Genomic DNA, 54,629 nt, shown 5'->3' with positions numbered 1-54,629 from the left:
ATCCGCTCGCGAACGAGTCGGTCCCGAACTCGACGATCGCCGGTGGGCCCGGACGGGGCGCCTGCGCCTACGGCGCCCGCAGCGGTGACGTCTTCGTCAAGGGCACCTTCCAGGGTCAGCTGACGATCGCCGCCCAGAACTACCTCTACGTCACGGGCGACCTGACGTACTCGTCGACGAACGCCAGCACGAACATCCTGGGTCTCGCGTCCGACGGCGTCGCGTGGGTCTGGAACCCGGTCAACACGAGCGGCAGGTCGATGCTCGGCGACTCGGGTCGCGAGATCGACGCGGCCATCATCTCGGTCCAGCACTCGTTCCTGGTCCAGAACTACTCGCGTGGTGGCGACCGGGGCACCCTGACGGTCAAGGGGTCCATCGCCCAAGCCCACCGGGGCATCGTCCGCAACGGCTCGAACGGCTACATCAAGGCGTACGCGTACGACACGCGGCTGCGCTACCTCGCGCCGCCCAAGTTCCTCAGCCCGGTCACCACCTCGTACGGCGTCACGACGCAGACCGAGGTCAAGGCCGCGTTCACCTCGACGGGAGCAGCCTCGTGAGCGTCGCACCCTGGACCGTCGCGGTCCTCGTCGCCGGGGGCTTCGGCCTGCTGATCGGCTCGTTCCTCAACGTCGTCGTGTACCGCGTGCCGGCCGGCCTCTCGGTCGCGCGACCGGCCAGCGCCTGCCCCGGCTGCTCCACGCCCATCCGGCGCCGCGACAACGTGCCCGTGGTCAGCTGGCTCGCCCTCGGCGGCCGGTGCCGTGACTGCCGAACCTCGATCTCGGCCCGCTACCCGATCGTCGAACTCGCGACCGGCGTGTTCTTCGTGCTCGTCGCCGCCCGCCTGTGGCCGCTGACCGACGTGCCGACCGAGGCCCTGCCGCTCGTGTCGCGCCTCCTCTCGCTCGTCGCCTTCCTCTGGCTGGCCGGCGTGAGCGTGGCGCTCGCCGTGATCGACCTCGAGCACCACCGGCTGCCGAACGCGGTCGTCCTGCCGTCCTACGCGGTCGGGGGCGCCCTCCTGGCGGCCTCGAGCATCCTCGTGGGGGACTGGCCGGCGCTCGTCCGGGCCGCCATCGGCCTGGCCTCGCTCTTCGCCTTCTACCTCATCGCGGCCCTGTCGTACCCGGGCGGGATGGGCTTCGGCGACGTCAAGCTCGCCGGCGTGCTCGGCCTGTACCTCGCCTGGCTCGGCTGGGGCGAGTTCGCGGTGGGCGCCTTCGCGGCGTTCCTGCTCGGCGGCCTCTTCGCCGTCGCCCTCCTCGCCACCCGGCGCGTGCAGCGCACGGGCGGCATCCCCTTCGGACCCTGGATGCTCGCGGGCGCCTGGGTCGGCGTCTTCGCCGGCGGCACCGTCGCCACGGCGTACCTCACCCTCCTCGGCCTGGCATGACCCGGCGAGCTGACAGAGAGCAGAACTGATGGGCAAGAACATCGTGGGCATCGACATCGGCAGCCGCTTCGTGCGCGCGGTCGAGGTCGCCGACGTCGACAAGGCCAAGCCGACCATCGTGCGGTTCAGCGAGGTCGCCCTGCCCGAGGGGTCCGCGAGCCGCGGAGAGGTCATCGAGTCGCAGACCGTCGCCGGCACGCTGAAGCAGCTCTGGTCCGCCGGCGGCTTCAAGAGCAAGCGCGTCGTGCTCGGCATGGGCAACCAGCGGGTGCTCGCCCGCGACATGACCGTCCCGAAGGCCTCGCGCCAGCGCATCCGCGAGATGCTGCCGTTCCAGGTGCAGGACATGCTGCCGGTGCCGGTCGCCGACGCCCTGCTCGACTTCTACCCGTACGCCGAGGGGCTCGGCGAGAACGGTCCCGTCGTCCACGGGCTGCTCATCGCCGCGGTCAAGGACGCCGTGCTCGGCAACGTGCAGGCCAGCAAGCTCGCCGGCCTGACCACGCTGGGCGTCGACCTCATCCCGTTCTCGAACACGCGCCTCCTCGTCACCCGCCCGCGCATCGCGGGCACGGTGGCGCTCGTCGAGATCGGGCACAGCACGACCTCGGTGATCATGATCGCCGACGGCGTGCCGCAGTTCGTGCGGATCATCCCCTCGGGGGGCGACGACGTGACGCAGGCCGTCGCGGCGAAGCTCGAGGTCTCGGCCCAGGTCGCCGAGGGCATCAAGTACGGCCGGGGCCTCGCCACGACCGTCACGACGCCCGACGAGCAGGCCGCCTCGAGCGCCATCTTCGAGTCGGTCAACGAGCTGCTCGGCAGCCTGCGCAACACCATCCAGTACTACGTCAACACGCGCCCGACCGAGACCGTCGCGGGCATCATGATCGCCGGCGGGGGAGCCTCGCTGCCCGGCCTGCCCGAGGCGCTCAGCGAGGTCACCCGCCTGCCGGTGGCGCTCGCCGATCCGTTCGCGACGGTGGGCTTCGCGAAGAACCTCGACGAGACCGCCCTGCGGTCCCGGTCGACCGACCTGACCGTGGCCCTCGGCCTCGCCCTGGGGAGCGCAGCATGAGGACCCGGAAAGACACCGGCATCGCCGTGGGAGGCGCGCCCCGCGTCGACCTGCTGCCTCCCGAGGTCCGCGCCGAGCGTCGGACCGCGGCCCTCGTCCGCCGTGCCTGGGCCGGCGTGGTCGTGGTCGCCGTCGTGGTCGGCATCGGGTCGGGCGCCGCGTTCCTGCAGCGCATGCAGGCCGAGGACGTCCTGATGATGGCGCAGGCCGAGACCCAGTCGCTGCTCATGTCGCAGACGAAGTACGCCGACCTCAAGGCGACCCAGGGCCAGCTCGACCTGGTCGAGGCCGCGCAGAAGGTCGGCGGGTCGACCGACATCGACTGGCCTGCCTACCTCGAGAAGGTGCAGGGCACCCTGCCCGTCGGCGTGACCATCGTCAGCGTCTCGCTCGACCAGGCCTCGCCCCTCGTCCAGTACACGCAGCCCACGGCTCCGCTGCAGGGATCGCGGGTCGCGACCCTCACCTTCCAGGCGACGAGCCCGACCCTGCCGTCCGTGCCCGACTGGCTGAACGGCCTGGCGACCCTGCCCGGCTTCGCCGACGCCCAGCCGGGCTCGGTGGCGCTCGAGGAGGGCGTCTACAAGGCCGACATCACGATGCACATCACGGCGGACGCCTTCTCGGGCCGCTTCGACCAGACGACGGGTGACTGACCATGGACCGCAACCGCATGATGTTGATCGGCGCCGTCCTGACCGGCGTCGTCGTGCTGGCCCTCGGGTTCCTCGTGGGGGTGCAGCCGCAGCTCGTGGCCGCCACGAGCGCCGAGTCGCAGCAGCAGAGCGTCGAGACGCAGAACGCGACCCTGCGTGCGAGCCTCGCGACCCTCGAGGCGGACAACGCGAAGCTGCCCGACCTCAAGTCCGAGCTGGCCACGCTCGACACGTCCGTGCCGTCCCAGGCCGCCCTGTCGTCGTTCCTCACCGAGCTCGACCAGCTGGCGGGGGCCTCGGGGACCACCGTGACCGGGTTCACCTCGTCCGACGCGGCGGCCTACGAGCCCACGACCACCGACGTCGCCGCGCCCGCCGCCACCGACGCGGCCGCGTCCGACTCCGCGCCGACCGACGCGTCGGCCACGGCGCCCGCGTCGCCCACGGCGCCCGAGCTCGTGACCGACCCGCTCGTCACCGCGTCGAACTTCTCGTCGATCCCGATCACGGTCAGCATCCAGGGCAGCTACGCCCAGGCCCGCGACTTCCTCTCGAAGCTGCAGGGGGGCTCGCGGCTGTTCCTCGTGACCACCTTCGCCAGCACCGGCAGCTCGGAGGCCGGCGACGCCGCCGGCGTCCCCGACCAGTGGACCGTCGGCGGGCTCGTCTACGTGCTGCAGGACGCCGCCGCCACCCAGGCCGAGCAGGCCGCCGAGACGCCCGCGACGACGGCCGAGGGCACCGACGGCACGAGCTCCGACACCGCCGCCGGCGAGTAGCCGGCGACCTCCGAGAGCCGCGTGCGACCTCCGTCGGCACCACGCCGGCCCGACAGGGACACCGCGCCACGGAGTGGACACGCCGCCGCGAGAGATCATGGCGGCGCGTCCACCTCGTGGCGCGGTGCCGGCTGACGGCGTCCACCGCGCCTCCCGCGGGCGCGTAGCCTCGAACGATGTCCCGAGCCGTGTACGCCGTCATGGGCACCGTCCTGTTCGGTGCGCTCGTCATCATGGTGGCGGGCTTCGAGGCCCTGCTGCTCGACCGCGACCCGATCGACGAACCCGACGCCGGCACCCTGCTCGGCCCGCTCATGGTCGCGGCGGCCGTCCTGGTCGTGCTCCTGTCGCTCTTGCGCTCGGCCGCGCTCTCCGACGCCCGCGACGACAGGGCTCCGGAGGTGCGGGGCACCTTCCCCGCCCAGCCCGCCGTGCTCGGCCGCCCGACCGTCACGGACAGGGCGTCCGCCGGCGCCGGCGACGAGGTGGCCGGCCCCCGGGGGCCCGCACCGCACCTCCTCGTCCCGTCGATCGTCACCGCCGCGCTGGTCTACGCCCTGATGCTCGTCGTCGGGGGAGTCGTCTACGGCCTGGTGCGGCAGGAGCTCGTGTGGGTGCTGCTCTTCGCGGCGCGCTACGCTGTCTCGCCCTTCGTGATCGGTTCGGCCGTCTGCGCCGGCCTCGTCGTCGCGGGCACGCTCGCCGTCTCGCGCGTCGACCCGGGGCGTCCGCAGCCCCGACCGTCCGACTCGTGACCATTTGATTAAGGCCCTAGCGCAAGATAAGCTCTTTCGGGTGTGCGCCTGACCGCGCGCCCGAATATCGCCCCCTCGACCTCACGGCCGGGACGGGCAGACCGTCTCGGTCACCGAGACGAGGATGCCGGCTGATCAGCCGGACAGAGCAGAGCGATGCGAGAGCAGCGCGACTCGGCGCGTCCGACAAGACGCCGTCGAGATCCGACGAGGAGAACCAGTGCCCACCATTCAGCAACTGGTCCGCAAGGGACGCACGCCGAAGGTCGTCAAGACCAAGGCCCCCGCCCTGAAGGCCAACCCCCAGCAGCGTGGGGTGTGCACCCGTGTGTACACCACCACCCCCAAGAAGCCGAACTCGGCGCTCCGCAAGGTCGCCCGCGTCAAGCTCTCGAACGGCACCGAGGTCACCGCCTACATCCCCGGCGAGGGCCACAACCTGCAAGAGCACTCGATGGTGCTCGTCCGCGGCGGTCGCGTGAAAGACCTCCCCGGCGTGCGCTACAAGATCGTCCGTGGCGCCCTCGACACGCAGGCCGTCAAGAACCGCAAGCAGGCCCGCAGCCGCTACGGAGCGAAAGCAGAGAAGAAGTAATGCCTCGTAAAGGACCCGCTCCCAAGCGCCCTGTCGTCGCCGACCCGGTCTACGGTGCGCCGATCGTCAGCCAGCTCGTCAACAAGATCCTCCTCGACGGCAAGAAGGGCCTCGCCGAGCGCATCGTCTACGGTGCCCTCGCCGGCGTCTCCGCCAAGAACGACCAGGACGCGGTCGCCACGCTGAAGAAGGCGCTCGACAACGTGCGCCCCACGCTCGAGGTCCGCTCGCGCCGCGTCGGCGGTTCGACCTACCAGGTCCCCGTCGAGGTCAAGCCCCACCGCGCCAACACCCTGGCCCTCCGCTGGCTCACCAGCTACGCCAAGGCCCGTCGCGAGAAGACGATGACCGAGCGTCTCATGAACGAGATCCTCGACGCGTCGAACGGTCTCGGCGCCGCTGTCAAGCGTCGTGAGGACACCCACAAGATGGCCGAGTCGAACAAGGCCTTCGCGCACTACCGCTGGTAACCGGCACGAGGAGGCGCGGTGTGCGCACGACGCGCACCGCACCTCCTCGTCCCCCCAACTTCCCCACCTACCCCTTCGGAGGAACCCGTGGCACAGGACGTGCTCACCGACCTGAACAAGGTCCGCAACATCGGCATCATGGCGCACATCGATGCTGGCAAGACGACGACCACCGAGCGCATCCTGTACTACACGGGCATCACCCACAAGATCGGTGAGGTCCACGACGGTGCGGCCACGATGGACTGGATGGCGCAGGAGCAAGAGCGTGGCATCACGATCACCTCGGCGGCGACGACCTGCTTCTGGAACAAGAACCAGATCAATATCATCGACACCCCCGGTCACGTCGACTTCACGGTCGAGGTCGAGCGTTCGCTCCGCGTGCTCGACGGTGCCGTCGCCGTCTTCGACGGCAAGGAGGGCGTCGAGCCCCAGTCCGAGACCGTCTGGCGTCAGGCCGACAAGTACGACGTGCCGCGCATCTGCTTCGTCAACAAGATGGACAAGCTCGGTGCCGACTTCTACTTCACGGTCGACACGATCATCAACCGCCTCGGCGCCAAGCCGCTGGTGATGCAGCTCCCGATCGGTTCCGAGAGCTCGTTCGAGGGCGTCGTCGACCTGGTCGAGATGCGTGCCCTCACGTGGCGCGGCGACGCCAAGGGTGACGTCGAGCTGGGTGCGAAGTACGAGATCGAAGAGATCCCGGAAGACCTCAAGGAGAAGGCGGCCGAGTACCGCGCGAAGCTGCTCGAGACCGTCGCCGAGTCCGACGACGTGCTGCTCGAGAAGTACTTCGGTGGCGAAGAGCTCACGATCGCCGAGATCAAGGCCGCCGTCCGCAAGATGACGGTCAACTCCGAGCTCTACCCGATCTTCTGTGGTTCGGCCTTCAAGAACCGTGGCGTGCAGCCCATGCTCGACGCGGTCATCGACTACCTGCCCTCGCCGCTCGACGTGCCTCCGATGGAGGGCCACGACGTCCGTGACGCCGAGAAGATCATCATCCGCAAGCCCGAGTCGACCGAGCCCTTCTCGGCTCTGGCCTTCAAGGTCGCGGTGCACCCCTTCTTCGGTCGTCTGACCTACGTCCGCGTCTACTCGGGTTCGATCGAGTCCGGCGCCCAGGTCATCAACTCGACCAAAGACAAGAAGGAGCGCATCGGCAAGATCTTCCAGATGCACTCCAACAAGGAGAACCCGGTCGACAGCGTGACCGCCGGTCACATCTACGCCGTCATCGGTCTCAAGTTCACCACCACCGGTGACACCCTGTGCGACCCGGCCGAGCAGATCGTCCTCGAGTCGATGACGTTCCCCGAGCCCGTCATCGAGGTCGCCATCGAGCCGAAGACCAAGGCCGACCAGGAGAAGCTCTCGCTGGCCATCCAGAAGCTCGCCGAAGAAGACCCGACGTTCCGCGTCGAGCTCAACGCCGAGACGGGCCAGACGGTCATCAAGGGCATGGGCGAGCTCCACCTCGACATCCTGGTCGACCGCATGAAGCGCGAGTTCAACGTCGAGGCCAACGTGGGCAAGCCCCAGGTCGCGTACCGCGAGACCCTCAAGAAGGGCATCGAGCGCTACGACTACACCCACAAGAAGCAGACCGGTGGTTCGGGTCAGTTCGCCAAGGTGCAGATCGCCCTCGAGCCCTTCGAGGTCACGGCCGAGTCGACCTACGAGTTCGAGAACAAGGTCACGGGTGGTCGCGTCCCGCGCGAGTACATCCCGTCGGTCGACGCCGGGATCCAGGACGCCATGCAGGTCGGCGTCCTCGCCGGCTACCCCACCGTGGGTGTCCGCGCCATCCTCCTCGACGGTGCGGCGCACGACGTCGACTCGTCCGAGATGGCGTTCAAGATCGCTGGGTCGATCGCCTACAAAGAGGCGGCTCGCAAGGCCCAGCCCGTTCTCCTCGAGCCGCTCATGGCGGTCGAGGTCCGTACGCCCGAGGAATACATGGGCGACGTCATCGGCGACCTCAGCTCGCGTCGCGGGCAGATCTCGTCGATGGAAGACGCCAGTGGTGTGAAGGTCGTTCGGGCCAGCGTGCCGCTGTCGGAGATGTTCGGTTACGTCGGCGACCTGCGGTCGAAGACCTCGGGCCGGGCCGTCTACTCGATGACGTTCGAGTCGTACCAAGAGGTGCCCTCGGCCGTCGCCGAAGAGATCATCCAGAAGAACAAGGGCGAATAGTCCTGAACCGCGTGGTCGTCCGACGACCGCGTAACATGTACACACACCAATCCGCGAGGCGTCCGGTAGGCCGGGTCATCGACCCGGCCCCCGGCCGCACCGCAACCGAGTCCTGAGGAGGACCCACAGTGGCTAAGGCCAAGTTCGAGCGGACCAAGCCGCACGTCAACATCGGAACCATCGGTCACGTCGACCACGGCAAGACCACGCTCACCGCGGCGATCACCAAGGTCCTGCACGACAAGTACCCCACCCTCAACACGGCGTCGGCGTTCGACCAGATCGACAACTCGCCTGAAGAGAAGCAGCGCGGCATCACGATCAACATCTCGCACGTCGAGTACCAGACCGAGAAGCGCCACTACGCTCACGTCGACGCCCCCGGCCACGCCGACTACGTCAAGAACATGATCACCGGTGCGGCTCAGATGGACGGCGCGATCCTCGTCGTCGCCGCCACCGACGGTCCGATGCCCCAGACGCGTGAGCACGTCCTGCTCGCCCGTCAGGTCGGCGTGCCCTACATCGTCGTCGCGCTGAACAAGGCCGACATGGTCGACGACGAAGAGATCATGGAGCTCGTCGAGCTCGAGGTCCGCGAGCTGCTCTCGAGCCAGGAGTTCGACGGCGACAACGCCCCGATCGTCCAGGTCTCCGCTCTCAAGGCCCTCGAGGGTGACGAGAAGTGGGCCGAGACGGTCGCCGAGCTGATGAACGCCGTCGACGAGAACGTGCCCGAGCCCGTTCGCGCCACCGACCAGCCCTTCCTCATGCCCATCGAGGACGTCTTCACGATCACCGGTCGTGGAACCGTCGTCACCGGTCGTGTCGAGCGCGGTCAGCTCAACGTCAACGAAGAGGTCGAGATCGTCGGCATCCGCCCGACCGTCAAGACCACCGTCACCGGCATCGAGATGTTCCGCAAGCTGCTCGACTCGGCCCAGGCCGGCGACAACACCGGTCTCCTCCTCCGCGGCACCAAGCGCGAGGACGTCGAGCGCGGCCAGGTCGTCGTCAAGCCCGGTTCGGTCACGCCGCACACCGAGTTCGAGGCGAACGTCTACATCCTGTCCAAGGACGAGGGTGGGCGTCACAACCCGTTCTACGCGAACTACCGTCCGCAGTTCTACTTCCGCACCACCGACGTCACGGGTGTCATCACGCTGCCCGAGGGCACCGAGATGGTCATGCCCGGCGACACGACCGAGATCAGCGTCCAGCTGATCCAGCCGATCGCCATGGAAGCCGGTCTGCGCTTCGCCATCCGCGAGGGTGGCCGCACGGTCGGTGCCGGCACGGTCACCAAGATCAACAAGTAGGTCCTGCTCACGCAGCACCACTGATCTGACGAGAGAGGTCAGGCCCCAGGGGGTCTGGCCTCTTTCGCGTTCCCGGTGCACGATGGACGTGACGTCGGACGGTCCGGCGCCGACGGGAGGACGTCATGGCAGGCTTCGACGACATCACCAAGAAGGCCCAGGCCTTCCTGCAGGACGGCAAGGTGCAGGACGCGCTCAAGAGCGAGAAGGCCGAGGGCATCAGCGACAACGTCCTCGACGCGGTGGCGAACGCCGCCGACAAGGCGACCGGTGGCAAGCACACCGACAAGATCCGACAGGCGAAAGAGCAGGCCGACAAGAAGATCGGCAACCAGTAGGGTCCGCCGGAGCCCCCGCCCGACGGCGGGGGCTCCGCTGTACCCCGCCCAGCCCCCTCGGTGACGCGCGGTGTTCACTCGACCGATGCCGCGCCTCCGGAGGACCGACTCGAGCCGGCCCGGCCTCACCCGCGTGCGAGCCGGGCGCGGCTTCTCGTACCGCACGGCCGACGGCACCGCCGTGGCCGACGCCGAGCTGCGCGCGCGCATCGAGCACCTGGCGATCCCGCCCGCCTGGACGGACGTGTGGATCTCGCCCTACGACAACGGGCACATCCAGGCCGTGGGCCTCGACACCGCCGGACGGCGGCAGTACATCTACCACCCCACCTGGCGGGAGCAGAAGGACCGCATCAAGTTCGACCGCGCCCTGGCCCTGGCCGAGTCGTTGCCCACCGCTCGACGGTTCGTGACGCGGGACCTGCGCCTCGAGGGCGCCGGGCGGGACCGCGTGCTGGCCGCGGCGTTCCGCATGCTCGACACGGGGTCGCTGCGCGTCGGGTCGGAACGGTACGCGCAGGAGCACGGCAGCCACGGACTCTCGACGCTGCTGTGTGCGCACGCCACCGTCTCGGGCGACACGGTGGCGCTCGCCTTCCCCGGCAAGAGCGGCCAGGACTGGGACTCAGACATCCGCGACGCCGACCTCGCGGCCGTCGTGCGCAGCCTCAAGCGGCGCGGTGGGCGGGCGCGGTTGCTGGCCTGGAAGGTCGAGGCCGGGGGAGCGCAGGAGGCGCGCGCGGCCTGGCACCCGCTGCGAGCGACCGAGATCAACGAGTACGTGAAGGAGCGCGCGGGCGACGAGTTCACCGCGAAGGACTTCCGCACGTTGCACGGCACCGTCGCCGCCGCCGTCAGCCTGGCCCGCTCCGGGCCGCAGGCGTCGGCCTCCCGCCGGTCGAGGTCGCTGGCCCAGGCGATGCGGGACGCCGCCGACGTGCTCGGCAACACCCCGGCCGTGGCGAAGTCGTCGTACGTCGACCCGCGGCTCGTCGACGCGTACCACCACGGCGAGACGATCGATCCGGCGCGCGTGCACGCCGCCGAGTCCGAGGTCAGGGCCCTCCTCTTCCGGTGAGGGGCTCCGCGCGGCGGGAGCCTCCCGGTCCCGTGGTGGTCGTCGCCGTGACGTAACCTAGAGGGTCGCGACCCGTTCGGGTCGCCCGAGAGGAACAACTGCAGTGACTGACGAGTGCATCCACGGATTCGAGCGAGAGTTGTGCGACATCTGCGCTCCCCGCAAGCGGGAGGGCGCCGCGGACGGCATGCCCTCGACCGCCGCACGGTCGGTCACCACCCGCCGCCGCCCCTCCAACCGCAAGCCGGAGTCGCTGCGCAGCACGCCAGCACTCGCGCGTGACTCCGCGGCCGTCGCCGTCGCCGCCCAGTCCGCCGCCGCGCCCGTCCCCGAGTTCTCGACGCAGCGCGCCTACCACTGGACGCACGTCTCGAACCTGCCCGCCATCCTCGAGGCCGGTGCCCTGCTGGCCGGCGCGACGCCCGTGCTCGACGTGAGCTCCGAGGCCACCCGTGCGCTCCGCGCGTCGGTCACGACCGCCTCCGGTCAGCCGGTCGCCGCCCACGTCCCGTTCTCGCTGTCGCCGCACGCCACCGCCTGGGACGCCGTCCGCACCGGAGCCGAGGGCTACGAGTGGTCCGAGGCGGCCCGCCAGGCGCGTGCCATCGACTTCGTCATGCTCGTCGTGCCCGTCGCCTCGCTCGGTGACGACTTCGTGGTGACCGAGGGCGACGCGGCCGTCGAGGGCGTGCGTGCCGCCGCCGGGCTCGACGACGCGTCGTCCATGGTGCGTCGCTTCGGCCTCAAGGACCCCGACCTGCTCGGCCCCGAGGTGCTCGTCCCCGGGTCGGTCCCCTTCGCGTCGGTGACGCTCGTGGGCGTGCCCAACGACAAGGTCCGCGACGCCGTGAAGCAGACCCTCGCCGACCTGGGCGACGCGGCCCCGCGGGTCGCCGTGTACCCGCCCTGGTTCCGCCCGGCACCGGCCGTCGACGCGGTCTGAGATCCGCGACACGCCCGGGTTGCAGCAAATGCGGGCGTGTGGCAAAATCGTCTAGTTCAACATTTCGAGCCCGGCCTCTGCGCCGGGTGTCGGATCACTGCCAGGCAGTGCACAGACGCAAGGCGTCTGGGCCGCGGGTAGCAGGACGCATCTCACGACGAGACCACCGCCGCGGCCACGGCCGCGGTGAACCGGGGCAGAGCCCTGGGCGCGGGTGGCGGCGGCGAAGATGGCCCTCCCCGGGTCCTTCCTCGCGGGCGCCGGCCGGTCTCGGCAGATGGATTGACACAAGAACAGCGGTACGCGAGAGACACGTAGTGCCAACAGATGTTCGCCCAGCGAACAGCGTCAGGCGGCCCCCGAGGTGCGCGACGTCCGAACGAGAGAGAGTCACACATGGCGGGACAGAAGATCCGCATCCGACTTAAGTCGTACGACCACGAGGTCATCGACACTTCCGCGCGCAAGATCGTCGACACGGTCACCCGCGCGGGCGCTACGGTCGTCGGCCCCGTGCCGCTCCCGACCGAGAAGAACGTGGTCGTCGTGATCCGTTCGCCCCACAAGTACAAGGACTCGCGCGAGCACTTCGAGAAGCGCACGCACAAGCGCCTCATCGACATCGTCGACCCGACGCCGAAGGCCGTCGACTCGCTCATGCGCCTCGACCTGCCTGCCGACGTCAACATCGAGATCAAGCTGTAGGGGGGCGACCATGACCATCAGCACCACCAAGAACGTCAAGGGCCTGCTCGGCAAGAAGCTCGGCATGACCCAGGTCTGGGACGAGAACAACAAGCTCGTCCCCGTCACCGTCGTCGAGATCGCTCCGAACGTCGTGACCCAGGTCCGCTCGCTCGAGAAGGACGGCTACACCGCCGTCCAGATCGCGGCCGGCCAGATCGACCCCCGCAAGTCGAACAAGCCCGCCACGGGTCACTTCGACGCCGCGGGCGTCACGCCCCGCCGCCACCTCACCGAGGTCCGCACCGCCGACGCCGCCGAGTACTCGCTCGGCCAAGAGCTCACGGTCGACACCTTCGAGGCCGGCCAGAAGGTCGACGTCGTCGGCACCTCCAAGGGCAAGGGCTTCGCCGGTGTCATGAAGCGTCACAACTTCAAGGGCGTCAGCGCCTCGCACGGTGCGCACCGCAACCACCGCAAGCCGGGTTCGATCGGCGCCTCCTCGACCCCCAGCCGTGTCTTCAAGGGCATGCGCATGGCCGGTCGCATGGGTGGCGAGCGCGTCACCATCCTCAACCTCACGGTGCACGCCGTCGACGCCGAGAAGGGTCTGCTGCTCGTCAAGGGCGCCGTCCCCGGTGCTCGTGGCCGCATCGTTTTCGTCCGCACCGCCGTGAAGGGGAAGTAGCTCATGGCCACCACTACCGCATCGGCCGCCTCGGTCGACGTCGTCGACGCCAAGGGCCAGAAGACCAGCACGGTCGAGCTCCCCGTCGAGCTGTTCGACGTCGTCACGAACGTCCCGCTCATCCACCAGGTCGTCGTCGCCCAGCAGGCCGCCGCACGTCAGGGTACGCACAAGACCAAGCGTCGCGGCGAGGTCTCGGGTGCCGGCCGCAAGCCGTTCAAGCAGAAGGGCACCGGCCGCGCCCGTCAGGGTTCGATCCGTGCTCCCCAGATGACCGGCGGTGGCATCGTCCACGGTCCGCAGCCCCGCGACTACGCCCAGCGCACCCCCAAGAAGATGATCGCCGCAGCCCTGCTCGGCGCGTTGTCCGACCGCGCTCGTGGCGCCCGCGTCCACGTCGTCGAGAGCTTCGTCGCCGACTCGATCTCGACCAAGGTCGCCCTCGAGCTGCTCGCGTCGATCGCCTCGAGCAAGCACGTCCTGATCGTCACCGACCGCGACGACACGCTGACCCTCAAGAGCGTCCGCAACGTCCCCACGGTCCACGTGATCACGTACGACCAGCTGAACGCCTACGACGTCCTCGTCAGCGACGACATCGTCTTCACGAAGAGCGCCTTCGACGGCTTCGTCGCCTCGAAGACCAAGAAGGAGGCCACCGCATGAGCGGCTACGGAAAAGACCCCCGCGACGTCATCATCGCGCCCGTCGTCTCCGAGAAGAGCTACTCCCTGATCGACCAGGGCAAGTACACCTTCCTCGTGGACCCGCGTTCGAACAAGACCGAGATCAAGCTCGCCATCGAGAAGATCTTCGACGTCAAGGTCGACAGCATCAACACGCTCAACCGAACGGGCAAGACCCGTCGCACCCGCTTCGGCACCGGCAAGCGCAAGGACACCAAGCGCGCCATCGTCACGCTGAAGTCCGGTTCCATCGACATCTTCACGGCTGTCGGCTAGGGAGCAGAGGCATAAATCATGGCAATTCGTAACTACAAGCCCACGACCCCGGGTCGCCGCGGTTCGTCGGTCGCCGACTTCGCGGAGATCACGCGGTCGACGCCCGAGAAGTCGCTGCTGCGCCCCCTCTCGAAGTCCGGCGGTCGCAACAACGCCGGTCGCATCACGACCCGTCACATCGGTGGTGGCCACAAGCGCCAGTACCGCGTCATCGACTTCCGTCGCAACGACAAGGACGGCGTCAACGCCAAGGTCGCCCACATCGAGTACGACCCCAACCGCACGGCTCGCATCGCGCTCCTGCACTTCGTGGACGGCACCAAGCGCTACATCATCGCGCCGAACAAGCTGAAGCAGGGCGACGTCGTCGAGTCGGGTGCCGGCGCCGACATCAAGCCCGGCAACAACCTGCCGCTCAAGAACATCCCGGTCGGTACCGTCATCCACGCCATCGAGCTCAAGCCCGGTGGCGGCGCGAAGATGGCCCGCTCGGCCGGTGCCTCGGTGCGTCTCGTCGCCAAGGACGGCCCCTACGCGCAGCTCCGCCTGCCGTCGGGCGAGGTCCGCAACGTCGACGCTCGCTGCCGCGCCACGATCGGCGAGGTCGGCAACGCCGAGCAGTCGAACATCAACTGGGGCAAGGCCGGCCGCATGCGCTGGAAGGGCGTCCGCCCGACCGTCCGTGGTGTCGCGATGAACCCCGTCGACCACCCGCACGGTGGTGGTGAGGGCAAGACCTCCGGTGGACGCCACCCGGTCAGCCCGTGGGGCCAGAAAGAGGGCCGCACGCGTCACCCCAACAAAGAGAGCGACAAGCTCATCGTCCGTCGTCGTAACGCTGGCAAGAAGCGTAAGTAGGAGTTGTAGAAGATGCCACGCAGTCTTAAGAAGGGCCCCTTCGTTGACGACCACCTGCTTCGCAAGGTCGTCTCGCAGAACGAGGCCAGCACCAAGAACGTCATCAAGACCTGGTCGCGCCGTTCGATGATCGTCCCCAACATGCTGGGACACACCATCGCCGTGCACGACGGACGCAAGCACATCCCCGTGTTCGTGACCGAGAGCATGATCGGCCACAAGCTCGGTGAGTTCGCGCCCACCCGCACCTTCCGTGGTCACGTGAAGGACGACAAGAAGGGTCGTCGCCGCTAACGCGGCGACGTGAAGGAGGAGAGAAATGGTGGAGTCGATCGCACGCGTGCGTCACATCCGCGTCACCCCCATGAAGGCCCGTCGTGTCGTCAACCTCATCCGCGGCAAGCAGGCCGCCGAGGCTCTGGCGATCCTGAAGTTCGCGCCTCAGGGTGCCAGCGAGCCCGTCTACAAGCTCGTCGCGTCGGCCATGGCCAACGCCCGGGTCAAGGCGGACGCCTCGAACAGCTACCTCGACGAGCAGGACCTGTACGTCAGTCGTGCATTCGTCGACCAGGGCGCCACCCTCAAGCGGTTCCAGCCGCGTGCACAGGGCCGCGCCTTCAAGATCCTGAAGCGCACCAGCCACATCACGATCGTCCTCGCGACGCCGGATGAGGTCGAGGCTGCCGACGCTACGAAGAAGGCGAGCAAGTAATGGGCCAGAAGGTCAACCCGTACGGCTTCCGTCTGGGCATCACCACCGACCACGTGTCGCGGTGGTTCACCGACAGCACCAAGCCGGGACAGCGTTACAGCGACTACGTCGCCGAGGACGTCAAGATCCGCACCCTGCTCAAGACCTCGCTCGACCGCGCCGGCGTGGCCAAGATCGAGATCGAGCGCACCCGCGACCGCGTCCGCGTCGACATCCACACGGCCCGCCCGGGCATCGTGATCGGTCGTCGTGGCGCCGAGGCCGAGCGCATCCGCGGCGACCTCGAGAAGCTCACGGGCAAGCAGATCCAGCTGAACATCCTCGAGGTCAAGAACCCCGAGGCCGAGGCCCAGCTCGTCGCCCAGGGCATCGCCGAGCAGCTCGCTGCTCGCGTGGCGTTCCGTCGTGCGATGCGCAAGGGGCTCCAGGGCGCGCAGCGCGCCGGTGCCAAGGGTGTCCGCATCCAGGTGTCCGGCCGTCTCGGCGGCGCCGAGATGAGTCGCTCGGAGTTCTACCGCGAGGGCCGCGTCCCCCTGCACACGCTCCGCGCCAACATCGACTACGGCTTCTACGAGGCCAAGACGACCTTCGGTCGCATCGGTGTCAAGGTCTGGATCTACAAGGGCGACATCACCAACAAGGAGCTCGCGCGCGAGCAGGCGAACCAGAAGTCGTCTCGCCCCGAGCGCCGCAACGACCGTGACGGCGCCCGCCGCGGCGGGGGCGACCGCGCTCCCCGCGAGCAGAAGGCACCCGCCACCACAGGAGCTGAGGCGTAACCATGCTTATCCCCCGTCGTGTCAAGCACCGCAAGCAGCACCACCCCGGCCGCAGTGGCCAGGCCACTGGTGGCACCAAGGTCAGCTTCGGTGAGTACGGCATCCAGGCCCTCACGCCCGCTTACGTGACCAACCGTCAGATCGAGTCCGCTCGCATCGCCATGACGCGTCACATCAAGCGTGGCGGAAAGGTGTGGATCAACATCTACCCCGACCGTCCCCTCACGAAGAAGCCCGCCGAGACCCGCATGGGTTCCGGCAAGGGCTCGCCCGAGTGGTGGGTCGCGAACGTCAAGCCGGGTCGCGTGCTCTTCGAGCTCAGCGGCGTGAGCGAGGAGATCGCCAAAGAGGCGCTCACTCGCGCAATCCACAAGCTGCCCCTCAAGGCACGCATCATCAAGCGCGAGGAGGGCGACGCATAATGGCGATCGGTTCCAAGGAGCTCCGTCCTGTCGAGCTCGACACTTTCGAAGACGAGCGTCTCGTCGATGAGCTGAAGAAGGCGAAGGAAGAACTCTTCAACCTCCGCTTCCAGTCGGCCACCGGCCAGCTCGAGAGCCACGGTCGCCTGCGCGCCGTGAAGCGCGACATCGCTCGCATCTACACGGTCCTGCGCGAGCGCGAGCTCGGCATCCGTGCCACCCCCGCCCCGGTCGAGGCCGCCCCCAAGGCCGCCAAGAAGTCGACCAAGAAGGCTGACAAGCCGGCCGAGACGGCTGACGAGACCGCCGAGGAGAGCAAGTAATGGCCACCGAGAACAAGACCGAGGTCGACTCGGCTGCCGTCGAGGTCCGCGGCTACCGCAAGACGCGTCGCGGCTACGTGACCAGCGACAAGATGGAGAAGACCATCGTCGTCGAGGTCGAGGACCGCGTGAAGCACCCCCTGTACGGCAAGGTCATCCGCCGCACGTCCAAGGTCAAGGTCCACGACGAGGCCAACTCGGCCGGCGTCGGCGACCTCGTCGTGATCAGCGAGACCCGTCCGCTCAGCGCCTCGAAGCGCTGGCGCCTGGTCGAGATCCTCGAGAAGGCGAAGTAGGCCTCGCGGCCTGCTTGCGTAGAAGGAGACACAAGTGATTCAGCAAGAATCCCGCCTCAAGATCGCCGACAACACCGGGGCGAAAGAGATCCTCACCATCCGTGTGCTCGGTGGCTCCGGCCGTCGTTACGCCGGCCTGGGTGACGTCATCGTCGCCACGGTGAAGGACGCCATCCCCGGTGGCAACGTGAAGAAGGGTGACGTCGTCAAGGCCGTCATCGTCCGCACCAAGAAAGAGGTCCGTCGTCCGGACGGCTCTTACATCAAGTTCGACGAGAACGCCGCAGTGATCCTGAAGGCCGACGGAGACCCCCGCGGTACCCGCATCTTCGGACCGGTCGGTCGCGAGCTCCGCGACAAGAAGTTCATGAAGATCATCTCGCTGGCGCCGGAGGTTATCTAAGTCATGGCAAACATCAAGAAGGGTGACCTCGTCCAGGTCATCACCGGTGCCTCGCAGGCCCGCGGCGGAGACCGCGGCAAGCAGGGCAAGGTCCTCGAGGTGCTCGTCGAGCGCAACCGCGTGGTCGTCGAAGGCGTGAACTTCGTGACCAAGCACGTGCGCGTCGGCCAGACCCAGCGCGGTTCCAAGACCGGTGGCATCGAGACCCACGAGGCCCCGATCCACGTCTCGAACGTCGCCGTCGTCGACCCCAAGACCAAGAAGCCCACCCGCGTCGGCTTCCGCGAAGAGACGGTCACCAAGGACGGCGTGTCCAAGACCGTCCGCGTCCGTTACGCCAAGAAGTCTGGTGAGAACCTCTGATGACCGACACCACCACGCAGGCTGGTACGAGCCAGCCGCGGCTCAAGGCCAAGTACCGCGCCGAGATCCTCCCGCAGCTGAAGTCGGACTTCGGCTTCACGAACGTGCACCAGGTGCCCGGACTCGTGAAGATCGTCGTCAACACCGGTGTCGGCGAGGCCGCCCGCGACAGCAAGATCATCGACGGTGCCATCAAGGACCTCACGGCCATCACCGGCCAGAAGCCCCAGGTCACCAAGGCCCGCAAGTCCATCGCGCAGTTCAAGCTGCGTGAGGGTCAGCCCATCGGCGCCCACGTCACGCTCCGTGGCGACCGCGCCTGGGAGTTCCTCGATCGACTGCTCTCGCTGGCGCTCCCCCGCATCCGCGACTTCCGCGGTCTCAGCGACCGCCAGTTCGACGGCAACGGCAACTACACCTTCGGTCTCAACGAGCAGAGCATGTTCCACGAGATCGACCAGGACCGCATCGACCGCGTCCGTGGCTTCGACATCACCGTCGTCACGACCGCCAAGAACGACGACGAGGGTCGCGCGCTGCTCAAGGCGCTGGGCTTCCCGTTCCGTTCGGCCGACTCGGCCAACTAAGATCGTCCGGTCGGCAACTCTCTCGCAGGGTTGCCGGCCGTTCCCCTGAGGTCGACGAGAACCGCTCGTCGACCAATCGATCGCCCAGGTCGGCACCCGGTGTACCGGATGTCGAAACCGGACGAGAAAGTGACAAACCGCATGACGATGACAGATCCGGTCGCAGACCTGCTGACCAGACTGCGCAACGCGAACTCGGCTTTCCACGAGACCGTGTCGCTCCCGAGCAGCAAGCTCAAGTCCCACATCGCCGAGATCCTCGAGCGTGAGGGTTTCATCGAGTCGTGGAAGGTCGAGGACGCCCGCGTGGGCCAGACCCTGACGATCGACCTCAAGTACGGCCCCGCCCGTGAGCGCTCCATCAAGGGCATCAAGCGCGTGTCGAAGCCCGGCCTCCGCGTCTACGCCAAGTCGACCGAGATCCCCCAGGTGCTCGGTGGCCTCGGCGTCGCCATCCTGTCGACTTCCTCCGGTCTGCTGACCGACCGTGAGGCCCAGAAGAAGGGCGTAGGCGGAGAAGTCCTCGCCTACGTGTGGTAACTCGTCATGTCTCGAATCGGAAGACTCCCCATCTCGATCCCTGCCGGGGTCGACGTGAAGATCGACGGCCAGGCCGTCAGCGTCAAGGGTCCCAAGGGTGAGCTGTCGCTCGTCGTCAAGGCCCCCATCGAAGCCAAGATCGAAGAAGGCACGGTCGTCGTGACCCGTCCGGACGACGAGCGCGAGTCGCGTTCGCTCCACGGCCTCACGCGCACCCTGATCGCCAACCAGATCATCGGCGTCACCGAGGGCTACACCAAGGGCCTCGAGGTCGTCGGAACCGGCTACCGCGTCCAGGCCAAGGGTTCGAACGTCGAGTTCGCCCTGGGCTACTCGCACCCCATCACCGTCGAGCCGCCCGCGGGCATCAGCTTCACGGTCGAGGGCAACAACAAGCTCACCGTCGTCGGCATCGACAAGCAGGCCGTCGGCGAGATGGCTGCCAACATCCGCAAGCTGCGCAAGCCCGAGCCCTACAAGGGCAAGGGTGTCCGCTACGCCGGCGAGGTCGTCCGCCGCAAGGCCGGAAAGTCAGGTAAGTAATCATGGGTCTCGGTACACGAGGAAAAAGCAAGTCGGCTGCCACCAAGCGCCGTCACACCCGCCTGCGCAAGAAGGTCGTGGGCACCGAAGAGCGCCCCCGTCTCGTCGTCACCCGATCGGCCCGGCACGTCTTCGTGCAGGTCGTCGACGACAGCAAGGGCTTCACCGTCGCCAGCGCATCGACCCTCGAGGCCGACCTGCGCACGTTCGACGGTGACAAGACCGCGAAGTCCCGCAAGGTCGGCGAGCTCGTCGCCGAGCGTGCCAAGGCCGCGGGCATCGAGGCCGTCGTGTTCGATCGCGGCGGCAACAAGTACGCCGGACGCGTCGCGGCCATCGCCGAAGGCGCCCGAGAGGCTGGTTTGAACCTGTGAGCGACGCTACGAACACCACTCCCCCCGCAGAGACCGAAGCGACCAAGGCACCGGCTGAGGCCGTCGTCGAGCGTCCCGTCGAGACCGCTGCCGGCTCGGAGTCCAACAACCGCGAGGGTGGTCGCACCGACCGCCGCGGTGGCCAGGGTCGCGGAGACCGCAACCAGGGTGGCCGCGGACGCGGCGACCGTGACGACAAGAGCCAGTTCCTGGAGCGCGTCGTCACGATCAACCGCGTGTCGAAGGTCGTCAAGGGCGGTCGTCGCTTCAGCTTCACCGCGCTCGTCGTCGTCGGTGACGGCAACGGCCTCGTCGGCGTCGGCTACGGCAAGGCCCGCGAGGTCCCCACGGCCATCAGCAAGGGTGTCGAAGAGGCCAAGAAGAACTTCTTCCGCGTCCCGCGCATCGGCAACACGATCCCGCACCCCGTGCAGGGTGAGGCCGCTGCCGGCGTCGTCATGCTGCGTCCGGCCTCGGCCGGTACCGGTGTCATCGCCGGTGGTCCCGTCCGCGCCGTGCTCGAGTGCGCCGGCGTGCACGACGTCCTGAGCAAGTCGCTCGGTTCGTCGAACACGATCAACATCGTCCACGCCACGGTCGAGGCGCTGCAGCAGCTCGAAGAGCCGCGCGCCGTCGCCGCCCGTCGTGGACTCGACATCGACGCTGTCATGCCGGCCTTCATGGTCCGTGCAGAGCAGGCAGCTCGTACCGCCGCGACCGAGAAGGCAGGTGCCTGATGGCCGCCAACCTCAAGGTGACCCAGATCAAGTCCGTAATCAGCGAGAAGCAGAACCAGCGTGACACGCTGCGGAGCCTGGGCCTCAAGCGCATCGGCCAGTCGGTCGTTCGCGAGGACACCAAGCAGAACCGCGGCTACGTCAACACGGTCGCCCACCTCGTGAAGGTCGAGGAGATTGACTAATGGCTGACGAGAAGAACGAGGCCGCCGCGAAGGCCGCCCCGAAGAAGGCCGCCGCTCCCAAGGCGACGACCACCAAGGCTGCGGCTCCCAAGGCCGCCGCCAAGAAGCCGGCTGCCGAGAAGGCCGCCGCCTCGACGGGTTCGACCACCACGGTCGCTCCCGCCTCGACGACGTCCTCCGACGACGTCGCGCGTCCCCAGGTGCTCAAGGTGCACCACCTTCGTCCGGCTCCCGGTGCCAAGAAGGCGAAGACGCGCGTCGGTCGTGGTGAGGGCTCGAAGGGCAAGACGGCCGGCCGTGGCACCAAGGGTCAGAAGGCCCGGTACCAGGTCAAGGTCGGTTTCGAGGGTGGCCAGATGCCGCTCCACATGCGCACTCCGAAGCTGCGCGGGTTCAAGAACCCGTTCCGCGTCGAGTACCAGGTGGTCAACCTCGACAAGCTGAACGAGCTGTACCCGCAGGGTGGTGACGTCACCGTGGGTGACCTCGTCGCCAAGGGAGCCGTCCGGAAGAACGAGAAGGTCAAGGTCCTCGGCCAGGGTGACCTGAGCGTCGCGCTCACCGTCGCGGTCGACAAGGTCTCCGGCTCCGCCGAGGACAAGATCGTCGCCGCCGGCGGGTCCGTCAGCAAGTAAAAATCACCTGAGGGGGTGGTCCATCAGGGCCACCCCCATCAGTCGTCCATCCTTCATACCGGGAGGCCCCACGTGTTCAGAGCTGTCGCGCGCATCATGCGCACCCCCGACCTGCGTCGCAAGATCGGGTTCACGCTCGGCATCATCGCGCTCTTCCGGCTGGGTAGCTTCATCCCCGCGCCGTTCGTCGACTACCAGAACGTCCAGGCCTGCCTCGCCGGCAACCAGGGCACGTCGGGTCTCTACGAGCTCGTCAACCTGTTCAGCGGCGGCGCCCTGCTGCAGTTGTCGGTTTTCGCGCTGGGCATCATGCCCTACATCACGTCGTCGATCATCGTGCAGCTGCTGCGCGTGGTCATCCCGCACTTCGACACCCTGTACAAAGAGGGTCAGTCCGGGCAGGCGAAGCTCACGCAGTACACGCGTTACCTCACCATCGCCCTGGGTGTCCTCCAGTCGACGACCCTGATCACGGTGGCCCGTTCGGGTGCGCTCTTCGGCTCGTCCGGCATCGCCGAGTGCAGCCAGCTCATCACCAACGACGCCTGGTACGCCGTGATGCTGATGGTCGTCACCATGACCGCCGGTACCGGCCTCATCATGTGGATGGGCGAGCTCATCACCGAGCGCGGCATCGGCAACGGCATGTCGCTGCTGATCTTCACGTCGATCGCCGCACGGTTCCCGACCGCCCTGTGGAGCATCGCGCAGTCGCGCAGCTTCGAGATCTTCCTGCTCGTCATCGCGGTCGGCCTCGTGATCATGGCGCTGGTGGTGTTCGTCGAGCAGTCGCAGCGGCGCATCCCCGTCCAGTACGCCAAACGCATGGTCGGGCGGCGGACCTACGGCGGCAACAACACGTACATCCCCATCAAGGTCAACATGGCGGGCGTCGTGCCGGTCATCTTCGCCTCGTCCCTGCTCTACCTGCCGGCCCTGGTCGCGCAGTTCAACCAGCCGTCCGACGGCACGGCCCCTCCGGCCTGGGTCAGTTGGGTGCAGGCGAACCTCACGTCCGGCGACAACCCGCTCTACATGGTGTTGTACTTCGCCCTCATCGTCGGATTCACGTACTTCTACGTCGCGATCACCTTCAACCCCGAAGAGGTCGCCGACAACATGAAGAAGTACGGCGGGTTCATCCCCGGCATCCGTGCCGGCCGCCCGACGGCCGAGTACCTCGACTACGTGCTGACCCGCGTCACGCTGCCGGGTGCCCTGTACCTCGGCGTCATCGCGCTCATCCCGCTGATCGCCCTCGCCACCGTCGGTGCGAACCAGAACTTCCCCTTCGGAGGCGCGAGCATCCTGATCATCGTGGGCGTCGGCCTCGAGACGGTCAAGCAGATCGACTCGCAGCTGCAGCAGCGTCACTACGAGGGCCTCCTCCGATGAGCGCCGCCGAGAACCGACCCAGCCCGCGCCTCCTGATCGTCGGTCCCCCCGGGGCCGGCAAGGGCACGCAGGCCGTGGCGATCGCCGAGTCGCTGGGCATCCCGGCGATCTCGACGGGCGACATCTTCCGGGCCAACGTCAAGAACGAGACAGAGCTCGGCGTCAAGGTCAAGGCGATCCTCGACGCCGGCGACTACGTGCCCGACAGCCTCACGAACGAGTTGATCTCCGACCGGTTGTCGCAGCCCGACGCGGCCGAGGGCTTCTTGCTCGACGGTTACCCGCGCACCCTGCAGCAGGTCGAGTTCCTCGACGAGCACCTCGCCGAGAAGGGTCAGTCCCTCACCACCGTGGTGCAGCTCGTCGCCGATCGCGACGAGATCGTCGAGCGGCTCCAGCGCCGCGCGGTCGAGCAAGGCCGCTCGGACGACACCGAGGACGCCATCCGCCACCGTCAGGACGTGTACCTGCGCGAGACCGCGCCGCTGATCGAGACGTACCGGGAGCGCGGCCTGCTGGTCGAGGTCGACGGGCTCGGCAGCATCGACGAGGTCGCCGGGCGCATCGAGACGGCCCTGGCCCACCGCGGGTTCTCGCCCGTCGCCTCGGCCTCCTGACCTCGTGGCGTTCCGCCGCTCCGGTGTCTACAAGACGCCCGACGAACTCCGTCGCCTCGTCCGGCCGGGCCTGCTGACCGCGGCGTCGCTCGACGCGGTGGCCGCCGCCGTCCGCCCCGGCGTGTCGACCCTCGAGCTCGACGGCATCGCCGAGGGCGTGATCCGCGAGGGCGGGGGCGAGCCGAACTTCATGCTGGTGCCGGGCTACCGGCACACGGTGTGCACGTCGGTGGACGACGAGGTCGTGCACGGCATCCCGGGGTCGCGTGTGCTCACACCCGGCGCCCTCGTGTCCGTCGACAGCGGTGCCCAGGTCGAGGGCTGGAACGGCGACAGCGCCCGCACCTTCGTGCTCGACGACCCCGAGCGGCCCGACGTGGTCGCCGAGCGACGTCGCCTGAACGAGGTGACCGAGGGGTCTCTCTGGCACGGGATCGCGGCCCTGGCCTCGGCGTCCCACCTCAACGAGGTCGGCGCCGCGATCGAGGACCACATCGAGTCGCAGGGCGACTTCGGCATCATCGAGGACTACACCGGCCACGGCATCGGTCGGTCCATGCACGAGGACCCGCCCGTCTTCAACTACCGCGTCCGTGGTCGCGGGCCCGCCGTCCGTCCAGGGCTCGTCGTCGCCATCGAGCCGATGGTCACGACCGGGGGCATCGACACCGTCACCCACGACGACGGGTGGACCGTCAGCACGCGCGACGGGTCGCTCGCCGCGCACTGGGAGCACTCCGTCGCGGTGCACGCCGGCGGCATCTGGGTGCTCACGGCACACGACGGTGGGGCGGCCGGCCTGGCGCCGCTGGGCGTGACGCCCGTCCCGATCGCCTGAGCCGCGCCTCCTCGTCCCCGCGGGACGCGCCGGTGCGGACCGCGCGTCCAGGAGGCGCGGGTCGGGTCAGCGGGACGAGCCGACGCTGCAGGTCGCCTCGGCGGCCGACTGACCCGTGATGGTCGACGGCAGCGTCGTCGGTGCCGTGGTGGCGGTCGGGTCGCCCGGCGCCGCCGACCCGGAGGTCGTGTCGGACGGCGTCGTGGTCTCGGCCGGGGTGGCGGGCGTCGGCGACCCGGTGGTGGCCGATCCGTCCGTGACGGACCCCCGCCCGGCGCTGTCGTCGCCGAGCGTGAACTTCTCGTCGGCGTTGAGGGCGGCGTTCAACGCGGCCGCGTCGGTCGGGGACTCGACCACGCGGTTCGAGTCGCGCGGATCGGCGACGACCGGGTACTGCACGAAGACGATGCCCGAGGGCTGGATGTCCTTCAGCGCGAGAGCGAGCCGGACGAGGGTGTCGGGGGAGCCGAGGCTTGACGACAGCGTCATGTTGCCGAGCGCGGCCGAGGCCAGCTTGTAGAGCGTGGTGACGTCGCCGAGCGTCCCGCCCGAGATGATCTTGCGCATCATGGACGACAGGAAGACCTGCTGTGAGCTGATGCGGGCGATGTCGCTGCCGTCGCCCACGCCGTGCCGCGTCCGGAGGAAGGCCAGTGCCTCGCCGCCCTGCAGGGTGTGCGTGCCCGCGGACAGGTCGATGCCCGAGTCGGTGTCGCGGATGGGGCTGGCCACGCAGACGTCGACGCCGCCGATGGCGTTCGACATCTCGATGACGCCGTCGAAGGTGATCTTGCCCGCGTAGGGGATGGCGAGGCCCGTGAGCGTCTCGACGGTCTTCACGGTGCAGGACAACCCGCCGCGGCCGAGGGTCGTGTTGAACTGCACGTAGCTCTCGGCGGGGAAGACCTGGCCGTCGTCGCCGACGCACTCGGGCGCGTCGATCATCAGGTCACGGGGGAAGCTCACGGCGGTCAGCTGCGTGTGGTCGGCCGAGAGGTGGGCGAGTATCGTCACGTCGTTGCGGACGCCCTCGACCTGGCCCGTGTCGACCTGGCTGCCCTGGTCGCGCTCGTCGCTGCCGACCAGCAGGATGTTCGCTCCGCCCTCGATGGCCGAGATGTCGACGCCCTGCACCTCGCTCTCGTTGCCGAGCGAGACCGTCTGGACGCCGGAGGTCGCGGTGCGGACCGCGATGGCGGCGACGGACACGCCGCTCACGAGGACGACGGCCGTGGCGCCCGCGACGACGGCGAGCAGCATGCGTCCCGGGCCGCGTCGGCGCAGTCGTCCGTGTCGGGCGACGCCTCGGAGCGAGGAGGCGGTGGTCGGGCGATCAGGCATGGTGCTCCCGGGGAGGTCGATCGGCACCCGGGGGAGCGGCGGGCGGGGTGGCCGGCGGCGGTCGTCGGATGCTCCGGCGTGTCGGGTTGACCGGCCGGGTTGCTGAACTATACCGGCATCGCATAAGATCGATCTTTGGTGTCTCGTGTGCGTTTCTGCGCGCCTGGGGCACCGCATCCCCGCACGACCAACACCCCTATTCTTAGCGACAGTGAGGCTATGGCCAAAAAAGACGGTGTCATCGAAATCGAAGGCGCAGTGATCGAAGCTCTGCCCAACGCGATGTTCCGCGTTGAGCTGACCAACGGACACAAGGTCCTCGCACACATCTCGGGCAAGATGCGGCAGCACTACATCCGCATCCTCCCCGAAGACCGTGTGATCGTGGAGCTCAGCCCCTACGACCTGACCCGCGGCCGGATCGTCTATCGCTACAAGTAGGGCGTGCTGGAAAGGAACGGCCCCGCGCACCCGTGGGGCACGAAGCCAGCGAGATCAAGGAATCAGCAATGAAGGTCAACCCCAGCGTCAAGCCCATCTGCGAGCACTGCAAGGTCATCCGCCGCAAGGGCAACGTCATGGTCATCTGCAAGAGCAACCCGCGCCACAAACAGCGCCAGGGCTGACTCGACCGCCGCACAGGCGGCGTGCGATGCCGACCCGGCGTGCCCGGGTCACCCCGCAACACCATCCCAGCAGCACCAGAACCCGTCACGTCCGCCCCTCGGGTGGTCGGATGCGGGGGACACCCCGGGTCGGAGGCCCGGGCACCGGCGCTGTGACAGACCTCCACCATCTCTGAAAAGAGGCCATCATGGCACGTCTAGCAGGCGTTGACATCCCGCGCGACAAGCGCGTCGAAGTCGCACTGACCTACATCTACGGAGTCGGCCGCACCAGCGCGCTGAAGACTCTCGCCGAGACCGAGATCGACGGCAACATCCGCGTCAAGGACCTCACGGACGACCAGCTCGTCCTGCTCCGCGACTACATCGAGGGCAACTACAAGGTCGAGGGCGACCTCCGCCGCGAGGTGGCCGCCGACATCCGCCGCAAGGTCGAGATCGGCAGCTACGAGGGCATCCGCCACCGCCGCGGCCTGCCCGTCCGCGGCCAGCGCACCAAGACGAACGCTCGCACCCGCAAGGGCCCGAAGCGCACCGTCGCCGGCAAGAAGAAGGCTCGATAGGCCTCGGCTCCCGCCGTACGCCCCTCAAGGTTGTAGGAGAAAAAATTGGCAGCACCGAAGACGGCCGCGCGTAAGCCCCGCCGCAAAGAGAAGAAGAACGTCGCCGTGGGCCAGGCCCACATCAAGAGCACGTTCAACAACACGATCGTCTCGATCACCGACCCCTCGGGCGCCGTCCTGAGCTGGGCCTCGTCGGGCGCCGTCGGCTTCAAGGGGTCGCGCAAGTCGACCCCCTTCGCCGCGCAGCTCGCCGCCGAGTCGGCCGCCCGCCAGGCGCAGGAGCACGGCGTCAAGAAGGTCGACGTCTTCGTCAAGGGCCCGGGTTCGGGTCGCGAGACGGCGATCCGTTCGCTCCAGGCCGCAGGCCTCGAGGTCGGCTCGATCAACGACGTCACCCCCCAGGCGCACAACGGCTGCCGCCCGCCGAAGCGTCGTCGCGTCTAACTGAGTTACCGCCCGCCGCACCCGGTCCGGGCCCCGTCACCGGGGCCCCCGGGTGCGGCGGGCTCCCCCGCGTCAGCACCGCCTCCCGCGTGTTCGCCCGAGGCGCCCACAACTCAACAGACCCGACGGGCCAGCCACCTGTCGTACCGCCAAGAGTCATATAGCGGACTCTTCGCCGAAAGGAATCCACAGTGCTCATTGCACAGCGCCCCACCCTCACCGAGGAGAACATCTCGGAGTTCCGCTCCCGGTTCGTGATCGAGCCGCTCGAGCCCGGCTTCGGTTACACCCTCGGCAACTCGCTGCGCCGCACGCTTCTCTCGTCGATCCCCGGCGCTGCTGTCACCAGCATCCGCATCGACGGCGTGCTGCACGAGTTCACGACCGTCCCCGGCGTGAAAGAGGACGTCACCGAGGTCATCCTCAACATCAAGCAGCTGGTCGTCGCCAGCGAGCACGACGAGCCGATCACGGCCTACCTGCGCAAGCAGGGTGCCGGCCAGGTCACGGCCGCCGACATCTCGGCTCCGGCCGGCGTCGAGATCCACAACCCCGAGCTGGTCATCGCCACGCTGAACGACAAGGCGAAGTTCGAGCTCGAGCTCACGATCGAGCGTGGCCGCGGCTACGTGTCGGCCGTGCAGAACCGCAGCGAGTTCAGCGAGGCCGGTCAGATCCCGATCGACTCGATCTACTCGCCCGTGCTCAAGGTCACCTACCGCGTCGAGGCGACGCGTGCCGGTGAGCGCACCGACTTCGACCGCCTGGTCGTCGACGTCGAGACGAAGCCGTCGATCTCGCCGCGTGACGCCATCGCGTCGGCCGGTCGCACGCTGACCGAGCTGTTCGGCCTGGCCCGCGAGCTGAACACCGCCGCCGAGGGCATCGAGATCGGCCCCGCGCCGGTCGACGCCGTCCTGTCGAGCGAGCTGCAGACGCCGATCGAGGACCTCGACCTGTCGGTCCGCAGCTACAACTGCCTGAAGCGCGAGGGCATCAACACGGTGTCCGAGCTGGTCGCCTTGTCCGAGACCCAGCTGATGAACATCCGCAACTTCGGTCAGAAGTCGGTCGACGAGGTGAAGGACAAGCTCGTCGAGCTCGGCCTCTCGCTGAAAGACACGGTCCCCGGGTTCGACGGAGCCCACTTCTACAGCGGTTACGACGAAGAAGAGACCACCAACTAGGTCCTTCCGCCCGACGCCTTCCACTCTCGACTCACCTTAGGAACAGACAATGCCCAAGCCCACCAAGGGACCCCGCCTCGGAGGCGGCCCGGCGCACGAGCGCCTCATGCTGGCCAACCTGGCCGCCTCGCTCTTCGAGCACAAGACCATCAAGACGACCGAGACCAAGGCCAAGCGCCTCCGTCCCGTCGCCGAGCGTCTCGTGACCTTCGCGAAGCGTGGCGACCTGCACTCGCGTCGCCGTGCCATGCAGACCCTGCGCAACAACAAAGAGGCCGCGCACATCCTCTTCACCGAGATCGCGCCCCTCGTCGAGAACCGTGACGGCGGCTACACCCGCATCACGAAGCTCGGCTTCCGCAAGGGCGACAACGCCTCGATGGTGTCGATCGAGCTCGTCCTCGAGCCCGTGACCCCCAAGGTCAAGTCCTCGAAGACCACCGCCGCCGCGGCCCCGGTCGCCGAGCCCGCCGCCGACGAGCCCACCGAGGCTCCCGTCGACGAGACCGAGACGGTCGAGGAGTCCGCTCCCGTCGAGCCCGAGACCGAGTCGGCTGCCGCCGACGAGGTCGAGGCCGACGCCGCCGCCAAGTCGGACGACGAGGCCGCGAAGTAGTCCCAGCCCCACCGCACGAAGGGCCCGTCACCGCGAGGTGTCGGGCCCTTTGCCGTTCTTGCAACAGGTGTCGTTTACCTGTGGGACACACGTCGGAAACCCCCCGGGTGGGTGGGGCACGTAGATTCACAGGGTCCTCTTCCGAACCTCCGAAGGAACCCATGTCATCCCGACCCCGACACACCCCACTGGGCGCCGCTGCCCTCGTGGCCGGCCTCTCGCTGCTGCTCGGCCCCCTGGTGCCGGTCGCCGCCGTCGCCGCTCCGGACGGCTCCGGCGTCGTCATCGCCGAGGCGTACCTCAAGGGCGGCAGCGCGAACGCGCCGTTCAACCGCAAGTTCGTCGAGCTCTACAACCCGACCTCCGCGTCGGTGTCGCTCGCCGGCTGGTCGCTGCAGTACCGCTCGGCCACCGGCTCGGGTGCCTTCTCGGCCGCGGCCCTCGACGGGACGATCCCCGCCGAGGGGCACTTCCTCGTGGCGATCCCGGGCAACGGGGCGAACGGTGCCGAACTGCCGGCCCCCGACGCCACCGCCTCGCTGAACCCGAGCGGCACCACCGGCACCGTGCTGCTCTCCGACCAGGCCGACCCCCTCACGCTCGCGCCCGGGTCGGTCACGGCCGGGACCGACGGCGTCGTCGACCTGCTGGGGTACGGAGCCTCGAACACCTTCGAGACGTCGGTCGCGCCGGTCACCGGCGCCAGCGGCGTCCCCAACTCCCTCGCCCGCACGGACGGCGCGGACACCGACGTGAACTCGGCGGACTTCTCGACCCAGACCACGGTCACGCCGCAGAACTCCGGCGGCACGGGCACCGAACCGGGCCCCGACCCCGAGCCGCAGCCCGAGCCGACCCCCGAGGCCGACGTCACCGTGGCGCAGATCCAGGGCGTCACCGACGCGAGCCCGTTGGCCGGTCGCACGGTCACGACGCGCGGCGTCGTCACGGCGACCTACCCGACGGGCGGCCTGAACGGCTACGTCATCCAGACGCCCGGCACGGGAGGCGCCCTCGACCTGTCGACGCACCTCGCGTCGGACGCGCTGTTCGTGTACTCCGCGAGCACCGCCTCCTCGGTCGCCGTCGGCGACTACGTCGAGGTGGACGGCACCGTCTCCGAGTACTTCGGCCTGACCCAGATCACCGTGACGGGGGAGTCGTCGCTCCGGGCGCTCGACCCGACGGGCGTCGTGGCGCCGCAGGCGGCGACCGTGGGCCTGCCGGCGACGGACGCCCAGCGCGAGACGCTCGAGAGCATGCTCGTGCTGCCGCAGGGCGGGTTCACCGTCGCGGACACCTACACGACGAACCAGTACGGCGAGGTCAAGCTCGCCTCGGGTGACCGGCCGCTGATCCAGCCGACCGAGGTCGCCCGCCCGGGCAGCGCCGACTTCGCCGCGGTCGTGGCCGACAACGCCGCCCGCGCCGTCACCCTCGACGACGGGGCGACGACGAACTTCTTCACGGCGGCGAACCAGTCGATCCCCGTGCCCTACCTGTCGAACGAGGACCCCGTCACGGTCGGCGCCTCGGTCGCCTTCACCGACCCGGTCGTCCTCGACTACCGCAACTCGGCCTGGAAGTACCAGCCGACCGCGCGCATCACGGGCGACACGGCGTACGGCGACCTGCCCGTCACGTTCGAGGACGTCCGCACCGACGCCCCGCGCGAGGTGGGTGGCGACGTGAGGCTGGCCAGCTTCAACGTGCTCAACTACTTCACGACGACGGGTGACTCGATCCCCGGGTGCACGTTCTACACCGACCGCGCCGGTGAGCCCGTCACGGTGGACGGCGGCTGCGACGCCCGCGGTGCGGCGAACGCCGCCAGCCTCGAGCGCCAGCAGGTCAAGATCGTCACGGCGATCGACGCCCTCGGTGCCGACGTCGTCTCGCTCGAGGAGATCGAGAACTCGGCCCGCTTCGGCGAGGACCGCGACTCCGCGCTCGCGACCCTGGTCGGTGCGCTGAACGCCGCGGCGGGTTCCGAGGTCTGGGACTACGCCCGTTCACCGGAGGCGCTGCCCGCCAACGAGGACGTCATCCGTCTCGCCTTCATCTACAAGAAGGCGGTCGTCGAGCCCGTCGGCGGGTCGACAATCCTCACCGGTTCGGCCGCCTTCAGCAACGCGCGCCAGCCGCTCGCCCAGGCCTTCCGGCCCGTCGGGGGAGACGCCGGATCGACGATCCTCGCGATCGCGAACCACTTCAAGTCGAAGGGCAGCGGCTCGGGTGCGGACGCCGACCTCGGCGACGGTCAGGGCGGGTCGAACGCCTCGCGCGTCAACCAGGCGAACGCCCTGGTCGCGTTCGCCGCCGAGCGCGAGGCCGCCGTGGGCACGGACAAGGTGTTCCTGCTCGGCGACTTCAACGCCTACAGCCAGGAGGACCCGATCGAGGTGCTGCGGGCCGCCGGCTACGTCGACCTCGGATCGAGCGAGACCGACGAGTACAGCTACGTGTTCAGCGGCCTCAGCGGTTCGCTCGACCACGTGCTCGCCTCGCCGGCCGCCGCCGAGGCCGTCACGGGCGTGGACATCTGGAACATCAACGCGGGCGAGTCCGTCGGCCTCGAGTACAGCCGCTTCAACTACAACGCGAAGCAGCTCTACCAGCCCGACCAGTTCCGTTCGAGCGACCACGACCCGGTCGTGGTCGGGGTGTCGCTGCTCGCCGACGAGGTCGACCCGGTGCCGCCGGTGACCGAGCCCGTGCCGCCGGTCACCGACCCGGGCGCGACGCCCGGTGGCGACGCCGACCCGACCGTGCCGGGCGCGCCCGGTGAGGTCTCGCCGGGCACCACGGCACCGACCGCGGACGGCTCGCTGGCCTACACGGGCCCGGCCGCGGTCACCGGCTGGCTCGCGCTGGCCCTCGTGCTCATGGCGATGGGTGGCACGGTCCTCGTGGTCCGCCGCCGCGCCTCCCGCGTGGGGTAGTCGGACGCGCCGGACGGCGGTCGTGTCACGGGTCACCGTGGTGCGACCGCCGTCGTCGTCTCGCCCACGAGCGGGGCCGAGGAGGCGCGGCGTCGGCCCCGTAGGATCGTCGGGTGACGATCGACGACCCGGCCCTGACGCGCCTCCGGCTCGGGGTCGCGTACGACGGCACCGACTTCTCGGGCTGGAGCGAGCAGCCCGGCCGCCGCACCGTGCAGGGCGAGATCGAGGCCGCCCTGCAGACGCTGTTCCGCCGCCTCGGCGACGTGCCCACGGTCACCGTGGCGGGCCGCACCGACGCCGGCGTGCACGCGCGGGGCCAGGTGGTGCACCTCGACCTGACCGACGCCCAGATCGCCCAGCTGCAGAAGCCGCACCGCGGCATGCGCGACCAGTCGCCGCTCGACGCCCCGACCGTGCTCGCCCGGCGGCTGAACGGGCTGGCGGGCGCGACCGACGAGATCGTGATCTCGGGTGCGCGGGTCGCGCCTCCTGGTTTCCACGCCCGGTTCGGCGCGCTCTGGCGCCGCTACGAGTACCGCATCGCCGACCGTGGGGCCGAACGCGACCCGACCCGACGCGGCCACACCCTCTGGTACGACCAGCGTCTCGACCTCGACCTGATGAACGCGACGGCGGCAGGCCTCGTCGGATTGCACGACTGGGCCGCCTACTGTCGGCACCGCGAGTACGCGACGACCATCCGCGAGCTGCAGCACTTCTCGTGGCGGCGCGAGGCCGACGGCGTGCTCGTGGCGTCGGTGCAGGCCGACGCCTTCTGCCACAACCTCGTGCGCAACCTGGTCGGAGCCTGCGTCGCCGTCGGCGAGGGAGCCATGGAGGCGCACCGCGCGGTGGGCGTGCGTCGTGAGGCCCAGCGCAACGGAGAGTTCCGGGTGGTGCCCGCCCACGGCCTCACGATGGTCGAGGTGGGCTACCCGCCCGACGACGAGATCGCCGCGCGGGTCGCGCTGACGCAGGTCAAGCGGTCGCACGACCAGCTGGGGGAGTGACCGCCCCGCCGCGTGGCGGCCCGGTGGCGGCCCGAGCGTCGGTTGACCGTCTCGCCGGCGTCGGGTAACGTGGACCCTTGGTGTCTGCGCAACTGCGCGCTTTCGCCCGAAGTTGAGCCCTCCACCTGACTCGTTCTCATCGCCTCTGCGGTGACAACGGCAACGGAGCGGGATTCACGAACCTCTCACCTCGACCAGGAAGCAGCACTACTGTGACGCGCACTTTCTCCCCCAAGCCGGCTGACGTCCAGCCGAACTGGCTGATCATCGACGCCGACGACGTCGTGCTCGGCCGCCTCGCCAGCCACGTGGCAGCCCTGCTGCGCGGCAAGCACAAGCCGACCTTCGCCCCCCACATGGACATGGGCGACTTCGTCATCGTCATCAACGCCGACAAGGTGGCCCTCACCGGTTCCAAGCTGGCCGAGAAGCTCTACTACCGTCACTCGGGCTACCCGGGCGGCATCACGGCCACCACGTACTCCGAGATGGTCGAGAAGCACCCCACCCGTGCGGTCGAGAAGGCCATCCGTGGCATGCTGCCGAAGAACTCGCTGGGCCGTGCCCAGATCAAGAAGCTGAAGGTGTACGCGGGTGCCGAGCACCCCCACGCTGCTCAGCAGCCCCAGGTTTACACCCTCGACCAGGTCGCCCAGTAGCGTCCGCCTTCAGACTTAAGGACCCCCACACAGTGGCTCAGATCGCAGATTCCATCGACCAGGCTCCCGAGAGCTTCACCACCGAGAGCTCGGCCCCCGAGGCCGCCGCGACGCCCCGCCCCGTGCTGAGCGTCGGCGGTTCCGCCGTCGGTCGTCGCAAGGAGGCCATCGCTCGCGCGCGCCTCACGCCCGGCTCCGGCACGATCGTCGTGAACGGTCGCACCCTCGAGGACTACTTCCCCAACAAGCTGCACCAGCAGCTGATCAACGACCCGTTCAAGGTCCTCGACCTGCTCGGCTCGTACGACGTGGCCGTCAAGGTCACCGGTGGCGGCCCCTCGGGCCAGGCCGGCGCCCTCCGTCTCGCCATCGCGCGTGCGCTGAACGAGATCGACCGCGAGAACAACCGCGCCACGCTCAAGAAGGCCGGCTTCCTCACCCGTGACGCCCGCGTCATCGAGCGCAAGAAGGCCGGTCTCAAGAAGGCCCGCAAGGCGTCGCAGTTCTCGAAGCGCTAACCAGCACCACACACGAGGCAGGTCTCGCGATGACGCGTTTGTTCGGTACCGACGGTGTCAGAGGCCTCGCCAACCGTGAGTTGACCGCCGCGCTCGCCCTGGGGCTCTCCCAGGCGAGCGCGGTGGTGCTCACGAAGGGCCACCACGCGGACGCCCGTCGTGCCGAAGGGCGGCGACCCGTCGCCGTCGTCGCGCGCGACCCCCGCATCTCGGGCGAGTTCCTCACCGCGGCCGTCTGTGCCGGACTGGCCAGCTCGGGCGTCGACGTCCTGGACGCCGGGGTCATCCCGACCCCCGCCGCGGCCTTCCTGGTCGACGACGTCGGTGCCGACTTCGGCGTGATGATCAGCGCCTCGCACAACCCGGCTCCCGACAACGGCATCAAGTTCTTCGCGTTCGGCGGCACCAAGCTGCCCGACGAGGTCGAGGACCGCATCGAAGCGGCCATGGCCGACCCCCAGCTCATGCCCATCGGTGGCGACGTCGGGCGCATCCGTCGGTTCGCCGACGCCGAGGACCGCTACGTCCTGCACCTGCTCGGCGCCCTGCCCAACCGGCTCGACGGCATCCACGTCGTGCTCGACTGCGCGCACGGTGCGGCCGCGGCCGTCTCGCCCGAGGTGTTCACCGACGCCGGCGCCACCGTCACCCTGATCGGCGCCGACCCCGACGGCGTGAACATCAACGACGGCGTGGGGTCGACCCACCTCGACAACCTGGCGAAGGCCGTGCTCGAGCACGGAGCCGACGTCGGCATCGCGCACGACGGCGACGCCGACCGCTGCCTCGCCGTCGACGCCACCGGAGCCGTGGTCGACGGCGACCAGATCATGGCGATCCTCGCCGTGGCCCAGAAAGAGCGCGGCGCGCTCGTCGACGACACGCTCGTGGCCACCGTCATGAGCAACCTCGGCCTCATCCGGGCGATGGCCGAGCACGGCATCACGGTCCGCCAGACCAAGGTCGGCGACCGCTACGTGCTCGAGGACATGAACGAGCACGGCTTCACCCTGGGCGGCGAACAGTCCGGCCACATCGTCTTCGCCGACCACGCCACCACCGGCGACGGCATCCTCACCGGCCTCTCGCTCGTCGCCCGCATGGCCGCGACCGGCAGGAGCCTGGCCGAGCTCGCCTCGGTCATGACGGTGTTCCCCCAGATCATGATCAACGTGCGCGACGTCGACCGGTCACGCGCCGCGTCCGACGAGGGCGTGGCCGACGCCGTCCGGCGGTTCGAGGCCGAACTCGGCGACTCGGGCCGCGTGCTGCTCCGCCCCTCGGGCACCGAGCCCGTCGTCCGGGTCATGGTCGAGGCCGCCGACCAAGAGACGGCCGACCGCGTGGCGCACGCGCTGGCCGACGTGGTCCGCGACCGACTGGCGCTCTGAGCGTCCGAGCGTCTGAGCTCCTGCCTCCGGGCGGACGGGGCGCGAGGCACCTTCTGACGTGACCCGCGCCTCCTGGCGTGACCCGCGCTTCCTGGCCTCGGCCGGAGTCGCCGGGTCAGATCTTGCGCAGCAGGACCGAGCTGACCTTGTGGTCGGCGGCCTTGCGCAGCACGAGGGTGGCCCGCGAGCGCGTCGGCAGGACGTTCTCGACCAGGTTCGGTTCGTTGACGGACTTCCAGACTCCCGAGGCGAACGACCGGGCCTCGGGTTCGTCCATGTCGGCGAAGCGGTGGAAGAACGAGCGCTCCTGGGTGAACGCGCCCTTCTGCAGCGCCAGGAACCGCTCGACGAACCAGTTCTCGATGTCGGCGGTGCGGGCGTCGACGTAGACGGTGAAGTCGAACAGGTCGCTGAGGGCGAGCCGGCCCGCCACCGCGGGCTGGAGGACGTTGAGCCCCTCGACGATCAGGATGTCGGGTCGGCGCACCACGACCTCGGCGCTCGGCATGATGTCGTAGCTGGTGTGCGAGTAGAAGGGCGCCCGCACCTCTTCGGCCCCGCTCTTGACCTGTGACACGAAGCGCAGCAGGTGGCGGCGGTCGTACGACTCGGGGAACCCCTTGCGGCTCATGATGCCGCGACGCTCGAGCTCGGCGTTCGGGTAGAGGAACCCGTCGGTGGTCACCAGCTCGACCCGGGGGGTGTCGTCCCAGCGGCTCAGCAGCTCACGGAGGAGGCGCGCGACGGTGGACTTGCCGACGGCCACCGACCCGGCGACCCCGATGACGAAGGGGGTCCGCTGCGCCCGTTCGCCGAGGAAGTCGCTCGTGGCCCGGTGCAGGTTGCGCGCGCCGGCGGCGTAGAGGTTCAGCAGACGGCTGAGCGGGACGTAGACGTCCTGCACCTCGCGCATGTCGAGTCGGTCGCCGAGTCCGCGCAGCTGCACGATCTCGGTCTCGGTCAGCGGGAGGCGCGTGGTCGGCGCGAGGTCGGCCCAGGCGTCGCGCCCGATCTCGACGAAGGGGCTCGCGTGCACGGTGGACGGCGCGGTCGTCGGGGTGGCTTCGGCCATGGGCACGAGGCTACCGGTCCGGCGGGTGCCCGGTGGGCGCGGCGGCGCGTCACGCCGTCGCGGGACGTCGGCACGGCCCGCCGGGCTCACGGACGACAGCCTCTAAGATCGAGCCCATGTGTGGAATCGTGGGATACGTCGGATCGGGCGACAAGAGCATCGAGGTGCTGCTGGGCGGCCTCACCCGCCTCGAGTACCGCGGTTACGACTCGGCCGGCGTCGCGGTCATCGACGCCGCGGGCGACCTGGGCACCCGCAAGAAGGCGGGCAAGCTGCAGATGCTCGTCGACGACCTCGAGGCCGTGCCCCTGACCGACGGCACGACCGGCATCGGTCACACCCGCTGGGCGACCCACGGCGGCCCGACCGACGCCAACGCGCACCCGCACCTGGCCGACGACGGCAAGCTCGCGCTGATCCACAACGGCATCATCGAGAACTTCTCCGAGCTCAAGGCCGAGCTGCTCGCCGAGGGCGTCGAGTTCCACAGCGAGACCGACTCCGAGGTCGCTGCGCACCTGGTGGCCCGGGCCTACCGCGCCACGGGCGACCTGACCGAGGCCCTGCGCACGGTCGTCAACACCCTCGACGGGGCCTTCACGCTGCTCGTCGTCCACGCCGACCGGCCCGGCGTCGTCGTCGGAGCCCGCCGCAACTCACCGCTGGTGATCGGCCTCGGCGACGGGGAGAACTTCCTCGGCAGCGACGTGGCGGCCTTCGTCGCGCACACCCGCCGGGCCATGTCGATCGGTCAGGACCAGCTCGTGACCATCCGCCCCGACTCGGTCGAGGTCGTCGACTTCTCGGGGGCACCCGTCGAGACCACCGAGTTCGAGGTCGACTGGGACGCCTCCGCCGCCGAGAAGGGCGGCTGGTCGAGCTTCATGGCGAAGGAGATCAGCGAAGAGCCCGAGGCGGTCGCCAAGACCCTGCTCGGTCGGGTCGCCGACGGCGCCGTCACCCTCACCGAGCTCGACGGCGTGCGCGACCGCCTGACGACCGTCGACCGCGTGATCGTCATCGCCTGCGGCACCGCGGCCTACGCCGGCATCCTCGGCAAGTACGCCATCGAGCAGTGGGCCCGGGTCCCCGTCGAGGTCGAGCTGGCCCACGAGTTCCGCTACCGCGACCCCGTGCTCGACGAGAAGACCCTCGTCGTGTCGATCAGCCAGTCGGGCGAGACGATGGACACCCTGATGGCCGTCAAGTACGCGCGCGAGCGGGGCGCCCAGGTGCTCTCGATCTGCAACACCCAGGGGTCGACGATCCCGCGCGAGTCCGACGCCGTGCTCTACACGCACGCCGGGCCCGAGGTCGCGGTCGCGTCCACCAAGGCCTTCGTCGCGCAGGGCACCGCGCTGTTCCTGCTGGGGCTGCACCTGGCGACCCTGCGGGGCACCCTGAGCGCCGAGGCCGTGGCCGAGCAGGTCGCCGACCTGGTCGAGATCCCGGGCAAGATCGAGCGCGTGCTCGAGTCCTCCGAGCGCATCAAGACCCTGGCGGGCTGGATGGCCGACACCCGCTCGGTGCTGTTCCTCGGCCGCCACGTCGGCTACCCGATCGCGCTCGAGGGGGCCCTCAAGCTCAAGGAGCTGGCGTACATCCACGCCGAGGGCTTCGCCGCTGGTGAGCTGAAGCACGGCCCGATCGCCCTGATCGAGCCCGGCCAGATCGTCTTCGTCATCGTCCCGAGCCCGCGCGACCCCCGCTCGCTGCACCCCAAGGTCGTCTCGAACATCCAAGAGATCCGTGCCCGGGGCGCCCGCGTCATCGCGATCGCCGAAGAAGGCGACGCCGCGGTGCTGCCGTTCGCCGACGAGGTGCTGCACATCCCCCTGGCGGCACCCCTGTTCGAGTCGCTGCTGTCGGTCGTGCCCCTGCACGTCTTCGGCATGGAGCTCGCGGCGGCCAAGGGCCTCGACGTCGACCAGCCCCGCAACCTGGCCAAGTCGGTCACCGTCGAGTAGCGGCCCGTGCAACCGCGACAGCGCAGCGAGCGGGCGTCGACGTGATCGTCGGCATCGGCGTCGACGTGGTCGACCTCGAGCGCTTCGACCGCACGCTCGAGCGCACGCCGGCGCTCGCCGCCCGGTTGTTCCGTGAGGGCGAGCTCGTCCTGCGGGACGGCAGCCCGCGGGGTCGCCACTCGCTGGCGGCCCGGTTCGCCGCCAAGGAGGCGCTGATCAAGTCCCTGGGCGGGTCCACCGGGGTCAGGTGGCACGACGTCGTCGTCGTCTCGGACGACGCCGGCGCCCCGTCGCTCGAACTGAGCGGGGGAGCACGGGCGCTGGCCGACTCGCGAGGCGTCTCGCGCCTCCACCTCTCCCTCAGCCACGACGGCGGGGTCGCCGTGGCGTACGTGGTCGCCGAGGGCGCCGACCGCCTGCCCTCCCCGCTCGGCGGGCCCCAGCACGAAGGGTCGGACCGATGACGCACGACGTCACCATCACCGTCGACACCACGGCCCTGCGGCACAACGTCCGGGTGCTGCGGGCTGCCGTCGCACCGGCGGCCGTCATGGCGGTCGTCAAGGCGAACGCCTACGGGCACGGGGCCGTCGAGTGCGCCCGCGTCTTCGTCGATGCCGGCGTCGACTGGCTGGGCGTGGCCGACCTGACCGAGGCGGTGGCCCTTCGCCGGGCCGGCGTCGAGGCCCCCGTCCTCGCCTGGCTGCACGCGCCCGGCGAGGACTTCGTCGAGGCCGCGGCGCTCGGCATCACCCCGGCGGTGTCGAGCGTCGACCAGCTCGAGGCGGCCGTGGCGGCCGGCGTCCGCGCCGTGCACCTCGCGATCGACACGGGGCTCAGCCGCAACGGGGCCGTCGAGTCCGAGTGGCCCGAGCTGTTCGACCGGGCGGCCGCACACGCCGCGACCGTGCCGGTCGAGGGGCTGATGAGCCACGTGTCGAACGCCTCGGCCGAAGAGGACGGCCTGCAGATGGCCCGCTTCGCCCGGGCGTCCCGGATGCTCGACGAGCACGGCGTGCGGCCCCCGCTGCTGCACCTCGCCGCCTCGGCGGCCGCCCTCGACTACGCGGGAGCACGGGCGACCATGGTGCGCTTCGGCCTGGCGAGCTACGGCCTGAGCCCCCACCCCGACCGCACCTCGGCCGACCTCGGGCTGCGACCGGCCATGACCCTCACGGCGCCGGTGACCACCGTCAAGCGCATCCCGGCGGGCGAAGGCGTGTCGTACGGCTACCTCTTCCGGCCCGAACGCGACACGTCGATCGCCATCGTCCCCGTCGGGTACGCGGACGGCGTCGACCGGGCCGCGAGCGAGCGGGCGTCCGTCACCATCGGTCGACGCACGTACCGGGTCCGCGGTCGGATCGCGATGAACGCCCTGGTGATCGACGTGGGCGACGACCCGGTCGAGGTGGGCGACGAGGTCGTCCTGTTCGGCGACCCGGCGCTCGGCCGTCGGTCCGCCGCCGACTGGGCCGAGGCGATCGACGGCATCACCTACGAGGTCGTCGCCTGCCTCGCCGCCGGCCTGGACCGGAGGTACACCGCGTGAGCGCCGCGACGCCGCTGCGCCGGGCGACGGTCGACCTGGCCGCGTACCGCGCCAACCTCGAGTCGTTGATCGCCCGACTCGACCCGGTCGAGATCCTGGCCATCGTCAAGGCGGACGCCTACTCGCACGGTGCCGACGTGCTCGTGCCCGAGGCCGTCGCCGCGGGCATCCGCTGGTTCGGCACCGTCGAGCTCGCGCCGGCCCTGCGGCTGCGGCGCCTCGGCATCGGCGGCGACGCGTCGTTCTTCGCCTGGCAGCTCAGCCCCTCCGACGACCTCGGGGCCGCCGTCGACCTGGCGGTCGACCTCGGCATCTCGACGCTCGACCAGCTCGAGGCCGTGGCCGACGCCGCACGGGCCCGTGCCGGCGTCGCCCTCGTGCACCTGACCATCGACACGGGGCTGCACCGCGAGGGCTGCCTGCCCTCGGACTGGCCGGCCTTCGTCACCCGGGCGGTCGCCCTGCGCGACGAGGGCGTCGTGCGGTTGCGCGGCATCTTCTCGCACGTCAGCGAGACGAGCGAGGCCGACGACCAGGCCGCCGCGCGGGTGTTCGAGCGGGCCGTGGCCGACGCCGAGGCGCTCGGCGCGACCGTCGAGAAGCGGCACATGTCGTCGAGTTCGGCCGCGCTCGAGCACCCCGAGAGGCGCTTCGACATGGTCCGCATGGGGTCGAACGGCCTGGGCATCCCCGTCACCGAGGGCGTCACCGCCGCCGACCGGGGGCTGCGGCCGGTGCTGACCCTCTCGGCCTCGGTCGTGAAGGTCAAGCGCGTCGCCGCGGGCACAGGGGTGTCGTACGACCACACCTTCCGTGCCCCGACCGACACCACGATCGCCCTGGTGCCCCTGGGCTACGCCGACGGCGTGAGCCGCCGGGCCCAGGGGGCCGTCCACGTCGTCGTGGCCGGCGCCCCCCGGCCGATCGTGGGGCGGGTCGCGATGGACCAGTTCCTCGTCGACATGGGCGACGACCCCGTCGAGGTCGGCGACGAGGCCGTGCTCTTCGGCCCGGGCGACCGCGGCGAGATGACGATCGGCGAGTGGGCCGACGCGACCGGCACGATCCCGGAAGAGGTCGCCTGCCGGGTCGGTGCCCGGGTGCCGCGCGTCTACCTCGGCGGACGCCCGTGAGCACCCCGGCCTCGACGCCGGGGCCCGGTGCCCCCGGGCCCGGCGCTCCCGGCCGGGCGGGCGACCCGGTCGAGCTGTCCGTCGTCGACGCCGAGGCCATGGAGGCGCTGGGTCGCGAGCTCTCCGGCCTGCTGCGGGCGGGCGACCTGGTGGTGCTGACCGGCCCGCTGGGTGCGGGGAAGACGACCCTGACCCGGGGCCTGGGCGCCGGGCTCGAGGTGCGCGGTCAGGTCGCGAGCCCGACGTTCGTCCTGGCCCGGACTCATCCCACCGCGTCCGGCACCCCGCTCGTGCACGTCGACGCGTACCGGCTGTCGACCGAGGCCGAGCTCGACGACCTCGACCTCGACTACGAGGGCTCGATCGTCGTCGTCGAGTGGGGCGCCGGCCTGCTCGACGGGGTGGCCGACTCGTGGCTCGACGTCGTGATCGACCGACCGACGGGCGCCCGGGCGGAGGATGCCCCGGGCGATCCCACCGATCCCGTCGATCCGCCCGACGAGCCCCGCCGCGTGACGATCACCCCGCACGGCCCCCGCTGGTCCGGGGTCGACCTGCCGACCGGCTGAGCCCGCCGGGCCGTCGGCCGCCGCGCGAGCCGGTGCCCGCGCGCGTCGTCACGGCGGCGGGCGAGAGGGGGTGAGAGCGGGTGATCGACGGCACGGCCGGGCGGAGGCACCCCCGCCCGGGGGTCATGGGCCCGTGCCCGCTGCGGGTATGCTCGCCAGGTTCAGCCACTTAACCCGGGAGTGTCAGTTGGATCCTCAGCACTACTGGCGCGCGCTCGTGAAGAGCTGGCCCGTCATCCTCGTCCTCGCGTTGCTCGGCGGTGCGGCCGGCTACGGCTACGCGCAGACCCGTCCCGACAGCTTCCGGGCCACGAGCAGCGTCTTCGTGTCGGCGGCCGAGGGCTCCGACCCGAACGAACTGCTGCAGGGCTCGTCGTACACGCAGAACCTCGTGCAGAGCTACACCCGCCTGGCCACCTCGACGATCGTCCTCGAGCCCGTCATCTCGGACCTCGGCCTCGACGTGACGCCCGTGCAGCTCGCCCGTCAGATCACCGCCGAGAACCCCCTCAACACCGTCATCATCGACGTCGCGGTCGTCGACGGCGACCGTCAGCGCGCGGCCGACATCGCCAACGCCGTGACCCGGTCGCTCAGCGCCGAGGCCCGGTCGCTGTCGCCCGAGAGCGCGGCGGGCCTGTCGACCCTGAGCGTCGCCCCCATCGCCGAGGCCACCCCGCCGAACCAGCCGGTCGGCCCCAACCGCCGGCTCATCACGCTCACCGGCCTGGCGATCGGCCTCGCGCTCGGCGTCGTCCTCGCGCTCGTCCGGTCGGTCGTCGACACGCGCCTCCGCAGCACGGCCGACGTCGACGAGCTGCGGGTCGCCCCGGTGCTGGGCACCGTGGGGCGGCGCCGTCGGGGCAGCCTCGCGTTCGCCGACGAGCCCCAGGGGGCCGCGGCGGACGACTTCCGGCGCATCCGTGCGCAGCTGCAGTTCTCCGACGTCGACTCCGTGGCCCGGACCGTCACCGTCTCGTCGGTCAGCGCCGACGACCGCGAGAGCCGTGCGGCCGTCACGCTCGACCTCGCCCTCGCCTACGCCGAGCGCGGGCAGTCCGTCCTCGTCGTGGACGCCGACCTGCGCGGCGGCGGGCTCGCGGACCTCGCGGCCGTCTCGGACGAGGTCGGCCTGACCGACGTCGTCGTGGGACGGCTCGAGTTCGAGGACGCCGTCACCCCGTGGCGCGACCGGGTGGACGTCATCGCCACGGGCGAGGTGCCCCCGAACCCGAGCCCGCTGCTCAGTTCGAAGTCGATGGCGCTCTTCGTCGAGGCGGCGCGTGACCGGTACGACGTCGTCGTGGTCGACGCCCCCGGCGTGCTCACGTCGTCCGACACCCTCGAGCTCGGGCGCCTGACCGACGGCGTCGTGCTCGTCGCCACCGTGGGGCACTCGTCCCGGGGGCAGCTCGTCCAGGCGGTCCGGGCGCTCGGCGGCGTCCAGGTCCCGGTCATCGGCGTCATCCTCGACGGCCTCACCGAGGGCGGCCCCCGCTCCGGCGGGCAGCGGGTCGGCGCCTCGTCGGCCGGGGCCGTCGCGTCCGGCCGCGCGACCGTCCGTCGGGGCACCGACGCACCGTGACGGCGTCGCGGTCGTCCCGAGGGCGTGCCCCGCGCCTCCCGGCCGTCCGGCTGTACGAGTCGCTGCGGACGGCCCACCTCGAACGGGCCCACGAGCTCGCCCCGGCGAGCATCGTCTACCGGGTGACGCGCTACGACTTCGACGCCTCGCTCGCCGAGGGCCTCGACCTCGTGCCGGCGGGCCGCCTGCGTGCGGCCTGGCTCGTGGCGCGTTCGCGGGTCGAGACCCTCGAGGTCAACGAACCGCTGATGACCTCGAGCCTGCCCGCCACGGCGCTGGTGCTGGCCGCCCTCGCGGTGCGGCTGCGGGTCACGGGGCGACCGACCACCGTCGTGAGCTACCTGATCGGCAACGCCGACCCGTTCGCCGCGGCGACCGCGCCCCGGCTGCGCACCCGGCTCCGGCGGCGCGGCGAACGCGTGCTCGCGCGCGCGGTCTGGCGGCGGCTCGACCGGGTGGTCTACGGGACGGACGCCGCGCGTGAGACGTACGCGCGCCTCCTCGGCGAGCCCGCCGACCACGCGACCGTGACCACCGTGCCCGCGCTGCCGATCCGCCACCCCGAGGCCCGCGGCGGCGACGTCCGCCCGCCCGCCGTCACGTTCGTCGGCTCGTTCGTCGAGCGCAAGGGACTGCGCGTGCTCGCGGCGGCCTGGCCGCTCGTCGTGGCGGACCGCCCCGACGCGACGCTCGCCCTGCTCGGCAAGGGCGCCCTCGAGCAGGAGGCGCGGGCCCTGTCGGTCGCGCATCCCTCGGTCTCCGTCGAGGTCGACCCGCCGCGCCCGCGCATCCACTCGGTGCTCGACGGTTCGCGCGTGCTCGTGCTCTGGTCGCAACCGAGTCCGACCTGGCGTGAGCAGGTGGGGCTGCCGATCGTCGAGGGGCTGTCGCACGGCTGCACCGTCGTGACCACGACCGAGACGGGCCTCGCCGACTGGCTGACCGACCACGGGCACGTCGTCGCCGCCGACGCCGCGTCGCCCGAGGTGCTCGCCGCCGCGATCGTCCGGGCCCTCGACGCCGCCCGCCCGGCCGACGCCGTGCTGGCCGACCTGCCCACGCGGGACGGTCGGCTGGCGGCCGACGACCGGCTGTTCGGCCGCGACGCCGGGACCGGCGCCGGCCGTCCGCTCGACGGGGCGCGCTCGTGACCCGCGCGGCCACGGGACCGGCGGGACGGCCGAAGCGCGGCGGCGCCATGGCCGCGGTCGGGTCGACCGCCGCCGTGAAGGTGGTCGTGATGGGCCTGTCGGGCGTGCTCGGCATCATCACGAGCCGCATGATCATCCAGAACTTCGGCACCGACGCCTACGCCCAGTACGGCCTGCTGTCGACCTTCCCGACGCTGCTGCCGTTCGCCGACCTGGGCATCGCCGCGATCGTGATCAACGCCGTGGCCGGGTCGTCGTCGGTCCGCACCGACGACTTCGTGAAGCGGTCGATCGTGACGGCGTTCCGGGTGCTGCTCGTCTCGGGCGGCATCATGGTCGCGGTCGCGCTGCTCATCACGCTCGCCGGGTGGTGGCCCGTGCTGCTCGGCGAGGGGCTCCTGCCCGACGGCGGGTCGCTCGCGGCCGGCCTCTGCCTCGCGGTGTTCGGCCTGGTGATCCCGCTGACGGTGGGCCAGCGCATCCTCGTGGGTCTGAAGAAGACGAGCACGCAGGTCGCCAGCCAGGCGGTCGTGGCCCCCTTCATGTTGCTCGCGATCGGCTCGGCCGTCATGTTCAGCGTGCCGGTCGGCAGCTACCTCGCCGTCATCTCGTACGTCGCGAACAGCCTCGTCTCGGTGATCTGCCTGATCGTCGCAGCCAGGGCCCTGTCGCCGCAGATCGGTTCGGCCGTCAAGCTCGTGCCGCGCGTCCGCAGCTACCGCGGCGTGCCGGCGCTCGGCCTCGCCTGGCCGATGCTCGTGCAGATGATCGCCCTGCCGGTCGCGATGCAGACCGGTCGCCTGCTGCTCAGCCACCTGGCGGGGCCGGACGAGCTCGCCCAGTACAACCTCGCCTCGCAGCTCTTCGGCATCGTGCTGCAGACCGTGGCCGCGGCGGGCATCGCCCTCTGGCCGGTCTACGCGGCGGCCCGGTCGGCCGGGAGGGTCGAGTCGCCGACCGTGCCGACGCTCTGGTTCTTGCTCGGCGGCCTCGGGCTCGGCACGGCCCTCGCGGTGATCAGTCCGTTCCTGGCGCGCTTCGTGTCGGGCGGGGCGATCACGCTCGACGGCTGGATGCTCGTCGGCTTCGTCGTGTTCGTCGGCCTGCAGGCGGCGAAGTACCCGGTCGGCATGTACATGACCGACAAGACCGGGCTGGTCTTCCAGGTGCTGCCGATCGTGCTCATGGTGCCGCTGAACCTCGGGCTGTCGTGGTGGTTCATCGGTCTCGTCGGGGCGGCGGGCCCGGTGCTGGGGTCGGCGATCTCGGTGGCGCTCTGCCAGCTCGTGCCCAACCTCTGGTACGTCTCGCGCGACCTCGGACGGCGCCGGGCCGAGGCGGCCGCGGGGGTCGGACGGGACGCACCGTCCGACGCCGACGGGGCCACGGCCGCCGCGGGCCTCGACGTCGACGAGCAGCGCGGTGACGAGACCGCGACCGACCAGGCGATCGCCGAGCGGGCGGTGGCCGAGCGGGCCGCCGACGAGCGTTCCGGCGCCGACCACCGCACCGGTGACCACCACCGCGCCGGTGACGACGAGAAGGAGGCGCGGTGATCGAGGTCCTCTTCGCCCGCGAACGCGACGTGGCCGGCTGGGCCGCCGACCACGCGGCCGGTCGGCGCCCCGGCCTCTGGCCGTACGGCCTCGAGGCGCTGCGCGACACGGACCAGGAGGCACGCATCGCCTCGGTCACCGAACCCGGCCGCCTGCAGGTGCTGCGCGACCGGGTGGTGTCGCGCCGCGCCTCCTCGTCCGGGGTGCCGTCCGACGACGTCGGCGTGACCTGGGACGAGAACGTGGCCCGGCGGATGCTGCTCACCCGGCCGCACGAGCGGATGTACACCGGAGTCATCTGGGTGACCGACCGGGTCGACCGCGGACAGGACGTCGGACGCATGCGCGACGTGCTGCGGCGGATGAGCGGGCTCTGGGTGATCAGCCGCGGTCAGGTCGAGCCCCTGCGGCGGTTCGTCGGTGAGGACGGTCCGCCCGTCGGCTTCTTCACCTTCGGGGTCGACGAGCAGTTCTTCGCGGCGCGACCGTGGCCCGAGCGCCCCCTGGTGCTGAGCATCGGCGGCGACCGCGACCGCGACCCGGCGACCCTCTTCGCGGCGCTGCGGCAGGTGCACGCCGAGCGTCCGGACGTCGAGCTGGTCGTGCAGACGACGAGCGACGCGGAGCCCCCGGAGGGCGTGACCGTGGTGCCGCACGTGTCGCACCGCGAGCTGGCCGAGCTGTACGCACGCGCGTCGGTCGTGGCCGTCGCGACGCGCGACAACCTGCACGCGTCGGGCATGACGGTCAGCCTCGAGGCGATGGCCACGGGGCGTCCCGTCGTGATGACGGACACCCCGGGCATCGAGGACTACGTCGTGCACGAGCGCACGGGGTTGCTGGCACCGGTGGGGGACCCGTCGGCGCTCGCCGGGCACGTGCTGCGGCTGCTGGGCGACGAGGCCGAGGCGCGCGCGTTCGGTGCGGCCGGGCGGGCTCTCGTCGAGGAGCGCCTGACGACGCGGCACCTGGCGGCGTCGCTGGCGGAGTTCGTCCGCGCTGAGCCCGACGGGGGCTGAGCCCGACAGGGGCTGAGCCCGTCAGGGCTGAGCCTGACAGGGGCTGAGAACACCAGCCGGGCCCGTTCCGGGCGAGTTCGTCGAACACGGTCCGTCGAGGACGACCGGGTACGCCGAACACGCCCGTGTCAGGCCGGCCGTTCGTCGGGCCACCGTCCGTCTGCTTGGCTCTCGACATGACCGAAGACCTGCCGATCGTCGAGTTCGCGTTCCCCGGCCCGTTGCGTGACCGCATCGTCGCCGCCGTCGAGGCCGGTGACAAGACGGCGACCAGCTCGCTGCTGCGCGAGTACGAGCGGGCCGGTGAGCCACTGCCCAGCGAGGGCCGGCGAGAGGTGATGGTGGACTCGGAGGGGCGGCGCCGGGCGGTGCTCGAGACCACCGGCGTCGAGGCGGTCGCGCTCCGCGACGTGCCCCTCGGCCATGCGCTGGCCGAAGGCGAGGGCTACGAGTCGGTGGACGACTGGCGAGCGGGGCACGTCCGCTTCTGGACCTCGCCCGAGATGCGGGCCGAGCTCGGCGGAGGGTTCGTCGTGGACGACTCGACCGTGGTCGTCCTCGAGCGCTTCCGCGTCGTGCCCCCGTCGGGCGACGACCGCGACGACCGCGACCACCGCGACGACCGGGACGACCGCGACGACCGCGAGGCCGCCGAGCCACCGGACGCCCCGCCCGACGCCACGGCATGATCGTGGCCCGGGCGAGGTGCCCGGTGGTGACGCGCCGTCGGGGGCGCGCCTCCTTCGCCGTGGTCCGGCCGAGGAGGCCTCAGTCGTCGGGGAGGGCCAACTGCGAGCCGCGGCGGCCTTCTCGTGACGCGGCCGGTCGGACGGGCGGCGGTGCCGGCGGCGACGCCAGCGCCCGGTGTCGTGCCGCGTCGGCCCGGCCGAGTGCGACCACGGAGCCCAGGCACGTCGTCGCCTGGAGGAGGCCGAGCACCGCCGGCAGCACGAGCAGCGTCAGCTGGTCCTCGGAGGGGAGCCCCGAGACGACGACGGCCGTCCAGGCCACGAGCCACGCTGCGGGCAGCCAGACGGATCGGCTCACGACGGCCACGGACGTGCCGATCAGCCGTTCGGCCGCCGCGACGACCTCGTCGCGGTCCTCGGGTTCGATCGCGGGCGGACGCGCGGCGAACTGGCGCTCGATGCGTTCGCTGCGACGCCAGTCACCGCGCGGGACCCCGGTCGGGGGAGCAGCCGAGCGGTCGACCACCGGGCAGAGCGTCGCGACCAGGCAGCCCAGGGCGGCCGCGAAGAGCACGATCGCGACGGCGTCACGGGCGGGCGGCCCGTCGAGGAGGGCCCAGCAGGCGTCGGCGACGACGAGGAAGGCCCCGAGGGCCGCGGCGGCGAGGCCGCTCACGAGCGTCCTGCGGCGCAGCCTGGCGGCGTCGAGGAACTCCGCCCGGCGCGACCGGTGGACGCTCCAGCCGCGCCGCACCGCCCCCACGCCCATCATCCGATGATGCACCCCTTCGCGTCTCGGGGGAGGGGACGATTCGTCGGGGCTCAGTCCGTCCGGGGCCAGTCGGTCGTCAGGTACGCCTCGACGGCCCGGTTGCGGAACGAGTAGGGCTTGCCCCGGGTGACCACGCCGCGCACCGTGTCGAGCCGTTGTGAGGTGGGCCCGAGCTGCGCACCCGAGGCCAGCCCCATGCTCTCGGCGATCGCGTTCAGCGTGCGTTCCGCCGAAGGCAGGGACGCCATCGCCCGCAAGAAGTCGTGTTCGCGAGGGGGGAGGCGGTTCAGGATGCGCTCGACGTGGGCCGACGCCTCGCTCTCGGCTCCCCGCCAACCCGCTACGACGTCGTCTTCGGACACGATCGGTGCCGCTCCGACGTTCCACGCCCGTTGGCCGGCGAGTTGGAACAAGAAGGGCTCTCCGCAGCTGAGGGCCGCGATGGCCCGCGCCGCCGCGGGGTCCATGCGCACGGTCTCGACGACGCCGTCGTCGCCGGGGGTCTCCCACCCCGCGATCACGAAGGGCTGGAGCGCTTCGAGGATGTCGCCCTCGTCGAGGGCGCCGAGCGTGATCGTCCGGAACCGTCGGGCGAAGGTCGCCCCTTTCCGAGCGCCGGCCATGTCTTCGAAGTCGGGCAGGCCCGTGAGGTAGACGGCGATGGGCAGGTGGCGCGACACCGTGCCTCCGCCGGGGACGACGACCTCGACCTCGTGCGACAGGGCGTCGCCGAGGGCGATCAGGAGCTGCGAGAGCGCGGCCTCGTCACGGATGTTCTGCACCTCGTCGACGTGGATCATGACCACGGCGTCCTGTTCGATCGCCGCATGCCCGACTTCGACGAGGAGTTCGAAGAGCGCCGTGAAGGGCTCCGGGCCCTCGGCGCTTCGGGTCGTCACCGAGAAGCCCGTCACCGCGACCTGCTCGACCCGGGCGAGCAGGTCGAGCACGCCCTTCCGAGTCGATGCGCGGAGCCCGGCGCCGTCGGCCAGGCGCAGGACGGCGGAGGCGACGATCTTGAGCGGATCGGCACCGGTGGGCATGCGCAGTTGAGGCGTCACCCAGTCGCCGGCCTCGGCGGCGTCGCGGGCGATGCGGCGGACGAGGCTCGACTTGCCCGTGCCCGGCTCGCCGAGGATCGTGCGGCCGGTCTCGTACAGGCCCGCACGTCGGCGGGGTCGCAGCACCTGGTGCCAGTCGCCCAACTGCTCTGATCGGCCCGCCCAGACGTCGGGCACGACGTCGGAGCCGGCCTGGAACGGGTTGGTGAGGGGAGATCGCACGGTGATAAATTTATCACGCCCGTGACGCATCGCCGATAAATTTATCAGCGGTGGACGCGGCGGACGCATCCGGGACGGTGCGGGGGCCGTCGGGGGGCGTCAGCCCCGAGAGGCGGGCACCGGTTCCGACCGAGACGAGCGAGACGACTCCCGTCCGTCGAGCCTGGCCTTGAGGCCGGCGACCGGGCGCTCCACGAGCACCCAGCTCACGATGCCGGCCCCCACGGACAGCACGACCGTGGTGAACGGGACCTCAGGGGCACCGCTGTCGCGGAGCCACCAGCTGATCGGGTAGTTCCAGAGGTAGACCGCGTACGAGATGACGCCGAGCTTCACCAACGGGCCGAGACCTCGCGGCACCACCGTCCACTCCTTCACCTTCCACAGCACCAGGACCGTGCTGACGCCGACGGCCGCACCACCCACGAGGTACGTGACGAGGTGGTCCTTCGCGTCGGGCACGAGGGCCATCGCGACCAGGGCCACCGCGCCCACGACGGCGACGGGAGCAGCCCGCCGCCCACCGATCCAGGCGTCGAGGCGTGGCTCGCCGAGCTTCGCGGCGGCGCCGACGACCATCGAGATCGTCCAGGTCGTGGGATGGTTGTAGATCGTGCCGATGTCGTCCCGGTGCCACGCCACGCTCGCGACCAGCAGCACGACGAGGACGACGGCCGTCACCGCGACGAGGAGGCGCAGCTTGCGGTAGCGGACGCCGAGGAAGACGATCAGTGGCCAGACCAGGTAGAACTGCTCCTCGTTGGCCAGGGTCCACAGGTGGCTGAAGTTCGGGCTGCCGTGGTTGAACAGGGGGATGTTCATCGTGTAGGTCAGGGCGACGCCGATGGTGCGGGGCACGAAGCGACGGGTGTCCGAGACGTCGAGGAGCCCCTCCATGACGACGAGGCCCATGAGCACGAACAGCAGTGCGGGGATCAGTCGGAAGAACCGGTTCCGGTAGAAGCGCCCGTACCGGATGCGGCCGAACCGACGCACGTCATCGGCGAGGAGGCCCGTGATCAGGTAGCCGCTCAGCGTGAAGAACACGACGACGCCGACGATGCCCGCCCCGCCGAACAGGTCGGGCCAGGAGTGCCTCAGGAGCACGAGCAGGATGGCCGCGCCGCGCAGCAGGTCGAGTCCCTGGATGCGGCGGTGCACGGGAGCGGCAGGGAGGGGCGTCGTGGTCACGGCCGTCCTTTCGGGGAGGGGGTCCGTCGTCGTGCCGGCCAGGCGTAGAGTCCCCCGACCAGCCGCGATCGGCGCGCGAGACGCACCATGACCCACGGGGTCGCCAGACCGGCTGCGAGCAGGACGACGATCATGAGGGTGCCCTCGTGCAGTCCCACCGCACCGAGGACGTGGACGCCGAGCGTGACGACGATCCAGTGGGTCGTGTAGTAGACGATCGAGTCGCGTCCCATCGCACTCAGCCCCCTGCCCACCGGGGTCGACGCGACGCGGCTGCCGAGGGGGACGGCCACGAGGACCAGCCCCACCACGCCGACCGCGGCGACCAGGTCGTAGCGAAGGCCCGGCAGGTGCGTCGACGCCACGGCCGTGCCGAGGGCTGCGACGGCCCCGAGTGCGACGACGACGCGCCGTCTGGCGAGGGCCTCGAACGCGTCCCGGTGGCGGGCGGCCGCGTCGCCCAGGAAGAAGAAGGCGAGCAGGAACGTGACCCGGGTCCACCCGTCACCGTCGTGGACGACGACGCTCACGACGAGCAGCACCGGCACCGCCACCGAGCGCACCGCCGCCGGCACGACCAGCGCGACGACGTAGAACGCCAGCAGGTACGCCAGGTACCAGGTGTAGGTCGTGGGTGACAGCACCAGCTCGACCAGTCGGCCGGGCCCGTAGTTCCCGTCACCGGCCACCGAGCTGCCCGCCCAGAGGAACACCACGATGACGGTCGTCCACACCAGCCAGGGCCAGCCGATGTGCCGCAGCTTGCCCACGAGGTACGGCCGTGTCGGCTTCTCGAGGGACCGAGCCAACAGCAGGCCGGAACAGAACATGAGGGTCGGGATGCGGAAGGGGGCCAGTGCGTCGTTCAGCACGACGGCCCACGAGGGAGCCGCCACCGCGTCGACCTTGAGGGCGATCACGACGTGGTAGAAGACGACGAGCAGGACGGCGAGTCCCCGCGTCACGTCGACCCAGTGCAGCCGGCCCGGCACCGCCTGCGCCTTCGCGGTGCCCGCGGCCGCCGTCACGACCGGGCTCCCGGCGACGCGCCACGCCGCCGCAGCTCGGTCGCGACGATCCGGCGCCCCTCGAGCACGGCGCGCAGGCCGACGAGCAGCGTTCCCGGCGACCGCGTGAACTGTCTCCGGCCGCCCTGCAGCAGCACCTCCCACGCGATGCGCGGGGTCAGCCGCCGCCACCGGCGGAGGTCGTCGTCGTCGAGGTGCTTGGCGGCGAACAGGAGTCGGTTGCGGATGTTGTACCGGTAGTACCCGGCCGACTTCGCCTGCCCCGACCGGTCGGCCCCGCCCACGGTCTGCGTGCCGCCCTCCGCGTGGACGACGGTGACGTCGTCGAGCAGCCGCAACGCGCCTCCCGCGCCGACGACGCGGCGCGACAGGTCGACGTCCTCCCAGTACAGGAAGTAGTCGTCGTCGAAACCGCCGCAGAGCTGCCAGAGCTCGTCGCTCAGCACGAGGCAGGCGCCGCTCAGCCACTCCTCGACGCGGGCCCCGGGCACGCGACGTCGTCGCGACCGGATGCGTCCGTCGTCGAGGTACAGGTCGCTGCCGGCCGACCACAGGCTGCCGTCGGGGCGCAACACCGTCGGGGCGCTCATCGTCAGGGGTTCGGCCGAGGAGGCGCGGTGCAGGGCGGCGAGGGCGGCGGCGTCGGCCAGCGCGTCCGGGTTGAGCAGCACGTGGTGGCGGGCCCCGGCCGCGCGGGCCCTGGCCACGCCCAGGTTGACGCCCGTGCCGAACCCCTCGTTGCCGTCGGGGGCCACGAGCAGCCAGCCCTCGGCCGCGGCGAGCTCGCTCACGCGGGCGCGCTCGGCGGCACCCGACCAGTTGTCGACGACGACCACGACGAGGCCCTCGACCGCCCGCGAGACGGGCGCGAGGTTCTGCCGCAGCAGCTCGGTCGAGCCGTAGTTGACGACGACCACCGACAACCCGGCGAGCGACTCACCCACGGTTCGTCCCCCGTCCACCCGCAGGAGGCGCGGTGCGCGACCCGGGGTCGGTCACCGACCTGACATGCTGGGGGCCGTGACGACCGAGCCGACCGCACCGCGCCTCCTGACGATCGCCGTGCTGACCTTCCGCCGGCCCCGCGACCTCGACGCCGTGCTGCCGTCGCTCGTCGAGCAGGCCCGCGGCGTGCACGCCCTCGGCGTCGAGGCGCGGGTGCTCGTCGTTGACAACGACGCGGGCGGGTCGGGGCGCGGGCGCGTCGAGGCGGCGGCGCTCGCGGCGGCCGACCCGGTCGACGGCGTCCGGCCGGTCACCGTGGACTACGTGGTCGAGGCCACGCCCGGCATCGCCTCGGCCCGCAACCGGGCCCTGGCCGAGAGCGCCGACAGCGACCTGCTCGTCTTCATCGACGACGACGAGCGGCCCTCCGAGCAGTGGCTGGCCGCCCTGCTCGCGCTGCAGGCCGAGAGCGGCGCCGCGGCCGTCGTCGGGCCCGTGCGCAGCGAGTACGAGGTCGAGCCCGAGCCGTTCATCGTCGAGGGGCGGTTCTTCGTCCGGCGTCGCCTGGCGACCGGGACGCCCGTCGACGTCGCCGCCACGAACAACCTGCTGCTCGACCTGGCCGTGGTGCGCCGTCAGGGCCTCGCCTTCGACGTCGCCCTCGGGCAACTCGGCGGCGAGGACACGCTCTTCACCCGCAGCCTCGTGGCGGGAGGCGGCACCATCGTCTGGTGCGCCGAGGCCGTCGTCACCGACGTCGTCCCGGCCCACCGCGTCACGCGGCGCTGGGTCGTGCAGCGGGCCTACAGCAGCGGCAACGGCTGGAGCCTCACCTCGGTGATGCTGTCCGCGCGAGGGGCGTCGCGACTGGCCACGCGCCTCCGGCTCTCGGCGAAGGGCGGCGTGCGCGTCGCCGGCGGGCTGGGCCGCTACGCGGTCGGCACCGTGACCCGACCGCTCGGTCGACGGGCGTTGGGCCAGCGCGCCCGCGGCATCCGCACCATGGCCCGCGGCGCCGGCATGGTGGCGGGCGCGTGGGGCGCGGCGTACCGCGAGTACGGCCGCGTCGACGGCTGAGCTCACGAGCGGGTCCCGCGGCCGCTGCCCGACGCCCGACCGCCCACGGCGTCGATCGCCCGCCGGTAGGCCGCGACGTGTGCTTCTCCTGCGCGGTCCCAGTCACGGGCCGACAGGTCGGGGCGGGCGTCGTCGGTCAGGCGGGACGCCGCCTCGAGGGCTCGCTCGACGTCGTCGGACGCGAGTT

66 protein-coding genes (2 of these 66 running past the window's edge) are annotated in these 54,629 nt (G+C 70.5%); 58 read left to right on the top strand and 8 right to left on the bottom strand.

What is annotated here, in order from left to right:
• From AC3CCI_RS05550 to map, 36 genes are all read left to right on the top strand, one after another.
• Positions 1–563 carry the 3' end of a hypothetical protein gene (locus tag AC3CCI_RS05550; protein ID WP_488628354.1) on the top strand. The gene continues 1,219 nt to the left of window position 1, outside the view, so the window shows 563 of its 1,782 coding nt (coding positions 1,220–1,782); the start codon falls outside the window, past its left edge; it ends in the stop codon at positions 561–563.
• Positions 560–1,399 carry a prepilin peptidase gene (locus AC3CCI_RS05545; RefSeq protein WP_488628353.1) on the top strand — a complete coding sequence of 280 codons (840 nt, stop codon included), beginning with the start codon at positions 560–562 and terminating at the stop codon, positions 1,397–1,399. The genes AC3CCI_RS05550 and AC3CCI_RS05545 overlap by 4 nt, the downstream gene beginning before the upstream one ends.
• Positions 1,400–1,427: 28 nt before the next feature.
• A complete protein-coding gene (pilM, locus tag AC3CCI_RS05540) occupies positions 1,428–2,477 on the top strand; it encodes a type IV pilus assembly protein PilM (protein ID WP_354594919.1) in 1,050 nt (349 codons plus the stop codon).
• Entirely contained in the window at positions 2,474–3,133 is a 660-nt protein-coding gene (locus AC3CCI_RS05535) for a hypothetical protein (protein ID WP_354594918.1), read from the top strand. Before pilM ends, AC3CCI_RS05535 begins: the two co-directional genes overlap by 4 nt.
• Positions 3,134–3,135: 2 nt before the next feature.
• Entirely contained in the window at positions 3,136–3,912 is a 777-nt protein-coding gene (locus AC3CCI_RS05530; protein ID WP_488628352.1) for a hypothetical protein, read from the top strand.
• Between the two features lie 176 nt (positions 3,913–4,088).
• Positions 4,089–4,667 carry a DUF6121 family protein gene (locus tag AC3CCI_RS05525; protein ID WP_488628351.1) on the top strand — a complete coding sequence of 193 codons (579 nt, stop codon included), beginning with the start codon at positions 4,089–4,091 and terminating at the stop codon, positions 4,665–4,667.
• A 220-nt stretch (positions 4,668–4,887) separates the two neighbouring features.
• Entirely contained in the window at positions 4,888–5,262 is a 375-nt protein-coding gene (gene rpsL, locus AC3CCI_RS05520) for a 30S ribosomal protein S12 (protein WP_056043579.1), read from the top strand.
• Positions 5,262–5,732, top strand: coding sequence for a 30S ribosomal protein S7 (rpsG, locus tag AC3CCI_RS05515; protein ID WP_055799861.1), 471 nt, complete (start codon positions 5,262–5,264; stop codon positions 5,730–5,732). The genes rpsL and rpsG overlap by 1 nt, the downstream gene beginning before the upstream one ends.
• A gap of 87 nt (positions 5,733–5,819) precedes the next feature.
• Positions 5,820–7,934, top strand: a complete 2,115-nt coding sequence (gene fusA / locus AC3CCI_RS05510; RefSeq protein WP_354594915.1) for an elongation factor G — start codon at positions 5,820–5,822, stop codon at positions 7,932–7,934.
• 128 nt (positions 7,935–8,062) lie between these two features.
• Positions 8,063–9,253, top strand: a complete 1,191-nt coding sequence (gene tuf, locus AC3CCI_RS05505; protein ID WP_043593375.1) for an elongation factor Tu — start codon at positions 8,063–8,065, stop codon at positions 9,251–9,253.
• Positions 9,254–9,378: 125 nt separating this feature from the next.
• Positions 9,379–9,591 carry an Rv0909 family putative TA system antitoxin gene (locus AC3CCI_RS05500; RefSeq protein ID WP_354594914.1) on the top strand — a complete coding sequence of 71 codons (213 nt, stop codon included), beginning with the start codon at positions 9,379–9,381 and terminating at the stop codon, positions 9,589–9,591.
• A gap of 85 nt (positions 9,592–9,676) precedes the next feature.
• Positions 9,677–10,669 carry a DNA topoisomerase IB gene (locus AC3CCI_RS05495; RefSeq protein ID WP_488628350.1) on the top strand — a complete coding sequence of 331 codons (993 nt, stop codon included), beginning with the start codon at positions 9,677–9,679 and terminating at the stop codon, positions 10,667–10,669.
• A gap of 187 nt (positions 10,670–10,856) precedes the next feature.
• A complete protein-coding gene (locus AC3CCI_RS05490) occupies positions 10,857–11,612 on the top strand; it encodes a DarT ssDNA thymidine ADP-ribosyltransferase family protein (protein WP_488628349.1) in 756 nt (251 codons plus the stop codon).
• Between the two features lie 396 nt (positions 11,613–12,008).
• Entirely contained in the window at positions 12,009–12,317 is a 309-nt protein-coding gene (gene rpsJ / locus AC3CCI_RS05485; protein WP_043593369.1) for a 30S ribosomal protein S10, read from the top strand.
• 16 nt (positions 12,318–12,333) lie between these two features.
• A complete protein-coding gene (gene rplC / locus AC3CCI_RS05480; protein ID WP_354594966.1) occupies positions 12,334–12,984 on the top strand; it encodes a 50S ribosomal protein L3 in 651 nt (216 codons plus the stop codon).
• A gap of 3 nt (positions 12,985–12,987) precedes the next feature.
• On the top strand, positions 12,988–13,650 hold the full coding sequence (gene rplD / locus AC3CCI_RS05475; protein ID WP_354594911.1) for a 50S ribosomal protein L4: 663 nt from the start codon (positions 12,988–12,990) through the stop codon (positions 13,648–13,650).
• A complete protein-coding gene (rplW, locus tag AC3CCI_RS05470) occupies positions 13,647–13,946 on the top strand; it encodes a 50S ribosomal protein L23 (RefSeq protein ID WP_043593363.1) in 300 nt (99 codons plus the stop codon). Before rplD ends, rplW begins: the two co-directional genes overlap by 4 nt.
• Positions 13,947–13,964: 18 nt before the next feature.
• A complete protein-coding gene (gene rplB, locus AC3CCI_RS05465; RefSeq protein WP_056043560.1) occupies positions 13,965–14,804 on the top strand; it encodes a 50S ribosomal protein L2 in 840 nt (279 codons plus the stop codon).
• A 12-nt stretch (positions 14,805–14,816) separates the two neighbouring features.
• Positions 14,817–15,098 carry a 30S ribosomal protein S19 gene (gene rpsS / locus AC3CCI_RS05460; protein WP_043593360.1) on the top strand — a complete coding sequence of 94 codons (282 nt, stop codon included), beginning with the start codon at positions 14,817–14,819 and terminating at the stop codon, positions 15,096–15,098.
• A 25-nt stretch (positions 15,099–15,123) separates the two neighbouring features.
• Positions 15,124–15,516 (top strand): 50S ribosomal protein L22, encoded by a 393-nt coding sequence (gene rplV, locus AC3CCI_RS05455; RefSeq protein WP_173208977.1) that lies wholly within the window; start codon positions 15,124–15,126, stop codon positions 15,514–15,516.
• A complete protein-coding gene (gene rpsC, locus AC3CCI_RS05450; RefSeq protein WP_123355174.1) occupies positions 15,516–16,295 on the top strand; it encodes a 30S ribosomal protein S3 in 780 nt (259 codons plus the stop codon). The genes rplV and rpsC overlap by 1 nt, the downstream gene beginning before the upstream one ends.
• A 2-nt stretch (positions 16,296–16,297) precedes the next feature.
• Positions 16,298–16,717 (top strand): 50S ribosomal protein L16, encoded by a 420-nt coding sequence (gene rplP, locus AC3CCI_RS05445; protein ID WP_043593355.1) that lies wholly within the window; start codon positions 16,298–16,300, stop codon positions 16,715–16,717.
• Entirely contained in the window at positions 16,717–17,040 is a 324-nt protein-coding gene (gene rpmC, locus AC3CCI_RS05440) for a 50S ribosomal protein L29 (protein ID WP_054145424.1), read from the top strand. Before rplP ends, rpmC begins: the two co-directional genes overlap by 1 nt.
• Positions 17,040–17,336: a 30S ribosomal protein S17 gene (rpsQ, locus tag AC3CCI_RS05435; protein ID WP_056043557.1), complete on the top strand. Its 297-nt coding sequence runs from the start codon at positions 17,040–17,042 to the stop codon at positions 17,334–17,336. The genes rpmC and rpsQ overlap by 1 nt, the downstream gene beginning before the upstream one ends.
• 34 nt (positions 17,337–17,370) lie before the next feature.
• Positions 17,371–17,739 carry a 50S ribosomal protein L14 gene (gene rplN / locus AC3CCI_RS05430; RefSeq protein WP_043593350.1) on the top strand — a complete coding sequence of 123 codons (369 nt, stop codon included), beginning with the start codon at positions 17,371–17,373 and terminating at the stop codon, positions 17,737–17,739.
• Positions 17,740–17,742: 3 nt separating this feature from the next.
• Entirely contained in the window at positions 17,743–18,102 is a 360-nt protein-coding gene (gene rplX / locus AC3CCI_RS05425) for a 50S ribosomal protein L24 (RefSeq protein WP_043593348.1), read from the top strand.
• Positions 18,102–18,689, top strand: coding sequence for a 50S ribosomal protein L5 (gene rplE, locus AC3CCI_RS05420; protein WP_056259708.1), 588 nt, complete (start codon positions 18,102–18,104; stop codon positions 18,687–18,689). The genes rplX and rplE overlap by 1 nt, the downstream gene beginning before the upstream one ends.
• A gap of 141 nt (positions 18,690–18,830) precedes the next feature.
• A complete protein-coding gene (gene rpsH, locus AC3CCI_RS05415; RefSeq protein ID WP_354594909.1) occupies positions 18,831–19,229 on the top strand; it encodes a 30S ribosomal protein S8 in 399 nt (132 codons plus the stop codon).
• A gap of 6 nt (positions 19,230–19,235) precedes the next feature.
• Positions 19,236–19,772 (top strand): 50S ribosomal protein L6, encoded by a 537-nt coding sequence (gene rplF, locus AC3CCI_RS05410; protein ID WP_354594908.1) that lies wholly within the window; start codon positions 19,236–19,238, stop codon positions 19,770–19,772.
• A 2-nt stretch (positions 19,773–19,774) separates the two neighbouring features.
• Positions 19,775–20,146 (top strand): 50S ribosomal protein L18, encoded by a 372-nt coding sequence (gene rplR, locus AC3CCI_RS05405; RefSeq protein ID WP_043593341.1) that lies wholly within the window; start codon positions 19,775–19,777, stop codon positions 20,144–20,146.
• Positions 20,143–20,883, top strand: a complete 741-nt coding sequence (gene rpsE, locus AC3CCI_RS05400) for a 30S ribosomal protein S5 (RefSeq protein ID WP_043593339.1) — start codon at positions 20,143–20,145, stop codon at positions 20,881–20,883. The genes rplR and rpsE overlap by 4 nt, the downstream gene beginning before the upstream one ends.
• Complete coding sequence (gene rpmD, locus AC3CCI_RS05395) at positions 20,883–21,068, top strand: 50S ribosomal protein L30 (RefSeq protein WP_043593338.1); 186 nt, start codon at positions 20,883–20,885, stop codon at positions 21,066–21,068. Before rpsE ends, rpmD begins: the two co-directional genes overlap by 1 nt.
• The gene (gene rplO, locus AC3CCI_RS05390; protein ID WP_488628348.1) at positions 21,068–21,703 is read left to right on the top strand and encodes a 50S ribosomal protein L15; all 636 of its coding nucleotides are present in this window, start codon (positions 21,068–21,070) and stop codon (positions 21,701–21,703) included. The genes rpmD and rplO overlap by 1 nt, the downstream gene beginning before the upstream one ends.
• 72 nt (positions 21,704–21,775) lie before the next feature.
• A complete protein-coding gene (gene secY / locus AC3CCI_RS05385) occupies positions 21,776–23,098 on the top strand; it encodes a preprotein translocase subunit SecY (protein ID WP_354594906.1) in 1,323 nt (440 codons plus the stop codon).
• Positions 23,095–23,715 (top strand): adenylate kinase, encoded by a 621-nt coding sequence (locus tag AC3CCI_RS05380; RefSeq protein ID WP_354594905.1) that lies wholly within the window; start codon positions 23,095–23,097, stop codon positions 23,713–23,715. Before secY ends, AC3CCI_RS05380 begins: the two co-directional genes overlap by 4 nt.
• 4 nt (positions 23,716–23,719) lie before the next feature.
• Complete coding sequence (gene map / locus AC3CCI_RS05375; protein WP_488628347.1) at positions 23,720–24,553, top strand: type I methionyl aminopeptidase; 834 nt, start codon at positions 23,720–23,722, stop codon at positions 24,551–24,553.
• 66 nt (positions 24,554–24,619) lie between these two features.
• Here the strand turns inward: map and AC3CCI_RS05370 are convergent, their stop codons facing one another.
• Complete coding sequence (locus AC3CCI_RS05370) at positions 24,620–25,894, bottom strand: LCP family protein (RefSeq protein WP_488628346.1); 1,275 nt, start codon at positions 25,892–25,894, stop codon at positions 24,620–24,622.
• A 219-nt stretch (positions 25,895–26,113) separates the two neighbouring features.
• On the opposite strand from AC3CCI_RS05370, the gene infA reads away from it, so the two are divergent.
• From infA to glmM, 11 genes are all read left to right on the top strand, one after another.
• Complete coding sequence (gene infA, locus AC3CCI_RS05365) at positions 26,114–26,335, top strand: translation initiation factor IF-1 (protein WP_055857193.1); 222 nt, start codon at positions 26,114–26,116, stop codon at positions 26,333–26,335.
• A 68-nt stretch (positions 26,336–26,403) separates the two neighbouring features.
• The gene (rpmJ, locus tag AC3CCI_RS05360; protein ID WP_043593327.1) at positions 26,404–26,520 is read left to right on the top strand and encodes a 50S ribosomal protein L36; all 117 of its coding nucleotides are present in this window, start codon (positions 26,404–26,406) and stop codon (positions 26,518–26,520) included.
• 188 nt (positions 26,521–26,708) lie between these two features.
• Positions 26,709–27,083 (top strand): 30S ribosomal protein S13, encoded by a 375-nt coding sequence (gene rpsM, locus AC3CCI_RS05355; RefSeq protein ID WP_043593325.1) that lies wholly within the window; start codon positions 26,709–26,711, stop codon positions 27,081–27,083.
• A gap of 45 nt (positions 27,084–27,128) precedes the next feature.
• A complete protein-coding gene (gene rpsK, locus AC3CCI_RS05350) occupies positions 27,129–27,527 on the top strand; it encodes a 30S ribosomal protein S11 (RefSeq protein ID WP_043593323.1) in 399 nt (132 codons plus the stop codon).
• A gap of 191 nt (positions 27,528–27,718) precedes the next feature.
• Positions 27,719–28,714, top strand: coding sequence for a DNA-directed RNA polymerase subunit alpha (locus tag AC3CCI_RS05345; RefSeq protein WP_354594902.1), 996 nt, complete (start codon positions 27,719–27,721; stop codon positions 28,712–28,714).
• 49 nt (positions 28,715–28,763) lie between these two features.
• A complete protein-coding gene (gene rplQ / locus AC3CCI_RS05340) occupies positions 28,764–29,330 on the top strand; it encodes a 50S ribosomal protein L17 (protein WP_354594901.1) in 567 nt (188 codons plus the stop codon).
• 161 nt (positions 29,331–29,491) lie between these two features.
• A complete protein-coding gene (locus AC3CCI_RS05335) occupies positions 29,492–32,272 on the top strand; it encodes an ExeM/NucH family extracellular endonuclease (RefSeq protein WP_488628345.1) in 2,781 nt (926 codons plus the stop codon).
• Between the two features lie 113 nt (positions 32,273–32,385).
• Positions 32,386–33,285 (top strand): tRNA pseudouridine synthase A, encoded by a 900-nt coding sequence (locus AC3CCI_RS05330; RefSeq protein WP_488628344.1) that lies wholly within the window; start codon positions 32,386–32,388, stop codon positions 33,283–33,285.
• A 212-nt stretch (positions 33,286–33,497) separates the two neighbouring features.
• A complete protein-coding gene (gene rplM / locus AC3CCI_RS05325; protein WP_354594898.1) occupies positions 33,498–33,944 on the top strand; it encodes a 50S ribosomal protein L13 in 447 nt (148 codons plus the stop codon).
• Between the two features lie 32 nt (positions 33,945–33,976).
• Positions 33,977–34,462 (top strand): 30S ribosomal protein S9, encoded by a 486-nt coding sequence (rpsI, locus tag AC3CCI_RS05320; RefSeq protein WP_082059799.1) that lies wholly within the window; start codon positions 33,977–33,979, stop codon positions 34,460–34,462.
• Between the two features lie 29 nt (positions 34,463–34,491).
• On the top strand, positions 34,492–35,853 hold the full coding sequence (gene glmM / locus AC3CCI_RS05315; RefSeq protein WP_488628343.1) for a phosphoglucosamine mutase: 1,362 nt from the start codon (positions 34,492–34,494) through the stop codon (positions 35,851–35,853).
• Between the two features lie 115 nt (positions 35,854–35,968).
• Here glmM and coaA read toward each other — a convergent pair whose 3' ends face one another.
• Complete coding sequence (gene coaA, locus AC3CCI_RS05310; protein ID WP_354594896.1) at positions 35,969–36,925, bottom strand: type I pantothenate kinase; 957 nt, start codon at positions 36,923–36,925, stop codon at positions 35,969–35,971.
• A 116-nt stretch (positions 36,926–37,041) separates the two neighbouring features.
• Between coaA and glmS the strand changes: the two genes are divergently transcribed.
• From glmS to AC3CCI_RS05260, 10 genes are all read left to right on the top strand, one after another.
• A complete protein-coding gene (glmS, locus tag AC3CCI_RS05305; protein WP_488628342.1) occupies positions 37,042–38,892 on the top strand; it encodes a glutamine--fructose-6-phosphate transaminase (isomerizing) in 1,851 nt (616 codons plus the stop codon).
• Between the two features lie 41 nt (positions 38,893–38,933).
• On the top strand, positions 38,934–39,356 hold the full coding sequence (locus AC3CCI_RS05300) for a holo-ACP synthase (protein WP_488628341.1): 423 nt from the start codon (positions 38,934–38,936) through the stop codon (positions 39,354–39,356).
• On the top strand, positions 39,353–40,444 hold the full coding sequence (gene alr, locus AC3CCI_RS05295; RefSeq protein ID WP_488628340.1) for an alanine racemase: 1,092 nt from the start codon (positions 39,353–39,355) through the stop codon (positions 40,442–40,444). Before AC3CCI_RS05300 ends, alr (AC3CCI_RS05295) begins: the two co-directional genes overlap by 4 nt.
• Positions 40,441–41,577, top strand: coding sequence for an alanine racemase (alr, locus tag AC3CCI_RS05290; protein ID WP_354594892.1), 1,137 nt, complete (start codon positions 40,441–40,443; stop codon positions 41,575–41,577). Before alr (AC3CCI_RS05295) ends, alr (AC3CCI_RS05290) begins: the two co-directional genes overlap by 4 nt.
• A gap of 98 nt (positions 41,578–41,675) precedes the next feature.
• Positions 41,676–42,146, top strand: a complete 471-nt coding sequence (gene tsaE, locus AC3CCI_RS05285; protein ID WP_354594965.1) for a tRNA (adenosine(37)-N6)-threonylcarbamoyltransferase complex ATPase subunit type 1 TsaE — start codon at positions 41,676–41,678, stop codon at positions 42,144–42,146.
• A gap of 187 nt (positions 42,147–42,333) precedes the next feature.
• Positions 42,334–43,731 carry a tyrosine-protein kinase domain-containing protein gene (locus tag AC3CCI_RS05280; protein ID WP_354594891.1) on the top strand — a complete coding sequence of 466 codons (1,398 nt, stop codon included), beginning with the start codon at positions 42,334–42,336 and terminating at the stop codon, positions 43,729–43,731.
• The gene (locus tag AC3CCI_RS05275) at positions 43,728–44,882 is read left to right on the top strand and encodes a glycosyltransferase family 4 protein (protein WP_488628339.1); all 1,155 of its coding nucleotides are present in this window, start codon (positions 43,728–43,730) and stop codon (positions 44,880–44,882) included. Before AC3CCI_RS05280 ends, AC3CCI_RS05275 begins: the two co-directional genes overlap by 4 nt.
• Positions 44,879–46,438 carry a lipopolysaccharide biosynthesis protein gene (locus AC3CCI_RS05270; protein WP_488628338.1) on the top strand — a complete coding sequence of 520 codons (1,560 nt, stop codon included), beginning with the start codon at positions 44,879–44,881 and terminating at the stop codon, positions 46,436–46,438. Before AC3CCI_RS05275 ends, AC3CCI_RS05270 begins: the two co-directional genes overlap by 4 nt.
• Complete coding sequence (locus AC3CCI_RS05265) at positions 46,435–47,457, top strand: glycosyltransferase family 4 protein (protein ID WP_488628337.1); 1,023 nt, start codon at positions 46,435–46,437, stop codon at positions 47,455–47,457. The genes AC3CCI_RS05270 and AC3CCI_RS05265 overlap by 4 nt, the downstream gene beginning before the upstream one ends.
• Positions 47,458–47,633: 176 nt before the next feature.
• Complete coding sequence (locus AC3CCI_RS05260) at positions 47,634–48,146, top strand: ASCH domain-containing protein (protein ID WP_488628336.1); 513 nt, start codon at positions 47,634–47,636, stop codon at positions 48,144–48,146.
• Between the two features lie 79 nt (positions 48,147–48,225).
• Here the strand turns inward: AC3CCI_RS05260 and AC3CCI_RS05255 are convergent, their stop codons facing one another.
• The 5 genes from AC3CCI_RS05255 to AC3CCI_RS05235 all read right to left on the bottom strand — a co-directional run bounded on the left by AC3CCI_RS05255 (position 48,226) and on the right by AC3CCI_RS05235 (position 53,364).
• Positions 48,226–48,918, bottom strand: coding sequence for a hypothetical protein (locus AC3CCI_RS05255; RefSeq protein WP_488628335.1), 693 nt, complete (start codon positions 48,916–48,918; stop codon positions 48,226–48,228).
• A 50-nt stretch (positions 48,919–48,968) separates the two neighbouring features.
• Positions 48,969–50,201, bottom strand: a complete 1,233-nt coding sequence (locus tag AC3CCI_RS05250) for an ATP-binding protein (RefSeq protein WP_488628334.1) — start codon at positions 50,199–50,201, stop codon at positions 48,969–48,971.
• Positions 50,202–50,300: 99 nt separating this feature from the next.
• The gene (locus tag AC3CCI_RS05245) at positions 50,301–51,392 is read right to left on the bottom strand and encodes an acyltransferase family protein (RefSeq protein WP_488628333.1); all 1,092 of its coding nucleotides are present in this window, start codon (positions 51,390–51,392) and stop codon (positions 50,301–50,303) included.
• Entirely contained in the window at positions 51,389–52,420 is a 1,032-nt protein-coding gene (locus AC3CCI_RS05240; protein WP_488628332.1) for an acyltransferase family protein, read from the bottom strand. The genes AC3CCI_RS05245 and AC3CCI_RS05240 overlap by 4 nt, the downstream gene beginning before the upstream one ends.
• Entirely contained in the window at positions 52,417–53,364 is a 948-nt protein-coding gene (locus AC3CCI_RS05235; protein WP_488628331.1) for a glycosyltransferase family 2 protein, read from the bottom strand. The genes AC3CCI_RS05240 and AC3CCI_RS05235 overlap by 4 nt, the downstream gene beginning before the upstream one ends.
• Positions 53,365–53,440: 76 nt before the next feature.
• Between AC3CCI_RS05235 and AC3CCI_RS05230 the strand changes: the two genes are divergently transcribed.
• On the top strand, positions 53,441–54,442 hold the full coding sequence (locus tag AC3CCI_RS05230) for a glycosyltransferase family 2 protein (RefSeq protein WP_488628330.1): 1,002 nt from the start codon (positions 53,441–53,443) through the stop codon (positions 54,440–54,442).
• 2 nt (positions 54,443–54,444) lie between these two features.
• On the opposite strand, the gene AC3CCI_RS05225 is transcribed toward AC3CCI_RS05230, so the two are convergent.
• Positions 54,445–54,629 carry the final stretch of a glycosyltransferase gene (locus AC3CCI_RS05225; RefSeq protein WP_354594883.1) on the bottom strand. It continues 880 nt past the right edge of the window, so 185 of the gene's 1,065 nt are visible here — the last part of the coding sequence; its start codon lies beyond the right edge, outside the window; it ends in the stop codon at positions 54,445–54,447.

It is taken from the genome of Frigoribacterium sp. CF331, from assembly GCF_057787905.1.
The sequence above is the reverse complement of the archived record's forward strand: the minus strand, read 5'-3'. Positions and strand labels throughout refer to the sequence as shown.

What these genes read in the sequence shown, in the direction of transcription:
- pilM (WP_354594919.1), top strand. Translation starts at nt 1,428, where the DNA reads ATGGGCAAGAACATCGTGGGCATCGACATCGGCAGCCGCTTCGTGCGC.
- AC3CCI_RS05535 (WP_354594918.1), top strand. Translation starts at nt 2,474, where the DNA reads ATGAGGACCCGGAAAGACACCGGCATCGCCGTGGGAGGCGCGCCCCGC.
- AC3CCI_RS05530 (WP_488628352.1), top strand. Translation starts at nt 3,136, where the DNA reads ATGGACCGCAACCGCATGATGTTGATCGGCGCCGTCCTGACCGGCGTC.
- AC3CCI_RS05525 (WP_488628351.1), top strand. Translation starts at nt 4,089, where the DNA reads ATGTCCCGAGCCGTGTACGCCGTCATGGGCACCGTCCTGTTCGGTGCG.
- rpsG (WP_055799861.1), top strand. Translation starts at nt 5,262, where the DNA reads ATGCCTCGTAAAGGACCCGCTCCCAAGCGCCCTGTCGTCGCCGACCCG.
- AC3CCI_RS05500 (WP_354594914.1), top strand. Translation starts at nt 9,379, where the DNA reads ATGGCAGGCTTCGACGACATCACCAAGAAGGCCCAGGCCTTCCTGCAG.
- AC3CCI_RS05495 (WP_488628350.1), top strand. Translation starts at nt 9,677, where the DNA reads ATGCCGCGCCTCCGGAGGACCGACTCGAGCCGGCCCGGCCTCACCCGC.
- AC3CCI_RS05490 (WP_488628349.1), top strand. Translation starts at nt 10,857, where the DNA reads ATGCCCTCGACCGCCGCACGGTCGGTCACCACCCGCCGCCGCCCCTCC.
- rpsJ (WP_043593369.1), top strand. Translation starts at nt 12,009, where the DNA reads ATGGCGGGACAGAAGATCCGCATCCGACTTAAGTCGTACGACCACGAG.
- rplD (WP_354594911.1), top strand. Translation starts at nt 12,988, where the DNA reads ATGGCCACCACTACCGCATCGGCCGCCTCGGTCGACGTCGTCGACGCC.
- rplW (WP_043593363.1), top strand. Translation starts at nt 13,647, where the DNA reads ATGAGCGGCTACGGAAAAGACCCCCGCGACGTCATCATCGCGCCCGTC.
- rplB (WP_056043560.1), top strand. Translation starts at nt 13,965, where the DNA reads ATGGCAATTCGTAACTACAAGCCCACGACCCCGGGTCGCCGCGGTTCG.
- rpsS (WP_043593360.1), top strand. Translation starts at nt 14,817, where the DNA reads ATGCCACGCAGTCTTAAGAAGGGCCCCTTCGTTGACGACCACCTGCTT.
- rplV (WP_173208977.1), top strand. Translation starts at nt 15,124, where the DNA reads ATGGTGGAGTCGATCGCACGCGTGCGTCACATCCGCGTCACCCCCATG.
- rpsC (WP_123355174.1), top strand. Translation starts at nt 15,516, where the DNA reads ATGGGCCAGAAGGTCAACCCGTACGGCTTCCGTCTGGGCATCACCACC.
- rplP (WP_043593355.1), top strand. Translation starts at nt 16,298, where the DNA reads ATGCTTATCCCCCGTCGTGTCAAGCACCGCAAGCAGCACCACCCCGGC.
- rpmC (WP_054145424.1), top strand. Translation starts at nt 16,717, where the DNA reads ATGGCGATCGGTTCCAAGGAGCTCCGTCCTGTCGAGCTCGACACTTTC.
- rpsQ (WP_056043557.1), top strand. Translation starts at nt 17,040, where the DNA reads ATGGCCACCGAGAACAAGACCGAGGTCGACTCGGCTGCCGTCGAGGTC.
- rplX (WP_043593348.1), top strand. Translation starts at nt 17,743, where the DNA reads ATGGCAAACATCAAGAAGGGTGACCTCGTCCAGGTCATCACCGGTGCC.
- rplE (WP_056259708.1), top strand. Translation starts at nt 18,102, where the DNA reads ATGACCGACACCACCACGCAGGCTGGTACGAGCCAGCCGCGGCTCAAG.
- rpsH (WP_354594909.1), top strand. Translation starts at nt 18,831, where the DNA reads ATGACGATGACAGATCCGGTCGCAGACCTGCTGACCAGACTGCGCAAC.
- rplF (WP_354594908.1), top strand. Translation starts at nt 19,236, where the DNA reads ATGTCTCGAATCGGAAGACTCCCCATCTCGATCCCTGCCGGGGTCGAC.
- rplR (WP_043593341.1), top strand. Translation starts at nt 19,775, where the DNA reads ATGGGTCTCGGTACACGAGGAAAAAGCAAGTCGGCTGCCACCAAGCGC.
- rpmD (WP_043593338.1), top strand. Translation starts at nt 20,883, where the DNA reads ATGGCCGCCAACCTCAAGGTGACCCAGATCAAGTCCGTAATCAGCGAG.
- rplO (WP_488628348.1), top strand. Translation starts at nt 21,068, where the DNA reads ATGGCTGACGAGAAGAACGAGGCCGCCGCGAAGGCCGCCCCGAAGAAG.
- AC3CCI_RS05380 (WP_354594905.1), top strand. Translation starts at nt 23,095, where the DNA reads ATGAGCGCCGCCGAGAACCGACCCAGCCCGCGCCTCCTGATCGTCGGT.
- AC3CCI_RS05370 (WP_488628346.1), bottom strand. Translation starts at nt 25,894, where the DNA reads ATGCCTGATCGCCCGACCACCGCCTCCTCGCTCCGAGGCGTCGCCCGA.
- infA (WP_055857193.1), top strand. Translation starts at nt 26,114, where the DNA reads ATGGCCAAAAAAGACGGTGTCATCGAAATCGAAGGCGCAGTGATCGAA.
- rpmJ (WP_043593327.1), top strand. Translation starts at nt 26,404, where the DNA reads ATGAAGGTCAACCCCAGCGTCAAGCCCATCTGCGAGCACTGCAAGGTC.
- rpsM (WP_043593325.1), top strand. Translation starts at nt 26,709, where the DNA reads ATGGCACGTCTAGCAGGCGTTGACATCCCGCGCGACAAGCGCGTCGAA.
- rplQ (WP_354594901.1), top strand. Translation starts at nt 28,764, where the DNA reads ATGCCCAAGCCCACCAAGGGACCCCGCCTCGGAGGCGGCCCGGCGCAC.
- AC3CCI_RS05335 (WP_488628345.1), top strand. Translation starts at nt 29,492, where the DNA reads ATGTCATCCCGACCCCGACACACCCCACTGGGCGCCGCTGCCCTCGTG.
- glmM (WP_488628343.1), top strand. Translation starts at nt 34,492, where the DNA reads ATGACGCGTTTGTTCGGTACCGACGGTGTCAGAGGCCTCGCCAACCGT.
- coaA (WP_354594896.1), bottom strand. Translation starts at nt 36,925, where the DNA reads ATGGCCGAAGCCACCCCGACGACCGCGCCGTCCACCGTGCACGCGAGC.
- glmS (WP_488628342.1), top strand. Translation starts at nt 37,042, where the DNA reads ATGTGTGGAATCGTGGGATACGTCGGATCGGGCGACAAGAGCATCGAG.
- alr (WP_488628340.1), top strand. Translation starts at nt 39,353, where the DNA reads ATGACGCACGACGTCACCATCACCGTCGACACCACGGCCCTGCGGCAC.
- tsaE (WP_354594965.1), top strand. Translation starts at nt 41,676, where the DNA reads ATGGAGGCGCTGGGTCGCGAGCTCTCCGGCCTGCTGCGGGCGGGCGAC.
- AC3CCI_RS05260 (WP_488628336.1), top strand. Translation starts at nt 47,634, where the DNA reads ATGACCGAAGACCTGCCGATCGTCGAGTTCGCGTTCCCCGGCCCGTTG.
- AC3CCI_RS05255 (WP_488628335.1), bottom strand. Translation starts at nt 48,918, where the DNA reads ATGATGGGCGTGGGGGCGGTGCGGCGCGGCTGGAGCGTCCACCGGTCG.